General features: G+C 40.1%; 44 protein-coding genes and 1 pseudogene (1 of these 45 running past the window's edge). 26 read left to right on the forward strand and 19 right to left on the reverse strand.

Features of this window, described 5'->3' with window-relative positions; translation table 11 throughout:
• Together B4Z47_RS23045 and B4Z47_RS23050 are read right to left on the reverse strand one after the other, a co-directional pair.
• Window positions 1-406, reverse strand: a 406-nt coding sequence (locus tag B4Z47_RS23045; protein ID WP_286727988.1) for a Gfo/Idh/MocA family oxidoreductase, incomplete at its 3' end; no start/stop codon positions are given.
• A 16-nt stretch (window positions 407-422) separates the two neighbouring features.
• Window positions 423-1,070 carry a hypothetical protein gene (locus B4Z47_RS23050; RefSeq protein WP_286727990.1) on the reverse strand — a complete coding sequence of 216 codons (648 nt, stop codon included), beginning with the start codon at window positions 1,068-1,070 and terminating at the stop codon, window positions 423-425.
• 110 nt (window positions 1,071-1,180) lie between these two features.
• Here B4Z47_RS23050 and B4Z47_RS23055 point away from each other — a divergent pair, with 110 nt between their 5' ends.
• Entirely contained in the window at window positions 1,181-2,521 is a 1,341-nt protein-coding gene (locus B4Z47_RS23055) for a sulfatase-like hydrolase/transferase (RefSeq protein ID WP_286727992.1), read from the forward strand.
• Window positions 2,522-3,736: 1,215 nt separating this feature from the next.
• Here the strand turns inward: B4Z47_RS23055 and B4Z47_RS23060 are convergent.
• A pseudogene (locus B4Z47_RS23060) lies at window positions 3,737-4,105 on the reverse strand (carboxypeptidase-like regulatory domain-containing protein); the annotation flags it as partial.
• 464 nt (window positions 4,106-4,569) lie between these two features.
• On the opposite strand from B4Z47_RS23060, the gene B4Z47_RS23065 reads away from it, so the two are divergent.
• Both B4Z47_RS23065 and B4Z47_RS23070 read left to right on the forward strand, forming a co-directional pair.
• Window positions 4,570-5,064 carry a hypothetical protein gene (locus B4Z47_RS23065; RefSeq protein ID WP_147282000.1) on the forward strand — a complete coding sequence of 165 codons (495 nt, stop codon included), beginning with the start codon at window positions 4,570-4,572 and terminating at the stop codon, window positions 5,062-5,064.
• A 405-nt stretch (window positions 5,065-5,469) separates the two neighbouring features.
• Window positions 5,470-7,833 carry a glycoside hydrolase family 3 N-terminal domain-containing protein gene (locus B4Z47_RS23070; protein WP_286727994.1) on the forward strand — a complete coding sequence of 788 codons (2,364 nt, stop codon included), beginning with the start codon at window positions 5,470-5,472 and terminating at the stop codon, window positions 7,831-7,833.
• Between the two features lie 56 nt (window positions 7,834-7,889).
• On the opposite strand, the gene B4Z47_RS23075 is transcribed toward B4Z47_RS23070, so the two are convergent.
• The 8 genes from B4Z47_RS23075 to B4Z47_RS23110 all read right to left on the reverse strand — a co-directional run bounded on the left by B4Z47_RS23075 (window position 7,890) and on the right by B4Z47_RS23110 (window position 23,179).
• Window positions 7,890-8,924, reverse strand: coding sequence for a sialidase family protein (locus tag B4Z47_RS23075; RefSeq protein WP_070563497.1), 1,035 nt, complete (start codon window positions 8,922-8,924; stop codon window positions 7,890-7,892).
• 157 nt (window positions 8,925-9,081) lie between these two features.
• Window positions 9,082-10,518 (reverse strand): alpha-L-fucosidase, encoded by a 1,437-nt coding sequence (locus tag B4Z47_RS23080; protein ID WP_286709398.1) that lies wholly within the window; start codon window positions 10,516-10,518, stop codon window positions 9,082-9,084.
• 74 nt (window positions 10,519-10,592) lie between these two features.
• Window positions 10,593-12,176 (reverse strand): SusD/RagB family nutrient-binding outer membrane lipoprotein, encoded by a 1,584-nt coding sequence (locus B4Z47_RS23085; protein WP_286727996.1) that lies wholly within the window; start codon window positions 12,174-12,176, stop codon window positions 10,593-10,595.
• An 11-nt stretch (window positions 12,177-12,187) separates the two neighbouring features.
• Window positions 12,188-15,514, reverse strand: coding sequence for a SusC/RagA family TonB-linked outer membrane protein (locus B4Z47_RS23090; RefSeq protein WP_286727997.1), 3,327 nt, complete (start codon window positions 15,512-15,514; stop codon window positions 12,188-12,190).
• A gap of 23 nt (window positions 15,515-15,537) precedes the next feature.
• Entirely contained in the window at window positions 15,538-16,701 is a 1,164-nt protein-coding gene (locus B4Z47_RS23095; RefSeq protein WP_286727998.1) for an ROK family protein, read from the reverse strand.
• Between the two features lie 436 nt (window positions 16,702-17,137).
• A complete protein-coding gene (locus B4Z47_RS23100) occupies window positions 17,138-18,718 on the reverse strand; it encodes a SusD/RagB family nutrient-binding outer membrane lipoprotein (RefSeq protein ID WP_286727999.1) in 1,581 nt (526 codons plus the stop codon).
• A 19-nt stretch (window positions 18,719-18,737) separates the two neighbouring features.
• Complete coding sequence (locus B4Z47_RS23105; RefSeq protein WP_075991032.1) at window positions 18,738-21,962, reverse strand: SusC/RagA family TonB-linked outer membrane protein; 3,225 nt, start codon at window positions 21,960-21,962, stop codon at window positions 18,738-18,740.
• Window positions 21,963-22,012: 50 nt separating this feature from the next.
• On the reverse strand, window positions 22,013-23,179 hold the full coding sequence (locus tag B4Z47_RS23110; protein ID WP_286728002.1) for an ROK family protein: 1,167 nt from the start codon (window positions 23,177-23,179) through the stop codon (window positions 22,013-22,015).
• A 227-nt stretch (window positions 23,180-23,406) separates the two neighbouring features.
• Here B4Z47_RS23110 and B4Z47_RS23115 point away from each other — a divergent pair, with 227 nt between their 5' ends.
• Together B4Z47_RS23115 and rpsO are read left to right on the forward strand one after the other, a co-directional pair.
• Window positions 23,407-24,618: an acyltransferase family protein gene (locus B4Z47_RS23115; protein WP_070563519.1), complete on the forward strand. Its 1,212-nt coding sequence runs from the start codon at window positions 23,407-23,409 to the stop codon at window positions 24,616-24,618.
• 104 nt (window positions 24,619-24,722) lie between these two features.
• A complete protein-coding gene (rpsO, locus tag B4Z47_RS23120) occupies window positions 24,723-25,001 on the forward strand; it encodes a 30S ribosomal protein S15 (protein ID WP_046674145.1) in 279 nt (92 codons plus the stop codon).
• A 211-nt stretch (window positions 25,002-25,212) separates the two neighbouring features.
• Here the strand turns inward: rpsO and B4Z47_RS23125 are convergent, their stop codons facing one another.
• Complete coding sequence (locus tag B4Z47_RS23125; RefSeq protein ID WP_139144929.1) at window positions 25,213-25,455, reverse strand: hypothetical protein; 243 nt, start codon at window positions 25,453-25,455, stop codon at window positions 25,213-25,215.
• 170 nt (window positions 25,456-25,625) lie between these two features.
• Here B4Z47_RS23125 and pnp point away from each other — a divergent pair, with 170 nt between their 5' ends.
• Window positions 25,626-27,812, forward strand: coding sequence for a polyribonucleotide nucleotidyltransferase (gene pnp / locus B4Z47_RS23130; RefSeq protein WP_286728004.1), 2,187 nt, complete (start codon window positions 25,626-25,628; stop codon window positions 27,810-27,812).
• An 82-nt stretch (window positions 27,813-27,894) separates the two neighbouring features.
• Window positions 27,895-28,842 carry a hypothetical protein gene (locus B4Z47_RS23135; protein ID WP_286728006.1) on the forward strand — a complete coding sequence of 316 codons (948 nt, stop codon included), beginning with the start codon at window positions 27,895-27,897 and terminating at the stop codon, window positions 28,840-28,842.
• Window positions 28,843-28,908: 66 nt separating this feature from the next.
• Here B4Z47_RS23135 and B4Z47_RS23140 read toward each other — a convergent pair whose 3' ends face one another.
• Complete coding sequence (locus tag B4Z47_RS23140; protein WP_070563528.1) at window positions 28,909-29,235, reverse strand: DUF493 domain-containing protein; 327 nt, start codon at window positions 29,233-29,235, stop codon at window positions 28,909-28,911.
• Between the two features lie 77 nt (window positions 29,236-29,312).
• Window positions 29,313-31,595, reverse strand: coding sequence for a GH92 family glycosyl hydrolase (locus tag B4Z47_RS23145; protein ID WP_286728009.1), 2,283 nt, complete (start codon window positions 31,593-31,595; stop codon window positions 29,313-29,315).
• Window positions 31,596-31,743: 148 nt separating this feature from the next.
• Between B4Z47_RS23145 and B4Z47_RS23150 the strand changes: the two genes are divergently transcribed.
• Window positions 31,744-32,754, forward strand: coding sequence for a LacI family DNA-binding transcriptional regulator (locus B4Z47_RS23150; protein WP_112373823.1), 1,011 nt, complete (start codon window positions 31,744-31,746; stop codon window positions 32,752-32,754).
• Here the strand turns inward: B4Z47_RS23150 and B4Z47_RS23155 are convergent.
• The gene (locus B4Z47_RS23155; protein WP_046674140.1) at window positions 32,744-33,124 is read right to left on the reverse strand and encodes a methionine-R-sulfoxide reductase; all 381 of its coding nucleotides are present in this window, start codon (window positions 33,122-33,124) and stop codon (window positions 32,744-32,746) included. The two genes, B4Z47_RS23150 and B4Z47_RS23155, sit on opposite strands and share 11 nt — an antisense overlap.
• A 491-nt stretch (window positions 33,125-33,615) precedes the next feature.
• Here B4Z47_RS23155 and B4Z47_RS23160 point away from each other — a divergent pair, with 491 nt between their 5' ends.
• From B4Z47_RS23160 to B4Z47_RS23235, 16 genes are all read left to right on the forward strand, one after another.
• Window positions 33,616-34,878 carry a cytochrome c3 family protein gene (locus B4Z47_RS23160; RefSeq protein ID WP_286728011.1) on the forward strand — a complete coding sequence of 421 codons (1,263 nt, stop codon included), beginning with the start codon at window positions 33,616-33,618 and terminating at the stop codon, window positions 34,876-34,878.
• Between the two features lie 37 nt (window positions 34,879-34,915).
• A complete protein-coding gene (locus B4Z47_RS23165; protein ID WP_286728013.1) occupies window positions 34,916-37,930 on the forward strand; it encodes a TAT-variant-translocated molybdopterin oxidoreductase in 3,015 nt (1,004 codons plus the stop codon).
• Between the two features lie 29 nt (window positions 37,931-37,959).
• Entirely contained in the window at window positions 37,960-39,444 is a 1,485-nt protein-coding gene (gene nrfD, locus B4Z47_RS23170) for an NrfD/PsrC family molybdoenzyme membrane anchor subunit (protein WP_046674137.1), read from the forward strand.
• A gap of 6 nt (window positions 39,445-39,450) precedes the next feature.
• Window positions 39,451-39,987 (forward strand): DUF3341 domain-containing protein, encoded by a 537-nt coding sequence (locus tag B4Z47_RS23175; RefSeq protein ID WP_070563542.1) that lies wholly within the window; start codon window positions 39,451-39,453, stop codon window positions 39,985-39,987.
• Entirely contained in the window at window positions 39,971-40,609 is a 639-nt protein-coding gene (locus B4Z47_RS23180; protein WP_286833372.1) for a c-type cytochrome, read from the forward strand. The genes B4Z47_RS23175 and B4Z47_RS23180 overlap by 17 nt, the downstream gene beginning before the upstream one ends.
• A 19-nt stretch (window positions 40,610-40,628) precedes the next feature.
• Window positions 40,629-41,864, forward strand: coding sequence for a quinol:cytochrome C oxidoreductase (locus tag B4Z47_RS23185; protein ID WP_070563545.1), 1,236 nt, complete (start codon window positions 40,629-40,631; stop codon window positions 41,862-41,864).
• Window positions 41,865-41,907: 43 nt separating this feature from the next.
• Window positions 41,908-43,245 (forward strand): cytochrome c oxidase subunit II, encoded by a 1,338-nt coding sequence (locus B4Z47_RS23190; protein ID WP_070563547.1) that lies wholly within the window; start codon window positions 41,908-41,910, stop codon window positions 43,243-43,245.
• Between the two features lie 28 nt (window positions 43,246-43,273).
• Window positions 43,274-45,145 (forward strand): cytochrome c oxidase subunit I, encoded by a 1,872-nt coding sequence (locus B4Z47_RS23195; protein ID WP_175441964.1) that lies wholly within the window; start codon window positions 43,274-43,276, stop codon window positions 45,143-45,145.
• A gap of 77 nt (window positions 45,146-45,222) precedes the next feature.
• Complete coding sequence (locus B4Z47_RS23200; protein WP_070563550.1) at window positions 45,223-46,266, forward strand: COX15/CtaA family protein; 1,044 nt, start codon at window positions 45,223-45,225, stop codon at window positions 46,264-46,266.
• Window positions 46,267-46,339: 73 nt separating this feature from the next.
• The gene (gene cyoE / locus B4Z47_RS23205; RefSeq protein WP_070563553.1) at window positions 46,340-47,245 is read left to right on the forward strand and encodes a heme o synthase; all 906 of its coding nucleotides are present in this window, start codon (window positions 46,340-46,342) and stop codon (window positions 47,243-47,245) included.
• A complete protein-coding gene (locus B4Z47_RS23210; protein ID WP_070563556.1) occupies window positions 47,245-47,826 on the forward strand; it encodes a cytochrome c oxidase subunit 3 in 582 nt (193 codons plus the stop codon). Before cyoE ends, B4Z47_RS23210 begins: the two co-directional genes overlap by 1 nt.
• 9 nt (window positions 47,827-47,835) lie before the next feature.
• Complete coding sequence (locus B4Z47_RS23215) at window positions 47,836-48,582, forward strand: cytochrome c oxidase subunit 3 (protein WP_070563559.1); 747 nt, start codon at window positions 47,836-47,838, stop codon at window positions 48,580-48,582.
• Window positions 48,583-48,606: 24 nt separating this feature from the next.
• Window positions 48,607-48,984: a cytochrome C oxidase subunit IV family protein gene (locus B4Z47_RS23220; protein WP_070563563.1), complete on the forward strand. Its 378-nt coding sequence runs from the start codon at window positions 48,607-48,609 to the stop codon at window positions 48,982-48,984.
• Between the two features lie 9 nt (window positions 48,985-48,993).
• A complete protein-coding gene (locus B4Z47_RS23225; protein ID WP_070563567.1) occupies window positions 48,994-49,722 on the forward strand; it encodes an SCO family protein in 729 nt (242 codons plus the stop codon).
• Between the two features lie 5 nt (window positions 49,723-49,727).
• Window positions 49,728-50,273 (forward strand): DUF420 domain-containing protein, encoded by a 546-nt coding sequence (locus B4Z47_RS23230; protein WP_070563570.1) that lies wholly within the window; start codon window positions 49,728-49,730, stop codon window positions 50,271-50,273.
• A 189-nt stretch (window positions 50,274-50,462) separates the two neighbouring features.
• A complete protein-coding gene (locus tag B4Z47_RS23235; protein ID WP_112373814.1) occupies window positions 50,463-50,918 on the forward strand; it encodes an ABC transporter ATPase in 456 nt (151 codons plus the stop codon).
• A 112-nt stretch (window positions 50,919-51,030) separates the two neighbouring features.
• On the opposite strand, the gene mtgA is transcribed toward B4Z47_RS23235, so the two are convergent.
• The 3 genes from mtgA to B4Z47_RS23250 form a co-directional block, all read right to left on the reverse strand.
• Window positions 51,031-51,795 (reverse strand): monofunctional biosynthetic peptidoglycan transglycosylase, encoded by a 765-nt coding sequence (gene mtgA / locus B4Z47_RS23240; protein ID WP_112373813.1) that lies wholly within the window; start codon window positions 51,793-51,795, stop codon window positions 51,031-51,033.
• A gap of 53 nt (window positions 51,796-51,848) precedes the next feature.
• Window positions 51,849-53,021, reverse strand: coding sequence for a TlpA family protein disulfide reductase (locus tag B4Z47_RS23245; protein ID WP_286728017.1), 1,173 nt, complete (start codon window positions 53,019-53,021; stop codon window positions 51,849-51,851).
• 138 nt (window positions 53,022-53,159) lie between these two features.
• Window positions 53,160-53,372 carry a hypothetical protein gene (locus B4Z47_RS23250; RefSeq protein ID WP_112373811.1) on the reverse strand — a complete coding sequence of 71 codons (213 nt, stop codon included), beginning with the start codon at window positions 53,370-53,372 and terminating at the stop codon, window positions 53,160-53,162.
• Between the two features lie 143 nt (window positions 53,373-53,515).
• On the opposite strand from B4Z47_RS23250, the gene mutS reads away from it, so the two are divergent.
• Window positions 53,516-56,122, forward strand: a complete 2,607-nt coding sequence (gene mutS, locus B4Z47_RS23255; RefSeq protein WP_286728018.1) for a DNA mismatch repair protein MutS — start codon at window positions 53,516-53,518, stop codon at window positions 56,120-56,122.
• A gap of 206 nt (window positions 56,123-56,328) precedes the next feature.
• On the opposite strand, the gene B4Z47_RS23260 is transcribed toward mutS, so the two are convergent.
• Window positions 56,329-57,486, reverse strand: a complete 1,158-nt coding sequence (locus B4Z47_RS23260) for a hypothetical protein (protein WP_286728020.1) — start codon at window positions 57,484-57,486, stop codon at window positions 56,329-56,331.
• Between the two features lie 97 nt (window positions 57,487-57,583).
• Here B4Z47_RS23260 and B4Z47_RS23265 point away from each other — a divergent pair, with 97 nt between their 5' ends.
• A protein-coding gene (locus B4Z47_RS23265) for a tRNA1(Val) (adenine(37)-N6)-methyltransferase (RefSeq protein WP_112373809.1) crosses the window boundary here: on the forward strand, window positions 57,584-57,671 show its 5' end (the start). Its footprint extends 620 nt past the window's final position; only the first 88 of its 708 coding nucleotides appear in the window; the start codon lies at window positions 57,584-57,586; its stop codon lies beyond the right edge, outside the window.

Here is a 57,671-nt window from a genome sequence, read left to right on the forward strand (position 1 = left end):
CCAGTATTGGGGTAGTATGATATTTTGCGTCAGAAAGAGTCGTAGCAAGAGGCTTCTCTACCATTACAGGGATCTTAAGCGGGAGACAGGTCTCTGCAACGCGGATATGCTCATCGGTTGGATTGTAGGCCAGCACCGCGTCTGGCTTGACATGTTTCAATAAACTGGGTAAGTCATGGTAGAAGATTGCGTCAGGTAAATTATACTGCGTTCGTATTTTGTTTGATAAGGTTTGATTCGGTTCGGCAATACCGATAATATCGACTTTTTTATCCTTATATAAATTTAAAAGCAAGAATACGTGGTCATGGTTGAGCCCCGCAACAGCAACTTTAAGTCGCTCACTGGCCTGTTCAACTTGTTGGAAGAATAGGAGCAGGAAAACTAGGCGGATAAGATGCTTCATATGTTAAGTTTAGTTATTATAAATATACCGATTTGTGCTGAGGATACCCGTTGTAAATCCAGGTTACTTTGCGGTGCGATTGGATGATATCGGCAACAATGTCAAAATAGGTTTCTCCACGACCAGCTTTTAGCTCATCTAGTTTCTTTTGAAAATGCGTTTGATTGAATGGTGATTCTGCTCCAAGTTTCCCTCTATAATAGGCCAAAGTTGTTTCAAGGCCCAATGATGCCCTGCTGTGTGCAATATCCTTCCAAACAATGCAATGTGAAACAGCATCTTTAAAGGTACCAAATCCACCGTAAAGCAAATCGTCAAAGCCATCTAGGCTTCCTATCTTCCAGCTTTCGCTGGACATGTAGACGGCATTGATTTCTTCGTAAAAACTTGCAATATCGTTGATGCTACAGCCATCAATCACAGCCACGCCGAGATCGGGATTGCTCCCCACAAGTTGCTTAAAATCTGTCCAGAGGTCCTCCCCGGGAAATACTGTTCCAGCTGCTTTGTTTTGCCATTTGTTCAACAATTGAACGAGTTCGGTTCTAATGGTACTGGGGTGATAGGTCAATGAAGACAAAAATGAGCTTAATGCAGTGCCATCCGAATCACTGACCAAAAAATGAGCAAGTGTACCGACCAATTTTTTTTCATCTGTTTTCATCTCTGACCTTTATTTTTAATCGTCTAAAAATAGCCTAACGAAATCGTTTGCGGTTTTTTAACAAAAAATCCTATACATTTAACTATACATTTAGGGATAAATCTAATGTTATGATCTACCGATTTACGTGCTATAGTATATTAATTCTTGTGAATATACTCTTTAGGTTTGGGATTTCTGTATTCGGACAGCAACATCCTAACGTTATTGTCATCCTGAGCGACGATGGAGGTTATGATGATTTTGGTTGTTATGGCGGTAGGGAGGTCTACACTCCAAATATTGATGCACTTGCGAAAAATGGCGTGCGTTTTCAGTCGGCCTATGCCTCAGCTTCAGTATGCGCTCCTTCTCGGGCGGGCTTACTTTCTGGCCGCTACCAGCAGCGCTTTGGTTTTGAACATAATATTTCGAAACGTCCCACTGCGGGCGTCGCACCGGAAGATATCGGAATGGATACGCAGGTAGCCACCATTGCTGACTTCATGAAGTATAACGGCTATAAAACTGTAGCGATTGGCAAATGGCATCAGGGGGATGGTCCACAATTTAATCCATTGAAACGTGGGTTTGACCATTTCTATGGTTTTATCGGTGGTGACCGGCCTTACTTCCCAATCCATGGAGCCGCGAAGCCAACGCAGCTGCTTTATGACGATCGACATGTCGTTCCCGAAGACTCGATTCATTATTTGACTGAAACATTGACCAATAAAGCAATTGCGTATATTCAACAGTATCGAAGCCAGCCCTTTTTTATGTATTTAGCTTTCAATGCAGTGCATACACCTGTCGAAGCGCCCCTGAAGACTATTGATAAGTATAAAAATGTAGCTGATCCATTGCGACGTGCTTACTTGGCTATGCTGGATAATATGGATGAAAATATTGGACGTCTGGTTGAACATTTAAAGCAAGAAGGACTTTATGAAAACACCTTAATCATTTTTATGAATGATAATGGAGCGGCAACAAATAATGGCGCAGACAATGGACAATTGCGTGGTTTAAAGGGATCGAAATGGGAAGGTGGAATCCGGGTTCCCCTTATCATGCAATGGCCAGCCAAGCTACCGAAAGGGATAACATCAGATGCCATGGTATCGGGAATGGATATCTTACCCACCAGCATCGAGGCAATAAAAGGGAAGAACATCCAGGGGCAGCAAATCGATGGCATCAGTTTGCTATCTTCCTATAAAGATGTGAAAAATGGGCACGACTATTTATTCTGGCGTCGAGGGATTGCACGTGCTGTGCGACATAGAGAGTGGAAACTGATTGTGGTTAAAGATGATCCGATATTATTGTTCAATCTTAGGGATGACCTTTTCATAGCCAATAACAGCCTGGGCAGATTTGGTTGGCGAGAGAGCCTTGTTTGGTTCAAGGCTTGTTTGATCGCTACTCTTGGCAAAATAATAAGCCAAGGGCTCCAGTCGGTTATATAAGCCGGTTCCAAAGGAAATCGTTTGGTCTGTGGCAACATGCCAGTTAAGGCCAAATCTTGGCTCGATAGACCAGCTCTTGCTCAGCGCAAAGTAATTTGTATGTACGCCGGTGTTGAGCGTCAATTTTTCGTTTAATACTGTTTTTAACTGTGCAAAAGCATTATAAGTACTTGTATTTCCAGTCTCATTAATCCGCTCTGTCAATGCCGCTAGCTCGGTGTCGTAGGACAGCGCATAGAGGTCATAGTGTAATAAACTTGCATTTAAGCCCGCTCTAATCGTGTTTTTACTGTTGGCGCGATAGTTTAGCGTACCCGCATAGCGAAGAGCCGTATTCGTAAATTTGTCCTTGTGATAGAGGCTGGAAATATAGTCCCGTGTTAATGTATCGGTGCTATTGGAATTACGGCTAAGGGACATGGAAACAATATTGGTGAAATATAATCTGTCGTTTGCAATGTATTGATGTTTTAGTCCAGCGCTCCCTGCGTTGAATTTTAAATTTAGATCCTGGGCGTCTGTTCGTTCTTCCCATTTTTCGTAATTACGCTCGGCAGTTTGTTGAAGTTTCCCCAAACCACCTATACCGAATAAGGAAAAGGTTCCGGCTTTTTTTGTGGGAAATACAAAATTAAAAGAAAGGTCCTGATATTTTGGGACGCCAGTGTCTGAAACTTTTACACCTACTTTTTCCAGTAGACTCAATGAAGAATAGCGGTAACTAATTAAATAGGAAGCGTCACTTCCTTTTTTGAAAGGCCCTTCTAACGTTGCTCCTACGCCCAGAATTCCGACGTTGAATGTGTATTCGCGTTTGTCGGTATTTCCCTTACGGAACCTAAGATCAAAAACACCTGCCGTTGCATTGCTGTATTCCGCGGCAAGTCCACCGGTATAGAAATCAGATTTTCCCATTACCATGGTATTGAGCATACTGATTCCGCCGCCTGCAGCGCCTTCGGCTCCAAAATGATTGGGATTTACAATTTCGATACCTTCAAGCCGCCATTGCAGGCTTTTGGGGGAATTTCCGCGAACAATAATTTCATTGTCATCGCCGCCGGCAGCAACACCTGGAAAACTCTGTGCCATACGGGCGGGATCAAAAAAGGCGCCAGCATAGCGGTTGGTCTCTTCCGGCGAAAAAGAGCGTCCACTCGTCATTGCCATCTGGTTGAGCGGTTGTTTTCCGGCATTGGCATAGACGACAGCTTCGTTTAATGCATTTATTTGCGGCTCCATTTCCACATTGACCATATTCTCCCGTCCACTGGTGATCAGTAATTCCGTAAATTCTTCTGGTTTATATCCGGCCATGCGAACTTGAAGCTGTTGACGCCCAACTGGAACTTGCTGCAGCCGAAATATGCCCTGTGCGTCTGTACTTACAGACTTTGTTCCATCACTGGATGAAATGACAATTGTGGCACCTGTAAGCGGTAATCTGGTAGTTTTATCTATCACGGTTCCTTTGACAGTTTCGGTCACAACCTGATTTTTTTGCTTTGGCGATGCTGGTTGTTGGGCGAATGTAAACCCTGCTTGAAGCGATAATCCAATGAGTAAGATTGGCGATAGTTTCATAAAAGATTAGTTTTTATCTTTATGACAGCCGACTTTCAATTTACCCTTAGCTTTTACCGAATTTTTTGTTTTTCACCCCACGAATATGCATGATTCAACTTAAGTTCACTTGTCATTACAGAAAATTTTAGGCTCTTTTCTTATAAGTAGTTATTAACATAAATGTTGTTGATTACGAGTTAATTAACATTGTTGTTAACATTTTGGGTTGCCGTTTTTGGACTGAATGCGTAATTGGAAAAAAGCAGGAGATCCTCGATGTTTTTAACAAAAGATCTGCTCTGTATTAGAAAGTTAACATGTTTATTAACAATTATTGCGTGGATGTATGCCTATCCTCGCTAGTGGCGCGAAGTGCTTTCTGGCTCTCAATCAGTTTTTATCTGTTTAGTTAAAAATATGTAATTTATTGTAGCGATATTGGTAGAACGATCGTCATACAGCTATAACTAATGGAAACCGCAATGAATAAATTATTTACGGGGATTTTTGCTATCCTCTTATTATTGACGAGCTGCAGTAAGGAAAATGAAGTGACTGTACCTATGGATGTTCAAAAACAGCTGGAAAGTTTTGAATGGAGCCCTATCGTGTCTGCGAAAGGGACGACAAACGAGCAATTGAAGCACAAACCGAAAGATTGTGAAAAAGATAATGTGTATACGTTCACATTTGCTGAATCAGCTAATAAGTTCACTATCAATCGTGGTAAAGAACTATGTGGGGATGATAAGCTAACATTTGAAAGTTTGATTTTTGCTGAACAACAGCATCGCGCATTTAGCTATGATAAAGAGAAGAAAAGTATCAAGTTTGCCGACAGTAGCCCTTACCAAAGTTATGAGGTACAGATTGATGGTGATCAGCTCATATTAATTTCACGCAATAATAATCCTGCAGCATATGCAGCTCCAGTTGAATACTATTTTCAAGGTAAGCGAATGGCTGCAACAAAATAAGTAGTATATTTCCTTTAACATTCAACAGGAAGACGGCTAGCCGTCTTCCTGTTTTTATTCAATTCTGTTTTGATGAAGTTGCAATTGAATATTCCACATTACTCTTTTCTTTGTCTACCTGTTTTGTTGTGGCCCAATGTGCAAGAGTGAATTTCGTGGATATTTGCCATTTGCTCTCCTCTACTTCAATACATAAAGTAGACCCTGTGTTAGGTTATTTAGATGAACGCTGTTCAAACCAATGCCGCCGCCCTATGATTATTAAAAGAATCAGGAATCAAAATTTAACTTGATTATTTAGGCTAAATCGTTAATTTAGTGGTTTGGAAACCGGTTGCATAGTGGCGTGAACTAATAAAACCGGATCCAATTAATGAAGAAAACTAGATAAATAATAATCCACTTATGAAAGTCCGTATATTACTGATGGCGGCAATGACGACATTGCTCTGCCCACAACTTCAAGCCCAGCAATTGCCCTATAAGAATAGTGCCTTACCTATTGAAAAAAGGGTAAGTGATCTATTGGGAAGAATGACTGTGGAAGAGAAAGTCGGGCAATTGAGCAAATTGCTGGGCTGGGACATGTATAGCAAGAACGGAAAGCAGGTTACAATCAGCAATAAATTGCGAAAGGCGGTAAAAGAACAGCATATCGGATTATTATGGGCAACCTTACGTGCCGATCCCTGGACACAAAAAACCTTGCTGAATGGTTTGAGCCCTGTAGAAGCTGCGCGCGCTACCAATGCGATCCAACGTTATATGGTGGATAGCACGCGCCTTGGAATTCCATTGTTATTGTCTGAAGAGGCGCCACATGGACATATGGCTATTGGTGCAACAGTGTTCCCTACCGCGATCGGACAGGCGAGTACATGGAACCCACAGTTAATCCAGGCTATGGCTTCAACAATCGCCATGGAGACTTATGCCGTGGGTGGTAAAAACGGTTACGGTCCTGTATTAGATTTAGCGCGAGATCCACGTTGGTCGCGTACTGAAGAGACCTATGGGGAGGATCCCTATCTTATTGGACAAATGGGAAGCGCAATGATCCGTGGTTTTCAAGGGGAAAAGATCGGTGAGCGGGATAAAATAATAGGTACTCTAAAGCATTTTGTTGCCTATGCGGCTCCGGATGGCGGTCACAACGGTGAGTCCGTGTCGTTTGGCGAGCGAAGCCTGAAACAGTATTTTCTCCCGCCTTTTGCGCGTGCTGTAAAATCGGGAGCTGGTTCAGTGATGACCGCTTATAATAGTATTGATGGTATTCCTTGTTCTGCCAATTCCTGGCTGTTGAATGACATCCTACGGAAAGACTGGGGATTTAAGGGATTTGTCGTATCGGATCTATTAAGTATATCGGGGCTCAATGGCGGACATGCAACAGCAGCGACTGCCGAGGAAGCGGCTTCGCAAAGTATACATGCCGGATTGGATGTCGATCTAAGCGGGACTGGTTATGGTTCAAATCTGCTTAGGGCTGTTCAAGAGGGGCTCGTTGAACCCGCTGTTCTCGATACAGCAGTGGCCCGTGTACTGCGAATGAAGTTCAATCTGGGACTTTTTGATCATCCTTATGTTGATGAAAAGTTGGTAGCGCAAAAAGTCGCTACGACGCAAAATAAAACGGTGGCAAGACAGGTGGCCCGCGAGTCGATCGTTTTGCTTAAAAACGATCAGCATATCTTACCCTTAAGTAAATCGTTGAAACGAATCGCCGTTATAGGGCCAAATGCCGATAATCCTTATAATCAGCTGGGCGATTATACTGCTCCACAGGCCGATGGTAAAGTGCAGACTTTGCTGACCGGAATACGGGCGGCAGTTGGTAACAGTACGAAGGTTGATTATGTGAAAGGTTGTGCGATTCGTGATACCAGCAATTCCGATATTGCTGCCGCCGTCGCAGCTGCAAAGCAGGCCGATGCGGTGGTTTTAGTCCTGGGTGGTTCGAGTGCACGTGATTTTAAAACGTCGTATCAAGCAACTGGGGCAGCCAATGTTGATCCCAATACGGTAAGTGATATGGAGAGCGGAGAAGGATTTGATCGCGTTTCTCTGGATATGATGGGCGATCAGATCAAGTTGCTGAAAGCGATACAGGCGACTGGAAAACCCCTTGTACTTGTTACGATTATGGGAAGACCATTGAACTTAAATTGGGCCGCTGACAATGTAGCAGCAATTGTGAATGCATGGTACCCAGGACAGGAGGGAGGCTTGGCAGTTGCCGATGTCTTGTTTGGCGACTACAATCCCGCGGGAAGATTACCGATTTCGGTACCTCGTTCGGTCGGCCAGCTTCCGGTACATTACAACCATACAAAACCCAAACATCACGACTACGTGGAAATGTCGGCTAAGCCATTGTATGCTTTTGGCTATGGGTTGAGTTATAGTAGCTTCGATTACTCCAATTTACAAATCTCTTTGAAGGAGGCCGAACATGATTTCGCTTGTACAGTGTCATTCGATATCGCCAATAACGGTAAATTGGCTGGCGATGAAGTCGCACAGCTGTATGTTGTGGATGAAGTAAGTTCGGTCGTGACACCGGTCATGCAATTGAAGCGGTTTGAGCGTAAAAACATTGCCGCAGGAAAGAAAGAACGCTATTCTTTTCAATTGACCAAAGAGGACCTCAAATTATGGAGTCCAAGCAAGGCATGGAAGACAGAAAAAGGAAAGTTTAAATTCTTGGTTGGAGCATCTTCCGATGATATCCGACTAAAGGGCGAAATGGAATTAACGAGAGATTATTAATCCTAAACCGCAAACAATACTATAGGGCTGCCCAATTTTGGACAGTCCTATTTTTTTTATTTGAGCACAATATGTTTGATACTTTTCCTATTCCAGGTATAGGTGATGTGGATAAGACCATTTGTGTCCTGAATAATTGTCGGATAAGAATACTCATCGTTCTTTACCCCATCTTCAAGGGTTAGAACATCTTTCCACTGTAAGCCATCCTTTGATATGGCGACATGAAGTTTTGTGCGTCCTTCCCACCAGTCGTTGCCAGCGATAGCCGGATTGAAGACGATCATCAATAAACCATTATTTAAACGGATGGCGTCGGTGGCAGAATTGGGATTGAGCAGGTTTGTGGCTTGCCAGGGGCCCCAGGTAAGGCCTTCATCTGCTGAGAATGCTGCCATCACTTTATTTTCTTTACTTCGACAAAGCACCTGAATGCGTCCATCTGCGTGTTGGATCACACTGGGCTGAATAACCTGGATACTGGTATCTGGGCGTATTGCGCTGACGGACCAGGTGCGGCCATGATCGCGGCTGATTTCCAGGTGTGCTTTCCAGATTTCTGTTTTGGATTCCGTGCTGGAGGGGGAGAGCAGCAGTCCGTTTGTCAAGGTGAGCGGTTTATTCTTGATAGGCCCCAATATACCTTCAGGTAACTGCTGCGGTGCTGACCAGCTGGTTCCCTTATCAATCGAATGTTTGACATAGCCTTTCCATTCTCTGGGGTTGGGGCCTATTTTATAATACAAAGATAGGGTGTCACTGTGCGGGTATTGATAGAAAACAGGATTCCATGTTGGAAAGCGGTTGTCACCAAGGATACCGTCTGCAATCTGTACAGGACGCTGCCATTGTCCATGACTATACAGTGAACTCCATATGACAACATCGGGGTTAGATTCATGAGTACCACCAAACCAGGCTGCCAATAAACTGTCTTTTCCGATAACTTGAATCGTGGAGGCATGGCATTGCTGGAATGGAACCTGACCTGTTTTAAAGATTTGCTCCGATACCAGGATCTGAGGTTTATACGTTGCACATGAGGATACAAAAAGAAGGATAAATAATGGAAATAGGTTGATTTTTTTCATTGGAATTTAAGGTTCTAAAACCCCTATAGTTTGTTGATGACTTATTTTCTTATTCCTGAGCAGCTTTGGGGATGTTAAATGTTCAGGCGATCATCGGTAAACAATGACCTTGTTAAATGATAAAATTCCGTTGGATCGTATCCAACGGAATTTTATGTTATTTGCTTTGCAATTGAATTGCCGTAGCATAGTTAAATCGTGTACTAGGACTTCTCAAGGTAATTTGGTTACCACGTTGCGACCAGTCCAATTTACCTTTATGACCTAAAATAGCGATCTTTTTTACGCTAAAGTTATCAGGTACTTCAAACACGTATTCATTGGGCTGCTGGTAAGTGTCACCTTCAGAAAGATGGAATACATTGACCACTTTACTGTCTTTGCTTCTGGTGTAGTAATAGTCACCTTGGTGATACGGAGCAATGGTACGTGTTGCAAACACTGCAGTTTGATTGATTTTCATCCAGGCTGCCAGCTCGTTCAAGCGATCGTATGCAGCCTGATCGTAATCTCCTGTAGGGCCAGGGGCTATGTTCAATAAGTAGTTTCCGCCGCGGGAAATAATTTTTACCAATGTTTCAACAATCTTTTTGGTTGGTTTGTATTGGTCGTTGGGCACATAGCTGAACGAATTACCCATGGTGATGCAGCTTTCCCATGGAATATCCAAGGGATGTTCAGGAATCGCTTGTTCGGGAGTGACATAATTTTCCCAGTTTCCAGGTACCGTACGGTCAACGACGATAATGCCAGGTTGATTTTTCCTTGCCATGCCACCGATGCGGTCCATGTCAATATTTTGATCCATTTTGATCGTCTGTTGCCAGTCAACAGATTTGTCAACCGTTTCTAAGGGGCGGACCTGGCCACCATCCAGCCAAAGGATATCGACTTTGCCATATTCGGAAGTCAGCTCGTTGATTTGATTGTAGGTAAAGTCTTTGAATTTTTGCCAGCGATCCGGATATTTTTTAGGATCGTAATTTACATTTCTGTCTTTTGGCGGAAAGTAGGACCACCAGTAGTAATCGGAGTGCCAGTCCGGTTTGGAGAAATAGGCGCCAATTTTGAAGCCGTCATTGCGGAATGTGTTGAAGATTTCTTTGGTTACATTGGCCTTTGGATTTGTCGAAAATGGCGTTTTTGCGGAGGTGATTTTATAATCCGATTCTTTGGTATCGAACATGGCGAATCCATCGTGATGTTTGGTCGTAAAAACAACGTATTTCATGCCAGCAGCTTTAGCGGCATCGGCCCATTTCTGTGGATTGAAATCCGTAGGATTAAAGGTAGTCTGTAGATTTTCGTAGTTCTTGAGGTATTCAAAATAAGTTTTACCATGTTCGGGTTTGCGTTGGGTCCAGCCTTCATCTTCAGGACAGATACTCCAGCTTTCAACGATTCCCCATTGACTATAGGTACCCCAGTGCATGAAAAGACCAAACTTCATATCTTGCCATTGTTCGAGATTTTCAATCACTAAGGGATCTGTCGGTTTTTGATAGCCATTAGATACGTTATGTGCCTGGCCAAACGCTAGTGTTGCGCTTGAAGCGATCAGCGCAGTGGATATAATGGTTTTTAATTTTTGCATGGATAAAGATAATGAAAATGATAAAAAGAAGGCCACCTTAGGTGGCCTTCTTGTAGATAGATGTAGTGTATACCTTAATTAACGTCCCAGAAAAGTTTGGTGTTGACGTTGTCTTGCGCTTTTACAGCATTATAATTTGCTGAATTATACACGCTTTCTGAAGGAGGTAAGTTAAATTTTACTGGTACTGTCTTTTGAATGTCAGCGTTTTGAACAACAAAATCAAACTTAGGCAGATCCAAACGACGTTGCTCAGACCAAGCTTGTACAGTTTGCAAAACATTAAAATGTATCCATTTTTGCGTTGCAATTAGTTCAAGTTTATTAGATGCGCCTGCCCAGTTTACATTATTGATATAGGTAGTGATCGCTTCAGTCGTTGGAGCAGCGGGCGCAACAACGGTATTGTCGTTGGATCTGCTTCTAATAATACGATATAAATCAACAGATTCTTTAATGCTGTTTTCAAATGCTGTTTTTGCAGCCGATGCATTTCCAGCTTTATTGTAGTACTCTGCCAGCAGTAAATTTGTTTCAGTTGCTGAAAATAATATACCTGGAAAAAATTGATTTCTAGAATATGTTGAGCGGTTGTAGATCGCCAATGTTCCTCCTGTAGCTAAAGCAGTTTGATCGGCACTTACTTTACTTTGATCTAGCCCAATATATTTCCCCGCAGCTTTTTCGCCTGGCTCAAACATAAAAGGTAATCTTGGATCTACTTTTTCAAGCATGTTGTCGATCATCCGCTTACTAGCTAAGTTTGCATACCAACCACTAGCTTCGAAGGCATCTTTGATATTTTTAGTTTGGATACTGTTATCGTCCAGGTTATAAATATCCAGTTGGGCGTTTTCAGCGTTCGTTAAAATCAGTGGATTAGTAGTTTGATTATTAACAATTTCTGCAATTTCCTGATTTGCTTGTGTGGCAAATTTTGAGCTCGCTGAAACTCGTGTTAGTATTCTTAGCCTAAGTGAGTTACAATATTTTTTCCACATTGCGATATCACCATTATTGATGATATCTTGCGTCTTGAATTTGTTGGCGGTAGCACTACTTAATGTAATTGAATTCAATTCAGCGCTGATACTTTTTAAGTCAGTCATGATGGCCGCATAGATGTCTTCTGGTTGGTCATAGGCCGGATACGAATTTTGATAATCACTATTGTTCGTACTCAGCATACCCGCTTTAGACCATGGAATGGCCCCATGTAGATCGACCGTTTGCTGTGTTTCATCGTAAAATAGAACTTTAGCAGTTAGATAGTAGATTCTACTTTCTTTCTTAGCTATTTCATCTGATTTGTTGTAGATTGTTTCTAGCTCTCTATATTGTGCAAGTCCCTCGTAAAATCTTGACCAACGGTCCTCGATAGCAGCGGCTCCTGGCAATAACTGGTTTGTCTCATTAATCCAGCCTGTGATATGTAAATATCTAAATATGGTTGGTCTAAGGGTAACAAATAAATTTCTATATTCAGGGACAATTAATTGTCTGTAACTGTAAATCATACCTGCAAACTGTTTTTCAACGGTCGTCTCGGTTACTTTTCCTGGGTCACGGTAGTTTTCATCAAATGAACTCTTACTGCAAGAATTTGTGAAAGCTAATGTGGCTGCGCACAGCCCCATATATAATATATATTTTTTCATGTCTTTAATAATTAGAAGCTAGCACGTAGCATTAAACCATATGTTCTTGTTGCCGGACTTGTTCCTGCATTGGAAACTTGATCAACCCAATTTGACCCACCAGTCATTTGTTCAGGATCTAGATCCTTTATACTTCTGTAGATAAAGAATAAATTACGTCCAAATGCAGAGATTTGAAGGTTTTTAGCTCTTAATTTCTGTGCAACTGATTTTGGAAGACGATAAGCTATTGAAAGCTCGCGCATCTTGATATAATTATTCTTTTGTACATATAGTTCGTAACGTGAGTTAGAATATTGTGGTCCGCCCCAATTGTATGTGTTGTTGTAATAAACGGCTTGTGAAATAATGTTGTCGTTTTGCGATCCGTCGGCTTTAACTCCAGACATCAACATCCCATCATGATAAACAGTCTCTCCATTTGGACCTGTACTTCCGGTTGTTGCGATCCCTTTTCCATTGGCGATATAGTAGCTAAGCCCGCCATGTTCTGTATCCATGTTGTTTAAACTTTCCTCTAAGAGACCTCTACTGATCATCCAGTTTATACCGGTAGGCATAACATGGCCACCCCAGCGAAAATCAAGTAAGGCATCCAAGGTGAAATTTTTATACGTGAATGTATTTGTTAAACCACCGACAGCTTTAGGCATTGCATTTCCTGCTTTGATCCAAGAATTGGCATCCACTTGGTATAAGCCGTTATCTTGGACAATTTTATTGCCATTTGCATCAGTTGCTACTGGATGTACCATGATATCGCCCATAGGTTGGCCTACTTTTGATACTAATTGTGCCGCTGCACCATCATAATCTTTATGCAAAAGTTCAGAAACGCCACCTGGCAACTCTTCTACGATATTTTTATTCATTGAGAAGTTTAATACTGTATTCCATTTAAAATTCTCATGCTGTATTGGAGTACCTGTGATTGCAAATTCCCATCCTTTGTTGCGTAAAGTTCCCACATTTGCAACGATTGAACTCGATCCCATAGAAATTGGCAGGGTATAGTCTAGAATTTGGTCCTGGATCAAGCCATTATAGTACGTGATGTCGAAGCCCAAACGATTATTTAATAATCGTGTTTCCAAACCAAATTCATATTCTTTTTTTCGTTCCGATTTAATTTTCTCATTTCCAAAGGCACTCGTTGGCACATTTGTGTAAATTACAGCTTGACCTCCTTGAGTCTGTACTCCCATGGTGTTCTGCGTATAACTTAGTGGGCTTTGATAGATCCTAGGATAGTTACCCACGATACCAAATGATCCTCTTAATTTAGCATAACTGAATATTTCAGGTAAATGGAATGCTTCGGATAATATCAAACTTGAGTTTACAGAAGGATAGTAAGTAACATTGTCGTCCGGGTGCATTGTTGAGATAATTTCTCTTCTCAATGTTCCTTCAAGAAACCAGTAATTTTTATAGTTAAAGTTTAAGGTTCCAAACAGCGCATCTCTCAATTGATTTCTGCGGTAATTGTATTTTGAATTTCCACCAATAGTATTTACCGAAGCGTTGATATCATACCAATTTCTTACGCTTAGTCCACCCGCAGTTTCCCGTTGTACATAGGTATCCTGACTTTTGGTTGCGGTATAACCGAGCATAGCACCAACTTTGATGTCTTGATTGATTTGTTTGCTATAAGAAGCCAAAAAATCTGCATAATAAATATTGGCATTTTGTTGGCCTAGACCAAAATACCCTGTATTTTCATAAGCTAGTGGTTTTTCATTAGGTTGTTTATCTTCGGTACGGAGTGAGGTCATATCTGCCGAGAAACGTGCTCTTAAAGAGAAATCACTTGTTACTTGCCAGGTATTTGTTACTGATCCTAAAACGCGATTGGAATATTCATCATATTGTCTTGCTTTTGAGTTCCAGATAAAATCCAATACGTCTGTTTTATAGCCATTATAGATTAAATTTTCTGATGGTGTTAAGCTTTGGTCTGTGCCTGTAACATATTTATAACCTAAGCTTGTTTTATATTTGTTTAGATACCACTCCGGATTGTCAAATGTTGAAATCATCCCGGTGAAGTTATTGATTAAACGATCTGTAAGGAATGGTCTGTTATGTGTATGTTGGTTCACATAATTAACGACCACGTCTGTTGTTAATTTATCCCAAAGTTTGAACGAGGAATTTAAATTGGCAATATTCTTCTTGTTTGAAGATTCAAGCGCGGTCATCTGATTATCCTGACGTGTGACCGAGAATCTTGTATTTGAATTTTCAGTAGTATGACCAAGGGCTAAATTGAATGAAGTATTATTTGGGTTGTTGAATAGTTTGTTGTACGAATTTTGAGCTGAATATGGACGTACAACACCGTCCCAAGAAATAATGTCTTTACCGTCAAATTTAGGTCCAAAGTTTACAGTAGCCGGAAGTACGCCACGCGTTACGCCATTAATTGCTAGGTTATTATCATAATAGAAAAACATATCATCAGCCTGTCCATCATTCTGATAGGCTTTTGTATAACCAGGGCCTCTGACATCTTGAAATCTTGGTAGATAAGCAATTTTATCATGCGTGTAGGTGGCATTAAAATCTATAGAAAAACCCTTTCCACCTTTCCCTGATTTTGTCGTTACCAATACCACCCCGTTCATTGCTTCTGACCCATACAAAGCTGCGGCAGAAGCACCTTTTAGAATGCTGATGTTCTCAATATCTTCCGGGTTGAGATCTTCTAAACCATTTCCGCGGGCACGTTGATCACCCCAATAATCCGAATTGTTAAAGCTTGATTGTCTCATTGGCACCCCATCGATAATAACCAATGGCTGTGAATTCCCTGTGATTGAGTTAGTACCACGGATATTGATATTAATACCCGATGTTGCTCCTCCGGGTGCTGCTGAGATGCGAACTCCAGGGGCTTTACCATACAATGCCCCTGCAAAGTTCGGTGAACCGGTTTTTGTTAACTCTTTAGAGTCGACCGTGCTCATGGCATAACCAAGTTCCTTTGGAGCACGTTTAATACCCATAGCAGTAACAACAACCTCATCCAGGTTGGAAGCATCTTCTGTTAATTTGATGTTAATCGTCTTTGAGGAACCAACGACTATTTCTTGGGACTTGTATCCGACAATGGATACACGTAAGACTTCACCTTGTGAAGCTTGAATTGTAAAAGATCCATTGGCGCCTGTTTGAGTACCTCTGGTTGTTCCCTTAACAGAAACTGTTGCGCCAGAGACTGGTCCATTAGCATCTGAAACTATTCCAGAAATGCTTTGCTGCGCATAAAGCGATGTCGCACTGAAAAGTGTACATAACGCCAATCCTGCAGTTTTTTTGTAAAATAGACTCATGTTTTAGGTGTTTGTGTAAAACGTTAGTTAATTATATTCGTGATATATTTTTCGATGACTAAGGCTGTTGTTCCGATTTGTTGTGCTCTTTTGTGCAAAGTGGAAATGGCTAAAGTTGTTTTTCTTGAAATCTTCGGAATGCTATATTCATTAACCGCGACTTGGATATGAGGTGCCAGAATATCCCCGATTTCTGCACCACGGCCACTGATGATTATTTTATCAGGATTTAGAATGTGTATTAATGTTGAGATTCCCTTGCCAAGCAAGTAGCCTACTTTCCCGATATTGTTGATCGCTACTTGATCTCCGATTTGGACAGCTTCAATTAATGCGTCAATTTTATTGATATGTTCATTCGCTAGTTTATCATAAATAGAATATTCTCCGTTTTTTATATCTCGCTCTGTATTTCGAATGGCTGCGCTAATGGAAGCTTCGACTTCAAGACATCCTCTTTTGCCGCATGAACATAATGTCAGCGTATCCGAAAGAGGAATATGGCTAAATTCACCGGCATAACCCGAGGTTCCTTTGAAGATATCGTCATTGATAAGTATTCCCAAGCCTACTCCCCAATTTAGATTGATAACGAGTGAATGAGATGAATCTTTAGCTTCACCAAACTTTCGTTCAGCTAAGGCAATGCAACGTGAATCATTGTCAATAATGGCCGGAACCTTAAATTTTTGCTCAAATAGTTTTCGAATGTTATATAAGGGTGAATCTTCATTATATGATTCATTGAGGCCCGTTTCTGAATCTACAAATCCCGGCATGCTTATTCCAATACCGATGACTTGGTTAATATCAATTTGATTTGAAATGATGAAACTGTCTAAAGCTTCAAGAATGGAATCCGTCGCATTTTTATCTCTGAGATCTATCGGAATATTGTTCTGAGACGAGATGGTTTGAGCCTTAAGATTTGAAGAGGATATGGACGTATAGAATTGATCGATCGATACGCTAATAATACTTTGCTGTAAATTTTCATTAAGCATGTATTGTATGGCTTTTCTGCCACCTGTGGAAGCAGCGTAGCCTTTCTCGACAATGACATTTCTTGTCAAGAGATCATTGATCTGTTTAGTGACAGAGGGGATGCTTTTCGATAAAGAGTTTGCTATATCTGCAATCGGTTGCATCGGTCTATAATACAAAATTCTCAAAATTTCGCCGCCCATAATTTAGTTCAATTGTATTAATATAAATATTGGTTTATCTAAGTTTAATAATGGCCGACAACAACATTTCTTGTCGGCTTGGTCTTTCATAGTTACTTGCTTAAAGGAGATCAATATGTTTGACTTCTAATAAGCATTGTATATTAAAGATAAGAACACTTTGTGTTAAGTTCAAAATTCTTTTTAAAATTTTTAAAAAGAATTTAAAGATGATGTGTTTTTAATCAAAAGAAGGCTCTTTTTTTATCCGGAGAAGGAATGCTTAATTTCGATTGTAACGAAATCGCGATAATTTAAGTGAGATTTATGGCGAATTTTGGTTTTATGATCTCTAAGGGCATTTTAAACTAGCATATAAAAAAAGCTCGGTATAAAACCGAGCTCTTTTAAATATAGGCTAACTTGCCCTTTTGTAAACAATCTAAGAAACGATCAGCTATTTGACGTCCCAGAAGATTTTAGTTGTTCTTGTATCGTTTGCTTTAACAGCATCGTAATTAGCACTATTATTTGAAATCTCTTGGGTAGGATACAGTAAACGTTTAGGAGGATTTGCGTAATTAGCCAATCCAGCCACAGGGTATGTCAATACTGGATATCCTGTACGTCTCAATTCAGCCCAAGCTTGTTGTGCCTGTAAGAAACCATAATGTAGCCATTTTTGAGTCCATATTAATTCTAGGTTCTTTGCTTGAGTTGTTGAGAAGCTGATAGTCGACTTGTCTACAAAGTCATTGATGACGTCATCTGTAGGTTTTTTCTCTGTTTTCAGTCCTGAAGTATTTAAATTATTTAAATAATAATAGAAAGAAACGGATTGTTTAACAGCGACATCATAAGCATCTTTAGCCGCATTACTTGCTCCCCATCTTAATAGCGCTTCAGCTTTATTGAAATTGGTTTCAGAAGCAGTAATGACAATTCCTGGCAAAGCATTGTTGTCGAAGATAGTTGCCGAATCCAACACAGCGTAGTCTTGATAATTCTTCTCCATATCCGCCGAAGTAAAGGTAATTGGCATTGCTCTATACTCTTTGTTCTGAACGAACTTACCGTTTATTGTTTTTCCAAATTTGTCATAAAGTACAGGGATACGTGGATCTTTCGCTGGCAACATTACTTTGTTCAACATATGATCTGTTGCGAATTGATTGGGACCTTCAATCAAGGCCTGTCTCAACGTTCCTGTATAGTTGGTTAGAGGCTGCAATAAGATGTCTTCATTTCTAGGGTTGTAGTTTGCCGTTGCGCCACCATCTGCCAATGGATATTGTGTGGGGTTATTCAGCATTTCGAGTACTTCAGTTCTTGCTTTTGCCTCATCAACAAAAGAAATACGCATCAATAGACGCAGGCGAAGTGAATTGGCATACCTACGCCATTTTGCAACATTACCGCTATTTAAGATATCGTATTTTGAAAAATCAGGATTGGTAGTTGCTGTTGATAAGTACGTGTTGATATTTTTCAATTCGCTGATGAACTGATTGTATAATTCTTTTTGCGCATCAAACTTTGGCTTAATAATCGTACTTGTTGTTGGTAGACTACCGGCTTCACTGAAAGGGATATCTCCAAAGTTGTCAACAAGTTTAGATGCTTCGTCAAACAAAACAATTTTGCCAGTCTGGATAAAGATCTCTTTACTTGCTTTCTCCGCTTCAGGAAGTTCAGCATATGCTTTTTCCATGCTTCTTGTAATACCTAGTACACCAGGGGCATAAAAATCCGTCCAATATGCATAAGAGTAGCTATCGTTCGGCTGATACATGGTATTTGACGGATAAAAAGACGCTGTCTGCGTATATACTGCCTGATTGGACAGGATAAATGTACGGTAGTGGTAATAAGCTGGTCTTACACGATCATTATTTAGCATTTCGGCAAAGAACGCCGGAATATTTGCTTTTGTCGATGCATCTGGGTTTTGAAACTTGTCGTCAAGTTGTGATTTACAGCCGACCATCGTCGATAGGGCCGAAACCAAAGTTAATATAGAAAGAAAAGTTTTTTTCATGATTCTCGTGGGTAAAAAATTAAAAATTAGCATTCAATGAAAAACCGAAACTTCGGGTAGCAGCAGATGAACCAACGTCTACACCTTGTGCCCACCATTTGTTTCCTACTGGAGCTTCAGGATCAAGATTTTTCAATGTGCGGTAGAAGTAGAATAGATTCCTGCCCAACAAAGAAACCTTTAAATTGTTAATTTTAAGTCTTTTGGTGAAGCTGTCCGGAATACGGTAACCAACAGACAATTCTCTTAATTTGATAAAGTTGTTGTCGTATACAGCACCTTTTTCAGTCCAAGAATCTGCACCCCATCCGAAAGTGTTCATGTAGTACTCTGCAGCACTCAAATGCACATCGTTTGCTTTTCCTGTATTGGCGTTAACCCCTTGCAAAGTCACCCCATTTTCGCGGTATGGTAAGGTGTTTTCATATAGACCCGCACTCATGCCGTATTTGAGGTTTTCGGATACCATTTTACCTCCAAAACGATAATCAGCAGTAAAGTCTAACATAAAGTTTTTATAGGTAAATGTATTGGTCCAGCCCCCGATCGCTTTTGGCATAATGTTGCCAGCATATTTGTACTTGGTTTTGTCGATTACATAAAGTCCATCGTCCGAAATCAAGTTATTGCCGTTTTGATCTTTTGCAATGTCATAAACGTAAATATTTCCTAATTTCTCACCCTCTTTTGCGGTAATCTTCAAAGAGTTTTCATCGGCAGAGTAGAATACCAATTCTTCAACACCTGGTGCTAGGGTTTTAACAGTCGACTTATTAAATGAATAGTTCAGTCTAGAATTCCAGGTAAAGTTTTCATTTTGAATTGGCGTACCGTTGATGGAAAGCTCCAAACCGTTATTGGCAATTTTTCCGATATTCAAAATTTGGGAAGTTGCCCCTGTAGAGGCTGGTGTTGTAAGTCCTAAGATCTGATCATCGATATAATTGTTATAGTAACTAACATCTAATCCTAATCTATTTTTTAGAAACTTCAATTCCATACCTACCTCAACCTCATATTTACGCTCAGGACGTAGATTGAGATTTCCATAATTGTTTCTGTAGGTCAATGATGGAACAGCGCCATTGATTGTCAATAATGGATTCTGGTTATAAGCGATATTTGCTTCGTAGATTGCAGCATCATTACCAACAATACCGTAGGAAGCACGAAGTTTACCGTAGGAGAACTTATCCGACTTGATATCGAAAGCATCGCTGAAAATAAAGCTACCGCTAACGGAGCCATAGCGATAATTATTGTTCGATGAAGGTAGTGTAGAAGAGTATTCAGAACGATAAGTACCGTCTAAGTAAGCAAATCCTTTATAGCCAATATTCAAGGAACCGAAGTAGGCATATTTTAGCATTTCCTTTCTGCTATTTGAAGTTGTTGCCTGCGCGTAACTGTTGCTTAAGCTAAACCAGTTTTCGGTAACAAGACCACCTGCTGTACTTGAAGATTGATCATCATAACGTTCTGATCTCGATTGGAAGCCCACGCTCGCTGAATAGTCAAAATCTGCATTGATTTTGTTGCTATAGGTTGCCATTACATCACCATACAGAATTGAATAGACTCCTTTTGAAGTAGCAAAGCCTCCGGAACTGCTGGTAGTTGAATTGTAAGCTGTTGCGTATTCGTTGTATTGCTTGTTGATGCTCGTTGCAGAAGTTAAGTCATTACCGATTCTTCCGCGGAGTTTCAAGTGATTTACAACATCCCAGTTTAATGTGGCACTTGTCAAAATCCTATTTTCGGTCTCATCATAACTGTTTTTGTATTGATTCCAAAAATAATCTAAGAGGTTGGAAGCCCGCATCGTGTATTTGAAATCTTCAGGACGTCCTGTTCCAAATTTGGAATATTTGTAGCCATCAGTGGTTTGATACGCATTTTTCATTGCAGACATATCTTCTGTTCTGCTGAAAAATCCGTCAAAACTTCCAAGTACCTGACCCAACAGATAGGTTCTGTTATGGGTGTTGGTATTGATAAAGTTAGCGACGATATCGGTTGATAATTTGTCGCTAAGTTTTAGCGTGCTATTGAGATTGAAGGTATTTCTGTTCTGTTTACTACCAGGGCTTGTACTTTTATAGTCCATTCTGGTCGCACTCAAACGGTAGTTAATTTTCTCCGTTTGGTTTGAGATACCGACGTTAATATTGGAATTGTAGCCTTTGTCAAATACGTCGTAGTAGTTGTTTTCACGTGCTTTGTATTGACGTACCTGTCCGTCCCACCACATAACATCTTCGCCAGTGAATTTTGGACCAAAACTTCCGTAGGATCTATAGTATGGTCTTCTTCCTGATGGAGAATTAGCATCTGTAAACCAACCTTCGGCAGATGCGCCGTTAGCGATGTTTGTCGCGGCATCGTAGCCAGGTCCATAAATATTTTGGAACTTCGGTAAAAAGGCTGCTCTTTCGATTGATCCATTATAGTTGAAGTCAATTCCTAGACCTCTACCTTTTGTGCCTTTCTTTGTTGTAATAACAATTACCCCACTTGCAGCGTCCGAGCCGTACAATGCACTGGCTGCGGCACCTTTTAAGATGGAAATATTGTCGATATCAGCTGGGTTGATGTCCAGCATACCATTACCTCTAATACGTTGATCGTCCCAATAATTATTATTGTTTGCACCAGTCGCACCACCTTGTTGATCGTTACGGATGATGATACCATCGACAACATAGAGGGGCTGGCGTTGATAGTTTAATGAATTGATACCACGGATTTGAACGTTAACCGCACTGGCAGAACCACCCGGAGCAGTGGTAATTTTCACACCTGGGGCTTTACCGTATAGTGCTGATCCAAAGTTGGTGTTACCCGCTTTGGTAATTTCTTCTGCTTTGATATTGCTAACTGCATATCCTAGCGCCTTAGATTCGCGCTTGATACCCATCGCAGTTACAACAACTTCATCTAAAGCTGAAGCGTCCTCAGTTAAGGAGACTTTAATCGATTTAGCGGAAGTAACCGTAATTTCTTGCGTGTGGTAACCGACAATAGAAACACGTAATACTTCTCCTGGAGCGGCTTGAATCGTAAAGGTTCCGCTTGCATTTGTTTGCGTTCCTTTGGCAGTACCCTTAACAGAAACTGTCGCTCCTGAAACAGGACCTTTCGCGTCTGTTACTGTACCAGTAATGGTTTGTTGTGCGTAAAGCGAGGTGGCGCTAAATAGCGTGCACAATGCTATACCTGTTGCTTTTTTGTAAAATAGACTCATTTTTTAATGATTAGTATGAATTACAATAAGTAAATGATTAGTGTGGTTATTTATTGAATTAAAATTTTATTGATATGGTTTTCGACTACAATTGCTGCAGTGCCTTTGATTTGTGCGTGTTTGTTTAAAGCTGACATCTGGATATTCGTTGTTTTTGCAATCTCGGGGATACAAAATTCATTGATGGCAATTTGTATTTGCGGATTCAGAATCCTTCCTAATTCTGCACCTCTTCCGCTGACAATAATTTGTTTTGGATTAAGAATATGGATAAGTGTTGATATACCTTTACCTAGCATGTAACCTATTTTTCCTAAATTATTGATCGCGATTTGATCGCCTACATTCGACGCTTCAATTAAAGCATCTATTTTGTTGAGATTGCTTTTTACGAAGGTGCTGTAAATTGAATATTCGTTATTTTGGATATCAGCTTCCGTGCTTCGAATGGCAGCATCCAACGACGCTTCCACTTCAAGGCACCCTCTTTTTCCGCAAGAACATAAGGTGTTGTCATCCGAAAGTGGGATATGGCTAAATTCTCCCGCAAAACCAGACTCTCCTTTAAAAACGGAGCTATTAATAATAATACCCAATCCTACTCCCCAATTTAGGTTGATAATCAGCGAATGATCAATACCCTTAGCCGCCCCAAACTCTTTCTCTGCTATAGCGATACATCTGGAGTCGTTTTCTATGACAGTAGATAGCTGATATTTTGCTTCTATGCTATCTTTTATGCGATATAGCGGATGATTATGGGGATAAGATTCATTGACACCCAGCTCGGAGTTTACAAATCCCGGCATGCTAAGACCAATGCCAATTATTTTATTGCTATTGATTCCCGATAATTCTAAAATCGATTCAATTTCACCCAATAGTAAATCAGAAGAATTGCTAGCCTTTAATTCTAAAGGAATATCGCGGTGTTCGATGACTTTTTGCTGATTGAGATCGGTAATGGTAAATGTAGAGAAATGCTGATCGGCTGAAATCGTTAAAATATAAAAATTCAGCGCTGGATTAATTGCGAACTGTAAAGGACGTCTTCCACCAGTGGATTCTGCAAAACCACATTCAACAATTATCTTTTCTTCGAGTAAACGATTGATTATTTTTGTGATGGAAGGTGTACTCTTGGCGAGTTTTTTGACCAACTCTGCAATAGAAAGCGCAGAATCAAAATAAAGGTTTTTCAGTATTTCTTTTTCCATCAGTTTGTGTGGTTTCTAAAAGTTGATTAAACTTTTGTTAAAGATATGTTAAATCGTATGTAAGATCAAAATACTTTTTAAAAAAATTTAAAAAGTTGCCGTTGTGCTTTGTCTTTTTATTTTTTCTATAACAATAAACCTTCCTGTTTATGCCATTAAATTGTGGACTGCGCATAAAAATGAAGGGTAAATACGTTATATTTACCTTTTAATTATACAATCTGATTATGAAACAACGCTATTACTCCTTGGATGTATTTCGTGGAGCTACTGTGGCACTGATGATTATGGTGAATAATCCGGGTACATGGGCTCATATGTTTGCACCGCTAAAACATGCAGAATGGCATGGATGTTCACCTACAGACCTGGTTTTTCCCTTTTTTCTTTTCGCAGTAGGTAATGCCATGTCTTTTGTTATACCTCGTTTACAGGAGGCAGGACCTGCAGTATTTTGGCAAAAAGTAATTAAACGGACGATCTTGATTTTTGCGATTGGACTTTTCATCAATTGGTGGCCTTTTGTGAAATGGGATGGTGCGGAGCTGGTTTTTAAACAATGGGTGGACGGAACGGATCCGAGCCGGGGAATTCGGATTTTCGGTGTGCTCCAACGCATCGCAGTCGCTTATTGTTTTGCTTCGATTTTAGCTTATTATTTTAAAGAAAAAACGATTATCTGGATCTCGGCAATCATACTGTTGTTATATTGGGCAATCTGTGCAATAGCCGGAGGAGCAGATCCCTATAGCTTGGAGGGCTGGTTCGGTACAAAGTATGATATAGCAATCCTAGGTTTGCCGCATGTTTACAAAGGGGAGGGGGTGCCATTTGATCCTGAAGGGCTGATGAGTACCTTGCCGACAATTGTTCAGGTCGTCTTTGGCTATTTAGTTGGTGTATTTATTAAAAAGCAAGGTCAGGTGGATTGGCTGTGGACGAAAGTGCCGGCCTCAAGTGAGCCTCATTTTAAATTGCTGGCGGGAATGTTTGTGACCGGATTTATTTTGGTCGTATTGGCTTGGATATGGGCCTTGGGTTTTCCGATCAATAAAAAAATATGGACGAGTTCCTATGTGCTCTATACAACAGGTTTGGCAACCATGACACTAGGTGGTATGATCTGGTTTATTGAAGTGCAGGGGGTGAAAAATAAATTGACACAGTTTTTTGATGTTTTTGGTAAAAATCCGTTATTCATCTTTGTCTTGAGCGGTGTTCTACCACGCTTTTTGGGATTGTTCCGCATTCCTGATGGCGTAAAAGAGGATGGTACACAAAAATACCTCGACGCTTTTGCCTGGTTTTATAAATATGTTTGCGCGAAAGTGCCTGGGATACCAGAAGTTGGTTCTTTTGTTTATTCACTATGTTTCTTAACGTTGATGTGGGTAATCTGCTATTGGTTGGATAAGAAGAAAATCTACGTAAAGGTTTAATAGTGGCTGAACCTTTGCTTATTAAATTATTTTGGCAACCGAAGATTTTTGCTATCTTTGCAGCCAATTAATAAAATTTTTAACGCTTTAATATTATTCAGGAAATGTATTTAAGTAAAGAGTACAAAGCTGATATCTTCGCAGAATTTGCTGGATCAGCTACAAACACAGGATCTACTGAAGGTCAAGTTGCTTTATTCACTAAGAGAATTGCTCACTTAACTGAGCACTTGAAAAAAAACAGAAAAGATTTCGGTACACAACGTGCCCTACAAATGTTAGTAGGTAAACGTCGTTCATTATTAGCTTATCTTTACAAAAAAGATATCAACCGTTACCGTGCGATCATTAAAGGTCTAGGTTTACGTGATATTATCAAATAAGCTTTAATACAAAGGTGTTAAGAAAGCCATCCAATTTTTGGATGGCTTTTTTTATTGTGTTTATCGTGCCCGAATTGTTATTGTATTTTTCGCGTCAGCATGGTCGTTTTCTGTTCGTCATGGCCTTTTGTAGTTGTTCAGGACTTTCTTAGGTTAGCGGACGACATTGGCCTATTTATCCCTTACTTCAGTTTCACTATTTAGTCTTTATTTAATCGCTTTTTCCTCGGAGCTTGCTCGCTATTTCTTCGCTTCCAACCGAAGAAGTACCGAACAAGCTCCGAACAAGTACCGAAGAAGCACCGAGGAATCTCCGAAAATGATAGCCATGTTTTATACTTGTCTTATATTGTTTTATACTACGCGACAGGCTAGATTCCTCGTTATAATTGATAAGCCTTTGGAAGCCTTTTTCGAGAAATAAGAGAACTTGAGAAGACTTCAATTGATTCATTGCTTGACAGATTAAGGCGGTTGCTGCCGTATTACGATGGTTTGATGATTTAGCCTGCTGTTAATTGCATTAATCTTAATATTTTAATTTACCTTTGTGCTGAAATCTAATGTATTTAAAATATTGGCATGCTGCCAACACGATGAAAAGCATGTCGCAAACAAGATTAAATGAATTACAACGAAATTAAAACAACCATCGATATGGGTAATGGCACCCAGATCGAATTGTCTACAGGTAAATTGGCAAAACAAGCCGATGGTGCTGTAGTATTAAAACAAGGTGATACGATGTTGCTTGCAACGGTCGTTTCAGCTAAAGAAGCGAAATCTGGGGTTGATTTTTTACCTCTTTCTGTAGATTATCAAGAAAAATACGCGGCAACTGGCCGTATTCCAGGAGGTTTCTTACGTCGTGAAGCTAGACTATCGGATTATGAGGTATTGATCTCACGTTTGGTAGACCGTGCATTACGTCCTTTATTCCCTGAAAACTATCACGCAGATACACAAGTGGCAATTAGCTTGATCTCTGCAGATAAAGATATTATGCCTGACGCTTTAGCAGGTTTGGCTGCTTCTGCAGCTATTGCTGTTTCTGATATTCCTTTTAATGGACCAATTTCTGAAGTTCGCGTTGCGAAGATTGACGGTCAATTGGTGATCAATCCAAAATTATCTGAACTTGAAAAAGCAACTTTAGAATTTATCGTTGCTGGTTCTGCACAAGATATTGGTATGGTTGAAGGTGAAGCGAAAGAAATTTCTGAAGCTGAAATGGTGGAAGCAATTGCTTTTGCTCATGAAGCGATCAAAAAACAAGTTGCTGCTCAAGTAGAACTGGCTAACTTAGTTGGTAAAACGGTTAAACGTGAGTATAACCATGAGCCTGAAAACCTTGAATTGAGAGATGCTATTTTTGCCGCTACTTACGATAAGGTTTACGCTATTGCAAAATCTGCTTCTGCAAAACATGACCGTTCTGAGAACTTCGCAAAAATCGCGGAAGAGTACAGAGCAACAATGCCAGAAGAATTGGATGATGATACAGCTTTCTTGTTTAAAAAATATTTCCACGATGTTCAGTATGATGCTGTTCGTAACCTTGTCTTAGATGAAGGAATTCGTTTAGATGGCCGTGATGTACGTACTGTACGTCCGATCTGGTCTGAAGTGGATTACTTGCCTGCTGCACACGGTTCGGCAGTATTCACACGTGGTGAAACACAATCATTGACTTCGGTTACTTTAGGTGCTAAAGACGATGAGCAAATGATCGATGGTGCTTTTATCAACGGTTATAACAAGTTTATTCTTCACTACAACTTCCCTGCATTCTCTACAGGTGAGGTAAGACCGAATAGAGGTCCAGGTCGTCGTGAAGTTGGTCACGGTAACTTAGCAATGCGTTCATTGAAACAGGTACTTCCTGCAGACAGTGAAAATCCATATACGATCCGTGTCGTTTCTGATATTCTTGAGTCAAATGGTTCTTCTTCTATGGCAACTGTATGTGCTGGTACATTAGCACTTTTGGATGCCGGTGTGAAATTGAAAGCGCCAGTTTCAGGTATTGCCATGGGATTGATTTCTGATGAGAAAACAGGTAAATACGCGATCTTATCGGATATCTTAGGCGATGAAGATCACTTAGGTGATATGGACTTTAAAGTAACTGGTACGGAAAATGGTATCGTTGCTTGTCAAATGGACTTAAAAATCAATGGTTTGAAATGGGAGGTGTTGACACAAGCTTTGGATCAAGCAAAAGAAGCGCGTTTACACATCTTGGGTGAAATGAAGAAAACAATTTCTGCTCCTCGCGAAGATTACAAACCACATGCACCACGTATCGTTCAATTGTTGATCGATAAAGAATTTATTGGCGCTGTAATCGGACCAGGTGGTAAAATTATCCAAGAAATGCAACGTGAGACCGGTGCTACAATTTCGATCGAAGAAGTTGATAATAAAGGTGTTGTTCAAGTATTCGCAGATAATAAAGCGGCTATTGATGATGCAGTAGGTCGTATCAAAGCGATTGCTTCTAAACCAGAGATTGGTGAAACTTACGAAGGTAAAGTGAAATCAATTATGCCATTCGGTGCTTTCGTTGAAATCATGCCTGGTAAAGACGGTTTATTGCACATCTCTGAAATCGACTGGAAACGTCTTGAAACAATGGACGGTATCTTCAAAGAAGGTGATAAAGTAACGGTTAAATTGTTGGATATCGACAAACAAGGTAAAATGAAGCTTTCCCGTAAAGCTTTATTGCCTCGTCCGCCGAAAGAAGACAAACCAAAGCAGGATAAACCTGCTGGCGAAGCTCCTGTAGCTGGTGCTGGTCAAGAATAAGTTTATTCTTTAAATGATATGAAAAGCTCGCTTTACGCGGGCTTTTTTTATGGAAAATAAAACTTAGCTGCATCTTTATCCTATGAAAAGTATACTTCGTTTGCTTCTTTTGAAATCCAGTCCGATTCTGGTGTTTGTCCTCATTCATGTGTCAGTTTATGGTCAGCGGTCTTTTGGGGATAAATTTCAGAAGCTGTCTGCCACTGTACAGCATTATGCACATAAAAATAATATGATTTTGCCCAAGGGGCATTATGAGTTTTATAAACTGGATCGTGCCATTTTGTGGTCCTATAAACAGGATTTATTTTGGCCTCTTAATAGGTTAATCTTAAAGGATAAAGCTATCAGGGATTCAATGACAGACGAGCTTTACATTAATTTTGATCGGGAATATAACCGCTTTGTGATGGATGTGTATGAAAGCCCTTATAAATTTAACGAGGCAAGACCATTTGAAGCACTTTCCGTGCAAGGTTCATTCAGAGGTGGGATGTCATCGCTTGTGGAGCGTTTGTCCAAGTTTTTATTGGATCATCAAGGACGCTGGGGCCTCGATCTGTCTTCTTTTACCTTATATATGGATCGGGAGCTTAGTGATGTGCCCTTAGCATACGATGGTGAGCCAGAAGTGGTGAAATTGCTCAAGCAATTTTTTGAGGAGGCCAAGATTCCCCATAAACCCGGTATTTACTATGGGAACCCGATGTACTGTTCGTATCGATTTGACTGGGTGACTAATAAAAATAAAGAGATTACACTCGATTGCTCGGCATATAATGACTATTTTAATATACTGTTTAGTGAAACGAAGTTATATGCGCTGGGCGGGACATGGGATAGCATGAAGGGACAAATGTCTTTTTTTTATGATCGTAAGAATAGCTGGAAACAGTTTGCTGCCCGGCGGGATGTCAAACGAATTTTGGATTTTTTAAAGGAGGAGACTGCTGTTAATCTATTGAAACTACATCATGATAGTAAAAGATTTAGTGGCGATTATTGGCTGGATGTTGCGGTGTTGAAATAAGGGGGGGTATTTTAAGAAGGAAATAGAAACAAATCAGGCTGTCAATTCGACAGCCTGATTTGTTTTTTATAACATGATAACACCTTTTATCTTCGCTACTTCTTTGTAGAAGTAGATCACCTGATCGGCGTCTTTAACGTTCAAGTTTACCGTAATTGAAGTATACTTACCTGTTTTGGAATCCTTAAAATCAAACTGTGCACCTGTGTCATCAAATACGCTCTGGATCTGATTGAAGTGGTCCTGATCTTTTGGTAAGATAAATTTATACGTATAGTCCTTTGGAAATGTTTCTAAGTCTTCCAAACGCTCTTTAAAAGTTTCATAGAAGTCTTTTGGATTATCACCTCCATCAGGGATATCTTGTATATTGATGTTTTTGTAATCTGCCATGTTTTGTTTCTCCTTAAATATGTTATTAAGGTATTAACAAATATTAATCCAGTAATGTTTTACTGACAATTTTTCAGTTAATTATTGTCAATGCTTGAAGGCCAATCGGCTTTGTTTTTACCAAAGTTTTTGTGTGGCGTAGCACTCATCTCGATTTCCATCTGTCCACCTGCTAAAAGCTGCGCATGTGTAATGAACGTTTTGGCGTAAGGCTGGCCATTTAATTTGATTGATTTGATATATGGATTGGCTTTGCCTTGGTTTTTAACATCGATCGCTAACGTTTTGCCATTCGGTAGATTGATATTCGCATGTTGCATCATCGGCGAACCGAAGACATAAACACCACTCATTGCATTTAATGGATAGAAGCCCATTGCCGAGAATACATACCATGCGCTCATTTGTCCGACGTCATCATTTCCACATAGACCAGCTGGACTGTTTGTGTAAAACTCAGTCATCGCTTTACGGACTAAGGCTGCACCTTTCCAAGGTTGTCCCGCGTAAGCATACAAGTAGGGGATATGGTGATTTGGTTCGTTACCTTGCGCATATTGGCCGATTAGTCCTGAAATATCCGGTGAAGCTTCACCACCAAGATCCGATGACATGGTCGTAAAATAATCCAGTTTTTTCAAAAATTTCTCCTCGCCACCGAAAAGATTGATCAGCCCTTTGACATCTTGGGGTACTAACCAGGTGTATTGCCATGCATTACCTTCGCAATAGTCATTCTCGCGGTGTTTGGCCATGAGGGGGTCGAAAGGTCTGCGGAACTCGCCATTGGCTTTTTTACCGACGAAATGACCTACCTCTTTGTCAAAATATTGCTCGTATAGTTTGTAGCGTTTTTTGAAATAAGCAGCGTCTTCTGTTTTACCCAGTTTTTCGGCAATTTTATAAGCACCGAAGTCAGCAATCGCATACTCTAATGCCCATGCTACAGACTCATTAGGCATGCTGTCGATAGGAATGTAGGTCAGTTCACGCGCATATTTCAGACCGTGATCATTACCCATTGCTGTGGTCTTAACAGCTTCCCACATCAAAGGATAGTCTTTCTCGTCAATAATTCCTTTTAAGAAGGCGTCAGCAATCACTGGAATTGCAGGTAATCCAACCATTGTATTGGTTTCATTGCCTTGTAAGTGCCACATGGGTAATTTACCTTGTTGTTGATAGATCGCCAACATGGTTTTGATAAAATCCTGGTTGATTTTACGGTCCTCCAAGATCGTCATCAAAGGATGAAGACCACGGTAAGTATCCCAAAGCGAAAATACCGTATGGTTGACAAAATCCTGTTTTTCATATACTTGTTTGTCAGTCCCTAGGTAATCGCCATTTGCATCGTTGAAGATGGTAGGAGCGAAGTAGGTGTGGTATAATGCCGTATAGAAGATTGTCTTCGTATCTTTGTCGGCTTCAAATTGAATCTTATTTAAGGTTTTGTTCCAACGCTGATCGGCTTCTTGTTTTACTTTTTCAAAATTCCAGCCCGGGATCTCTGCATTGATATTATTCAGGGCATTGGTCGAGCTTACTGGAGAAATACCGACTTTAAGTTCGATGGTTTTGTTTTTAACAGCATCAAAGAATAAAGCCGCTTTTATCGCCTGTCCTTTAAATGTTGTTTGGCCTAATTTTTCTTCTTTACCGTCGAAAAATCTTACTTTCTGTATCGGTTGGGAAGTTCTGATGGCAAAATACAATTTTTGGTCAGCTGCCCATCCTGTTGAAAAGCGGTAACCAACAAAGGTCGAGTCGTTCACCTGTTTGATGTAGGTGTCTGTCGGTTTATCCCAATTGATATGGTAGCCTAAGTCGACCAAAATATGCGCATTGTCTGTTTTTTCATAGCGATATTGGTGATAGCCAACACGTTCGGTTGCTGTCAGGTTGGCCTGTACCTGATAGTCATCTAAATAAGCGCTATAGAATCCGGGTTTGGCAACCTCATTTTCCTTTTTGAAGGAAGAGCCATAACCTGTATTCATTTTATTGAATTCCGCTGGCGTTAATTGTAATTTTCCGTTGGCTGGAACGATCATGAGGTCGTTGAGGTCACCGATACCTGTTCCGCTCAGGTGGGTATGGGTAAAACCCAAAATTTCCTGGCTTTTGTAATTGTATCCACTGCACCAGTCCCATCCGTTGAACTTGTCCCAAATCTGTGGAATTTGGGTAGGCCCCAATTGTACTGCACCTAAAGGTACGTTGGCACCAACAAACACGTGGCCATGATCCGCGGAACCAATAAAGGGGTTGACATATTGTGTAAGATTTTGCTGGGCTTGCGCACAAAATGGCAAAATTAGTGTTCCCAACACTGTTTTGAGTAGTTTATTTCCTGTCATAGGTTTTTGTTCGGGTATTTGAAAACTGCTTAAAATTAGTAAATAAAACCTTTTAGCGCAATTTTATTATTATTTTAGTAAATTGTCGTTAAATTTTTTACTTTAGTAATCTTCGTAATAAAAAACTTAACAAACCTACTACTACTACATGAAGAAACGTATTCTGATCAGTGATATCGCAAAGGCCTTGGGGATTTCTGTAACTACTGTGTCCTTTATTTTAAATGATAAGGCAAAAGAAAAGCGTATTAGTGAGGCTTTGACTAAGCGGGTTTTGGACTATGTCAAAAAGGTCGGCTATAAGCCCAATGAGTTGGCAAAAAGTCTCCGCACAGGGAAGACGAAGATTCTAGGTTTGATTATCGAAGATATTTCCAATCCTTTTTTTGGGAATATAGCACGCCTGATCGAAAGTAAGGTCTATGAGCAGGGCTATCGTATTATTTATTGTAGTACCAACAATGATGTAGAAAAAGCGAAGGAGTTGATCCAGATGTTTTACGATCGGCAGGTGGATGGTTTTATTATTACACCTTCCGATGGTTTGGAAGATACCGTAAAGCAGTTACAGCAGAATAATATCCCGGTTGTGCTCTTCGACCGATATTTTCCGGGGCTTGAAACAGACTATGTTGGGGCCGACAATTTTCAGGGGGCCTTTGATGCAAGTAACCATTTGTGTCAACAAGGTTATAGACGTATCGGATTTGTATCGCTCTACTCGGATCAAACTCAAATGAAAGAGCGTTCAGATGGCTATATGAAAGCTATGGATAATAATAAGCAGCAAAGTTTTATCCAGAAGATCCAAATGGATGCTTCGGATGAGGAGGCGATGGAATCTTTGCGGGAGTTCATCTGTGAAAACAGGCTGGATGCTGTTTTGTTCTCCACTAACTATTTGGCGATTTCGGGCTTGAAGGCCGCTAAAAAGTTCAACTTTACGATGCCAGCAGTCATTGCTTTTGACGACCATACAGTTTTTAAGTTGGTAGAACCTGCTATCACAGTTGTTTCGCAGCCGATCAAGGACATTGCTGAGAACCTGATTAATATTTTGTTGCTTCGTCTTCAGGGTAAAATAAAAGCAACACGTAGAATGGTGTTGCCTTGTGAACTGAAAGTTCGTGAGTCGACTAAAGTGAAAGTTACTTCGTAGTATCGGCTACAAATTTCATTGAAATAGAATTAACGCAGTGACGCGTGTTTTTTGTCGTAAAGCCTTCTCCGAGGAATACATGGCCTAAATGCGCGCCACATGTGCTACAAAGGATTTCAGTGCGGCGACCATCGGCATCGGTGATCCTTGTAATTGCTCCAGGAATCTCATCATCAAAACTTGGCCAGCCACAGCCAGATTCAAATTTCGACTCCGAACGGTATAGCGGGCTGTCACAACGGCGGCAGATATACGTTCCTTTGAGCTTATTGTCTAAAAGTTCACCCGTAAAAGGCCGCTCAGTTCCCTTGTGTATAATAATGTATTCCTCTTCTTTACTTAGCGGGTTGTATTTTTTGTTTGTTTCCATGGCTGTCGTATGTTAGTCGTTGATTTTGACAGGAGCGGTCGACTGGGATCAATCTATTCCTTTATATAAAAGAGCATCTCTATAAAAGTAGTATCATCCAGATTCTTTCCTTTTCAGTCTGGGAATTGATCCTGGCCCAGTCTCCATTCATCTTGATAAAGTTACGGAAATTAAGTCGAAAAAAAACCTTTTGTGTCTTCTGCGATCTGTTATTTTGAATATTTTAAATTGTCATGGAATTGTCTTATATTTGGGTAGCTATTCAAATGAAAAGTTGTAGTGATGGAACCACTTTAATAGCGTAATGTTGTTTTTATCCTTGTTTAAACGCATTTGTTTAGAATGATTATAAATTGATATTAAAGGTCACAAAATTGTCAGCGATTTGTTAATAAATCATACTTTTGTGGCATTGTTAAGGGGGTAGTGGCTCCTTTAACCATGGGAGTTAATTTTTTACATTCACAAATAAATAGTATAAAGTGCTAAATATGAGAACTATCTCATCCGTTTTGGGAAGCCTTGCGAGGGTGGTGTCAACGAGTTTGATGCTATTATTTGCCGTTACGACGTTGCATGCGCAAGATGTCAAGGAAGGTGAAAAAATCTTCAAATCTAGGTGTACATCCTGTCACGCCATTGACAGAAAAGTAGTTGGTCCTGCTTTAAAAGGAATTACAGAAAGTAAAGATGAAGCTTGGTTAATCAAGTGGGTCAAAAACTCTCAGGTTCTAGTGAAAGCTGGTGATCCGGATGCTGTTGCAATCTTTAAAGAATACAACGGCCTGGTGATGACGGCCTTTACTGATTTATCTGACGATCAGATCAAGTCGGTATTGTCGTATATCACAGATGCTTCTAAGGAGAAACCGAAAGAGGCTGCTGCTGGTGGTGCTGCTGCTAAAGATGATAACGCATCTATGTTCATGATTTTGGGCTTGATCGCAGTTGTTGTTTTGGCGGTTGTGGTTATCGTGGTGTTGAATCGTGTGATCCGTACCTTAGAAAATGTTATTGCTAAAAACCAAGAAGCTATTGCTGCGCAACAAGAGCCAGAAGATAGTCAACGTTTTGTGAAGTTTGCGAAAGCATTCGTTAAGAACAAGAAGTTGGTTGGCTTTACAGTCTTAATGTTGGTTGCTTTATTAGCTGTCGGTGGTTGGAAAACTATGTGGAACGTTGGTGTTCACCAGGGCTATCAGCCGGTTCAACCAATTAAGTTCTCTCACCAAATCCACGCTGGTGTTAACAAAATTGAGTGTCAATACTGTCACGGTGGAGCGTTTAAATCTAAAAATGCGTCTATTCCATCGGCCAACGTATGTATGAACTGTCACAATACAATCACTGCTTCAGAGCATTATGATGGTGAGATTTCTCCGGAAATTGCTAAAATCTATCGTGCATTGGATTGGAATCCAGATACGCGTACTTACGGTAACAATCCAAAACCAATTCAATGGGTTCGTATCCACAACTTGCCTGACTTTGCTTACTTTAACCACTCACAACACGTTGTGGTAGCTGGTGTTGAGTGTCAGACTTGTCACGGTCCTATTCAAAATATGGAAGAAGTATACCAATACTCTCCATTGACGATGAAATGGTGTGTTGATTGTCACAAAAAGACAGATATCAAATCGGATAACAAATACTATGAAGATCTGATTAAAGCACACGAAAGAATTAAGAAAGGTGAGAAAATGACTGCAGCCATGATCGGTGGTCTTGAGTGTGGTAAGTGTCACTATTAATAATTATTTGAAATACGCAATCTTATATACAGCTTAAATGGATAGCAATAAAAAATATTGGAAAGGTTTGGAAGAGTTAAATCAAACTCCTGCTTTCGTTGAAGGAAGCAAGGGTGAGTTTGCCGAATCTATTCCTGTAGAAGATGTATTAAACGAAGCTGGCTTGAGTACAAAAACTCCTCGCCGTGACTTCTTGAAAGCATTAGGATTTGGTTTGGGTGCTGTTTCTTTAGCGGCTTGTAACCGTACTCCTGTGCATAAGGCAGTTCCTTATTTGATTAAGCCTGAAGAGGTAACTCCAGGTATCCCTAACTACTATGCTTCGACGTTCAATGGTCAAAGCATCTTGGTTAAAACTCGTGAAGGTCGTCCAATCAATGTTGAGCCTAACCCGAATGCAATTGGATTGAACCAAGGTTTGGATTCAACTACAGCTGCTTCCGTATTGGATTTATACGATGAGTCCAAATTGAAACAGGCGCAATTGAAAGGTCAAGATGTGGAGTGGTCTAAATTGGATGGGGAGGTTGTTAAAGCTTTAAATGCAGCAGCATCTTCTGGTAAACAAATCACGATCGTTTCTAACACCGTAAACAGTCCTTCTACATTGGCGGCTATCGCTGCTTTTGCAACGAAATTCCCTACAGTTAACCATGTACAATACGACGCTGTATCTTACAGCGGTATTATCGAAGCAAATAAAGCTTCTTTCGGTAAGGCTGTAGTTCCTTCATACAATTTTGAAAAAGCAAATGTGATTGTTTCCGTTGCGGCTGATTTCTTAGGAACTTGGTTGGCAGGTGAGGAGCATACACAGCAATACGCGAAAAATCGTGATTACAAATCGTTGAAAAACGGAAAAATGTCGCGTCACGTGCAATTTGAGTCTGGTCTTTCCATGACAGGTACAAATGCTGATGCACGTATTGCTATCAAACCTTCGGAAGAGGGCGCTACCTTGATCGCTTTATATAATGCAATCACTGGTCAGTCATTGGCTGGTGCTACTGCAAACAAGAAAGCACAAAAAGGTGTGGCTCTAGCTGCGAAAGAATTGCTGAACAGCAAAGGTGCAGCAGTTGTTGTTGCTGGTTCTAACGATGTCAATGTACAGGTATTGGTGAATGCAATCAACGTTGCATTAGGTGCTTACGGTACAATCATCGATTTGGATAACTATTCTAAACAATACCAAGGATCGGATTCTTCGTTCCAAGCTTTCTTAGCTGCGGCGAAATCAGGTCAAGTTGGTGTTGCGTTCTTCTTGAATAGCAATCCAGTATATGACTACTTTAAAGCAGAGGATGTAAAAGCAGCATTGAAACAAGTTCCTTTCACCTTATCGTTTTCGCAACGTGCGGATGAAACGGCTTCTGAATTGACTGCGATCGCTCCAGCAAGTACTTTCTTGGAATCTTGGGGTGATTCGAATCCAAAAGAAGGATTGTTCTCGATCGTTCAACCAACAATCAATCCTGTTTTCAAAACACGTCAAGTTGAACAAAGCTTGTTGACTTGGGCAGGAAATGATACGGATATGTACAACTTTGTTAAGAACTTGTGGACTACACAAATCTTAGCTGGTTCTACGAAAAACTGGGATGCTGTATTGCAAACTGGTTTCGAATATAAAGGTGCTAAAGCGGCAACAGCTCCTGCGTTTACAGGAAATGCAGCTGCAGCAGCTTCGGCAATTGAGGCATCAAGCAAAGCGATTACAGGTGAGTTTGAGTTGAAACTTTATGAGCCTGCTGGTCTTCGTGACGGTCGCTACGCAAACAATGCTTACTTACAAGAGTTGCCTGACCCAGTTTCTAAAGTAACTTGGGATAACTATGCTGCTCTTAACCCGAAAGATGCTGAGAAATTAGGTTTGGGTGAAGACGGTAAAGTAACTGTAAAAGCAAATGGTGTTGAATTGGAATTGCCAGTTGTACAACAACCGGGACAAGCACAAGGAACAGTTTCAGTTGCTGTAGGTTACGGTCGTACAAAAGTTGGTAAAGCAGGTAATGAAGTTGGTAAAAACGCATTCCCATTTGCCTCTATCATCAATGGTACAGTACAAGGTGTTGCTAAAGCAACTGTAGCGAAAGCATCTGGTACTTACCAATTGGCACAAACACAGACACACCACACGATCGAAGGTCGTAACGTTATTCGTGAGACTACTTTTGCGAAATATTTGAAAGATCCTAACTCTGAGGCAGGCCGCTTTACAGATAATCACAAAACATACGATTTGTGGAACAAATATGAGCAACCAGGTCACAAATGGGTGATGGCGATCGACTTGAACGCATGTACAGGTTGTGGTGCTTGTATTGTTGCTTGTAACGTAGAAAATAATATTCCTGTTGTAGGTCGTGATGAGGTTCGCCGTCGTCGTGAAATGCACTGGTTACGTATTGACCGTTACTATACGATCGAAGGAAAAGATCAAGATCTTACAAAAGAAAAAGAAATTGCGAGAGCTTCGGCTGATTTAGATTTCGAAGATATCACTGTTGTTCACCAACCGATGTTGTGTCAACACTGTGGTCACGCACCTTGTGAAACGGTTTGTCCAGTATTGGCAACAGTACACTCTTCAGAAGGTTTGAACCACATGGCATATAACCGTTGTTTCGGTACACGTTACTGTGCGAACAACTGTCCTTTCAAAGTTCGTCGTTTCAACTGGTTTGCATACTGGAATGATTCACGTTTTGACAACTACTTGAACAATGAGTTCACACAATTGGTATTGAATCCAGATGTTGTTACTCGTTCACGTGGGGTAATGGAGAAATGTTCAATGTGTATCCAACGTATTCAAGCAGGTAAATTACAAGCTAAGATTCAAAATCGCAAAGTTAAAGATGGCGATATCCAAATGGCTTGTCAACAAGCATGTTCTGCAAATGCAATTATCTTTGGTGATGCAAATGATCCAGAATCAGAAGTATCTAAAGCATTACGCAACGAGCGTGTTTATTACGTACTTGAGGAAATCAATGTTCAACCGGGTATCGGTTATATGACAAAAGTTAGAAACACTTTTGAGGCGTAATCTTGTACAATATTTGAAATAAAAATACTATGTCATCGCATAACGAATCAATATTAAGAGAACCATTAATGACCGGTAAGGACATTACGTATGCAAAAATTACGGATGATATCTTACTACCGGTTGAAAATAAACCGAATAAAGCATGGTGGATTGGTTTTACCGTTGCTGTATTAGGTGCTTTATTATGGGTAGTTAGCGTTAGTTATACCTTTTGGACAGGTATCGGCGCTTGGGGTCTGAATAAAACTGTAGGCTGGGCTTGGGATATCACCGACTTCGTATGGTGGGTAGGTATCGGTCACGCGGGTACGTTGATTTCAGCTGTATTATTAATCTTCCGCCAGAACTGGCGTAATTCAATCAACCGTTCTGCAGAGGCGATGACGATCTTTGCGGTAATCTGTGCGGCTACATACGTTGTAGCTCACATGGGTCGTCCTTGGTTGGCTTATTGGATTTTCCCACTTCCAAATCAATTTGGATCACTTTGGGTAAACTTCAACTCTCCTTTGGTATGGGATGCGTTTGCGATCTCAACTTACTTTACAGTATCCTTGGTATTCTGGTACTGTGGTTTGTTGCCGGATATTGCAACAATTCGTGACCGTGCTACTGGATTAAAACAAAAAATCTATTCTGTATTATCATTCGGATGGAATGGTTCAGTTAAGACTTGGCAACGTTTTGAAATCGTGTCATTGATCTTGGCAGGTATCTCTACGCCGCTTGTACTTTCTGTACACACGATCGTATCCATGGACTTTGCCACTTCGGTTATCCCTGGATGGCATACAACGATCTTCCCTCCATACTTCGTGGCGGGTGCGATCTTCTCTGGTTTCGCGATGGTACAGACGTTATTGTTGATCTTACGTAAAGTAATGAACTTTGAGAACTACATCACGATGTTCCACATTGAGTCGATGAATATCATTATCATGACAACGGGTTCTATCGTGGGTGTGGCTTACTTGACTGAGTTGTTTATCGCAATGTACTCTCGTTCAGAATACGAAATGTATGCTTTCGAGAACCGTATGTTGGGTCCATACGCTTGGGCTTACTGGTCAATGATGACTTGTAACGTAATTTCTCCACAGTTATTCTGGTTCAAAAAAATCCGTACAAGTATTCCTATCTCATGGATCTTATCGATTGTTGTAAACATCGGTATGTGGTTTGAGCGTTTTGTAATTATCGTGACTTCATTGCACCGTGATTACTTGCCTTCATCTTGGGCAATGTTCTACCCAACTTGGACAGACGTAGGTATCTTTGTAGGTTCAATCGGATTATTCTTTACATTATTCTTGTTGTTCTTACGTTTCTTACCAGGTATCGCTATCGCCGAAGTGAAATTGTTGTTGAAATCATCTTCATTACAACATAAAACTAAATTGGCTCAAGAAGGCGCATTCCCTGAGGAACAAGTGAAGTACTTCCAGGAGTCATTAGAGAAATATGATTCAGTGACAGAAGAAGAGATTAAAGAATTATCAGTTAGAAAATAATCAGCAATGAACAATACAAAATATATATTAGGTAGTTTTGCGGATCCCGATGAAATGATGCATGGGATCGACAAATTGCAAGCAAACAATATAAGTATTTACGACTGCTTTACTCCGATGCCTATTCACGGCATCGAAGCAAAGCTGGGTGTGAAACCTTCTCGCTTGCCTATCGCAGCATTTTGCTTTGGAGCATTAGGAACGACATTAGGTTTTAGTTTGTTGTATTATACAATGGCATATGATTGGCCGATGAATATCGGTGGTAAACCATCTTTTGGTATGCCAAACTTTGTTCCAGTTACATTTGAGGTTACCATCTTATTGTGTGCCTTGGGTATGGTTGCCACGTTTTTCTTCCGTAACCACTTATTTCCGGGACGTGCACCTCGTGTAATGGACTTGAGAGCAACAGATGATCGTTTCATCCTTGCAGTAGATGCCAAAGAAAATACAGATCACGCTTTGATCGATAGCTTATTGAAAGAAGCTGGAGCTGTTGAAGTTAAGTACAATGATAGAAAATATGTTAGCTATGAATAAGAAGAATTTACTTGGAACGCTATGCGCAGCTGTGGCATTGACAGCACTTGTTTCTTCTTGTGGTGACAAAACAACTCGTAGTACAGGTTTAGAGTTTTCTCGTAACATGTACGATCCGCTTGCTTTCAATCCGGATCAACCTAATGCGAATTTTGCTGATGGAAAAACAGCACAAACACCTCCTAAAGGTACAGATCCAATTGGTTTCACTCGTTTTGAATACGCCAATACATTAGAGGATTATGAACGTGCAGGAAGAGAAGTAAAAAGTCCTTTGGTCGTAAATGCCGAAAATCTTGAAAAAGGTAAAGCTTTGTTCACCACTTACTGCTCGATATGTCATGGAGTAGAAGGTAAAGGTGATGGTCCTATCACAAAAGACCGTAGCGTGACTGATTCAAGAGGTACTCGTCAATTAGAGAACTTTCCTCCGCCACCATCTTATCACAGAACAGATGCGGCGAGCTCTTCACGGGGTGGTTTGATGGCTGACTTGACTGATGGTAAAATTTACCATACAATTTATTACGGACACAACTCCATGGGATCACATGCATCTCAATTGTCTCCAGAGGAGCGATGGAAAGTTGTTATGTATGTTCACGAATTACAAAAGAAATAATCTAACATCAGATATATAAATGGGAACTCACAGTCATCATCACGATTATAATTTCAACGAGCGATACGAGTTTGCTGGCAAAGCTAAAATGTTCAGTATTGTCGCTGTTGTACTAGGCGTAGCTGCTGTAGCTTTCGGGTTGCTTTCGGGCGATCACGTTACTGTAGAGCGTACTTATGCCAACTTGTTATTGATGGGTTATTACTTTACATGTGTATGCGCAGCTGGAACATTCTTTGTTGCCTTGCAATATGTAACACAATCTGCATGGTCTGCAGGTTTGGTACGTATACCTCAGGCTATGGCGAGTGTTTTACCAATTGCATCATTAGTTTTATTAGTTATTGTAGGTTTAGGTTTAACCACGCATAACTTATATCACCACTGGAATGCAGATGGTATCACTGATCCGCATAGTACAAATTTTGACCCTATTATCGCAGGTAAATCTGCTTATTTAAATGTTCCATTCTTCTTGATCCGTCAGGTGGTATTTTTGGGAACATATAGCATTTTTGCTGTTATTTTTGCGAAACTTTCTTATAAAGAAGATTTGGAAGGAGGATTGGCTTCTTATAAAAAGTCATTCAAATTGTCGGCAATCTTCTTAGTTATCTTCGGTTTTACTACACCTATCTGGTCTTTCGATACAGTAATGTCTTTAGAAGCACACTGGTTTTCAACGATGTTCGGTTGGTATAACTTTGCAGCAATGTGGGTTAGCGGTATTTCATGTATCACGATCATCGTTGTTGTATTGAAGAAAGCTGGTTATATGAACTGGGTAAACGAAAATCATTTACACGATTTGGGTAAATTGATGTTCGGTTTCTCGATCTTCTGGACTTACGTTTGGTTTGCACAATTCATGTTGATTTGGTATTCAAACATGCCGGAGGAAACAGTTTATTTCTACAAACGTTGGGAACCTGAATACAAACCTTGGTTTTGGTTGAGTATTATCATTAACTTTGTGGCACCATTGTTACTATTAGTGGATCGCGATGCTAAACGTAAACAAAATGTAATGTTGTTCGTAGCGATTCTATTATTGGCTGGTCACTGGCTAGATTATTATATCATGATCATGCCTGGTACTGTTGCTGAACATAGAGGATTTGGTATCATTGAAATCGGAACTGCACTTGGTTTCTTAGGTTTGTTCATCTTCTTAGTGATGAGTAAATTGAGTAAACAAGCATTGGTGCCTAAAAATCATCCTTTCTTGGATGAGAGTTTGCATCACCAGATATAGTTTCACTTTTAAAGGAAGGTTACGTAAAAACGTTATAAAAGAAATGAGCTTTAAATTAAATAATAGATTCAAATCCATCTCGGGTTTTGTGCTTGCACTAGGATTGCTTTTTGCGACTCCTATCCTAGCAAGTCAACAAGATACAGTAGCATCTGATTCTGCTAAAGCGGCAACTACAGCAGTAGCTGCCCCTGCAGCAACGGATTCGGTTGCAAAAGATACAACAGCGGCAGCAGGTACTGCTGCTGTTGGATCTGCTAGTTCTTCTACAGAAGCTAGTGCTGCTGCTCCTGCTGTTGAAGAAGTGAAGCAAATAGACCCTCAGGTTTATAAAAACTTCACATATTATGTCTTGTTATTCTTGGTTATATGTACAGTTGTTGCCGTTATCGGTAAAGTACTTTCGATCTATGAATTGACAAGAAAGATGAACGGTAAATACAATCCGTTTGCGAATAACACATTTCAATCGGCATTGTTATTCATTTTCTTGGTTGTATTCCTTTATGGTGTATATTGGTCATATGTACACTGGGGAGCTGCTTATTGGAGATCGGCAGTAACTGAGCACGGTGAGCGTATTGATACGATGTTTATCATTACGACAGCAATTACAACATTTGTATTGGTTATCACACACATCTTGTTGATGACATTTACATTCTTGTACCGCATGCGTGCAAAACGTCAGGCTTATTATTATCCTCATAACAATGCAATCGAGAAATTGTGGACAATTGTTCCAGCTGTTGTTTTGACAGTATTGGTATTGTTCGGTTTCTTTACATGGAGATCGATCACAAATATTCCTGAAGATCTTCAAAAATCAGCATTACAAGTTGAGGTATTAGGCGAGCAATTCCAATGGAATGTCCGTTATGCTGGTTCAGATGGGATTATTGGTAAACGTAATTATAAAATGACGACACCAACCAACCCTTACGGTATTGACTTTAATGATAAAAATTCCTGGGATGATATTCAGGGATCTGAAATTTGGTTGCCTGTAAACAAACCTGTTCGTTTCCATATCGTTTCAAAAGATATTATTCACTCTTTCTATATTCCTGATTTCCGTGTTCAAATCAATGCGGTACCAGGGATGACCAACTATTTCCAATTCACACCTACTGTAACAACAGAAGAAATGCGTGATCGTTTGGGTGATTATAACTATGACTTCGTGATGTTGTGTAACAAGATCTGTGGATCTGGTCACTACAACATGCAAAAGAAAGTGGTTGTCGTAACTGAAGAGAAATATAAAGAGTGGTTAGCTAAACAAAATAAATATTTTACTGAGGATTTGCAAAAAGAGTTCAGTGGTAAAACAGCTAACGTGAAAAAGGATAGCGTACAAGTTACAGCATCTTTGAACTAATTAAGAATTTTTGAATATAAAATCGAATATGTCAAGTACAGTAATATCGCATAGCGCTGAACATCACGATTCGCACGGCCATCATCATGAGGAGTCGTTCATCAGAAAGTATATCTTCTCGGGTGACCACAAGATGATTGCTAAGCAATTCTTGATCACTGGTATCATCATGGCAGTTTTTGCGATGCTTTTATCAGTATTATTCCGTATCCAATTAGCATGGCCGGATAAAGAGTTCCCTATATTAGAAGTATTCTTAGGTAAATGGGCTGAAGGCGGTCGTATAAAACCGGAGTTTTTCCTTTCCTTGGTAACCATTCACGGTACCGTTATGGTATTCTTCGTGTTAACGGCTGGTCTATCGGGTACTTTTAGTAACTTATTGATTCCATATCAAATCGGAGCACGCGATATGGCATCTCCTTTTATGAACATGTTGTCTTACTGGTTGTTCTTTGTAGCATCAGTTATTATGGTTGCATCGTTCTTCGTAGAAAGTGGACCTGCTTCTGCTGGTTGGACGATCTACCCGCCACTATCGGCTGTTCCTACTGCAATCGCAGGATCTGCAACAGGTATGACTTTATGGTTGGTGAGTATGGTTCTATTTGTAGCTTCACAGTTGATCGGTGGTATTAACTATGTAAGTACAATTTTGAACATGCGCACAAAAGGAATGGACTTATGGAAAATGCCTTTGACAATCTGGGCGTTCTTCTTAACTGCTATCGTAGGTATGTTGTCATTCCCAGTATTGGTTTCGGCGGTTGTTCTTCTGATTTTTGACCGTGCTGCTGGTACGTCATTCTATTTGTCGGATCTTGTTGTTCAAGGACAAATTTTACCGAACGAAGGTGGTTCACCAATTTTGTTCCAACACTTGTTCTGGTTCTTAGGTCACCCTGAGGTATATATCGTTGTTATGCCGGCTTTAGGTTTAACTTCTGAGGTTATTGCAACCAACTCACGTAAACCAATCTTTGGTTACCATGCGATGGTTTATTCGTTGATCGGTATTACCGTGTTATCGTTTATCGTATGGGGTCACCACATGTTTGTAACAGGTATGAACCCGTTCTTGGGTGGTGTATTTATGATTACAACATTGATTATCGCGGTTCCTTCAGCGGTAAAAGCGTTTAACTATCTTGCAACGTTGTGGAAAGGTAATATCCGTTTCACTCCGGCGATGATGTTTGCTATCGGTTTGGTATCGTTCTTTATCTCTGGTGGTTTGACAGGATTGTTCCTAGGTAATGCGGCATTAGATATCAACTTACACGATACGTATTTTGTTGTTGCCCACTTCCACTTGGTAATGGGATCGGCGTCAATCTTCGGTATGCTTTGTGGTGTTTACCACTGGTATCCTAAGATGTTCGGTCGTATGATGAACACAAAATTAGGTTATTTACACTTCTGGTTGACTTTCGTTGGTGCTTACATGGTATTCTTCCCAATGCACTTTATGGGTATCGATGGTGTGCCTCGCCGTTACTATGCATTTACACACTTTGATTTCATGGCAAAATGGGTTTCTGTCAACCAATTGGTAACTTGGGCTGCGATTGTGGCTGCTTTAGGTCAGGTAGCTTTCCTGTGGAACTTCTTTACATCGATTTTCTTCGGTAAAAAAGCCCCACAAAACCCTTGGCAGTCAAACACATTGGAATGGACTACTCCGGTAGAGCATATCCATGGTAACTGGCCAGGAGAAATTCCAACTGTACACCGTTGGCCTTACGATTACAGTAAGCCAGGTCATGGTGAGGATTTTATTCCTCAAAGTGTTCCTTTCTCTGAAACAATGAGCTCTAATTTGCCTCATGATTTCGAAGGAGACGAGGAAGCTGAGCGTATCCAGGCAGAATGGAATGCTCAAAATGGTAGAAAAGACTAATAAAATCTTATAAAATAGAGTAGGGATTCCTACTCTATTTTATAGAAGTTTGTATTTTAAGAGGTAGGGGTAGTATTATGTTTCCAGCAGCTGAGAAGCGATTTATAAAGACCAATTTTATAACGATCATTGTGTTGTTTTTGGTCATTATTGCTGGCGGAGTTGTTCGGAGTACAGGGTCAGGAATGGGATGCCCAGATTGGCCAAGATGTTTTAACCGTATTATTCCTCCAACAGATATCTCCCAATTACCGCAAGGATATGAACAGCATTATATTGAAGGAAGGGCAAAGAAGAACGAACGTTTCGCGAAAATTGTAGAATTTTTCGGCGATAAAGAAATGGCTTACAAGCTCCGTACTGATAAGAGTATTTTGCAGCATGAAGAGTTTAATGTTGCGAAAACCTGGACGGAATATATCAATCGGTTGGTAGGCGTTGTTTCCGGATTCTGTTTGTTATTTACAGCTATTTATTCTTTCACCTATTTAAAATCAAAAAGCTCGATCGTTGTTTGGTCAGTGATTAATCTTTTTGTTGTCGTACTTCAGGCCTGGTTGGGATCGATCGTTGTATCGACAAATCTGATGCCCTGGATTATTACGGTACATATGCTCTTAGCCATTGTAATTGTTTGTATTAGTATTTATACATATTTCAAAGCAGTTACTTTGCGAAACAAGACCTTACTGGTCAATCGTTCTTTGGGTATATTAAAAGGACTTGCTATTGCTTCAATTTTATTGATGCTAACACAGGTAATTGTCGGAACGGGAGTTCGCGAGGAGGTTGATTTATTAACCGGTTCAACGATAGCCCGGACTGATTTTATAACAACTATTGGCCAACAGTTTGAGTTACATCGCTGGTTGGCATATTGTTCTTTGATTTTAGTTATTGTATTATTCTTTTTGGTCCGCACGAGTTTTAATACGGGGTCTAAGCAATATAAATTTGCTTTAATCGCATTGATTCTAGTGGGTATCCAAATGCTATCAGGAATTATCTTAGCTCGATTTGCAATACCTGCATTTGCACAAACAACGCATTTGGTGGTAGCTACGCTGTTATTTGGCGCGCAGTTCTACCTGTTGTTATTGTTAAACAAGCAAAGGCACTAATCTTGGCATTCGGGATGTTTATGTTTAAAAGTACGTGTTTAATTACACTGATAGTAGGAGGTCTCTTTTAGTTATGAAAGAATTTATTTCAGATTTCAAAAAGCTTGTTAAGTTGAGACTTACGTTGACGGTTGTATTTTCTGCGTCAATTGCTTTTCTGATAGGATCAAAACAACAGGGTGATATATTCTGGTTCAATTGGTTATTGTTGACTATAGGTGGTTTTCTGGTGACAGGTTCTGCTAATGGTTTTAATGAGATCATTGAAAAGGATTTGGATAAACTGATGAAACGTACGGAGGACAGACCGTTGCCATCAGGCCGCATGACAACAGGACAAGCTTTGGTATTAAGTGTCTTTATGGGCATCTTAGGAACCTTGGTGCTTGTTCGCTTAAACTTTGTCGCTGGTCTGCTGTCGGTTTTCTGTATTCTTCTTTACGCATTTATCTATACACCATTAAAAAGAAAATCACCAATAGCAGTGTTTGTCGGCGCGTTTCCGGGTGCATTTCCGCCATTAATTGGATATTATGCAGCCTTTTCGCAAGACGATTTAGCCTACTATAGTGGACATAATGAAGCGGCAATTATTATTATTCCCTTTGTGTTGTTTGCTATTCAATTTTTATGGCAGTTTCCGCATTTCTGGGCAATTGCTTGGGTTGTGGATGATGACTATAAATTAGCGGGTTTTCGCTTATTGCCGACGACAAAACGTGATAAGATATCTGCGTTTATGGTATTCATTTCAGGTTTGTTTATGATACCTGCAGGTTTTATACCGTATCATTTTGGCTTTGGTGGAATTTGGTTTACGATTGTATCTGTGGTCGGAGGAATAATGTTTGGTTATTACGGTTATTTGCTGTTTAAGAATTGTGATATTCCTTCAGCAAAGAAAGTGATGTTTACCTCATTTATCTATTTGCCTGTGACACAACTCGTATTATTGCTTAACTTTATTCCGTTGAAATAATGTTAGATATACAAGCACAAACTGACGAGAAGTTAGTACAGAGAAAAGCCCAAAAGTTCAACCTATGGTTGGGTATGTTGGGGATGTTCATGATGTTTGCGGCGTTATCCAGTGGTTTCATTGTATATACAGCGAGCGGTGTGGACAAAGGGATTAAGACCCTATTGCCAAATGCACTTTTATATAGTACCTTGGTGATTGTGGTTAGTAGTCTAACGATGTTTTTAGCCCATAGAGCGGCTAAAAATGGCGAGTCTTCCAAACAGCGGTTGTTTTTGATAGCAACTTTTATTTTGGGAGTTGTATTTTTTGCCTTGCAAGTTCATGCTTGGAATGTATTGATCGATAGGGGTGTTTATTTTGTGAATAACAATGCATCGCAATCTTTTATTTACGTTTTTATATGGATGCACTTGGCGCATATTATTGCGGGGTTGATCGTTTTGATTGGCGCGATTATAGGAATTAACAAACTTCCTAAAGACGGCAATCTTTTCCGCATGGATCTTGCCAGTATTTTTTGGCATTTTCTCGATCTTTTATGGATTTATATATATGTTTTCTTACTTTTGAATCAATAATAGTAAACAATGAGTACAACAGTATCGCAATTGGATAAGGTAAAAACTGGTCCATGGAATGGTGGAAAATCACCTTGGAACTTAGAGTATGGAAAAATCATGATGTGGTTTTTCTTGGTAGGGGATGCCTTCACATTTTCTGCATTTTTGGTTTATTATGGCGCGCAACGATTTTCACACGCTGTATGGCCGGATCCTGATAAGGTTTTTCAATCTATTCCAGGAATTACTGACGGGGGACAACCCTTAGTATTTGTCGGTTTAATGACGTTTATTTTGATTATGTCTTCAGTAACTATGGTGTTGGCGGTTGAAGCTGGACATCGTAATTCGAAGCATGAGGTTGTTAAATGGATGTTATGGACAATCTTAGGTGGTCTTTGTTTCGTTGGTTGTCAGGCATTAGAGTGGACGCATTTGCACCACGAAGGCTTTTGGTTCGGACGTAATCCTGCTACTGATATTGCTACACATATGGAAGGCGGAAATGTTGTTGAAAAATTGAGCCATTTCTTTACGGGAGATGTATCGTATACATCAGCACTTCAGTTTGCAAACCTATTCTTTACAATTACTGGTTTTCACGGTTTCCACGTAACTGTTGGTATTATTTTGAACATCATTATTTTGTTCATGACTTTAAATAATACTTTTGAAAAAAGAGGATCCTATTTAATGATTGAAAAAGTAGGTCTATATTGGCACTTTGTGGATTTAGTGTGGGTATTCGTGTTTACACTTTTCTACCTTGTTTAGTAAATCAATTTAATTACAAAAGCTATGTCACAATATCAAGATAATATCGCTCACGGAGAGCACGCTCACGAAGGTGGGTTGGATAAAAAAGCCATCTGGAGGGTGTTTGGAGTACTTTTGGCCCTTACTTGCCTAGAGTTCTTAATCGCATTAGGCTTCGTTCACCATTGGCAAATTCTGTCTAAAGGGGTATTGGTTAATTCAATTTACATTATACTTACTTTAGTTAAAGCTTATTATATCATTGCATTCTTTATGCACTTGAAATTCGAGAAATCGAGCTTCATTGTCACTGTAGGAATCGTCTTTATTTTTATTATTTATTTTATTGTTTTGATGCTAGTTGAAGGAGGCCATTTAGCTTCTGCATTCCAAGAACATCAAATATTTCCAAATAAATAGATAAAGTGAATGGATAATAATACTGGACAAAAGAAAGGTATTAAAACTATATTGATCCTGGCAGTAATTCTTTTACTGCCGGGATTTTTATATTTTATACTAAATAAAAGCGGCTCGAATAGCTACGCCTCCTTACCAATTTTTGGGAAAAAGGAAGTGCCTGGAACAACACATCGAAAATGGGGACGTGATATTCCCGATACCATCTACCATACGGTGACGCCTGTTGATTTTGTGAATTACGATGGTAAGAAAGTGCATTTGTTGGACAATGATACAACACTCTCTGTAGTCCACCTGATGTATTCTAGGGACGCTTCCTTATCAAGGACAATGATTAAGCGATTAGATCAAATTGCTAATCGGTTTATTCAGAATCAGAAAGTTAAGTTGTATTCTATCACGGTTGATACAGCCTATGATACACCTGATGTATTAGCGAAATACGCGAAAGTTTACAAACCCTGGACCAAATCTTGGTTTTTTGTGACAGATCCTTCTGTTGATATCTTTAAATTTGCTAAAGAAAGTCTATTGCAGGACGCGCTTGTCAACAATGATGGCAATAAACCATTTATTATTGGTTCTAATTATCTTTTACTTGATACAAAAGGACGTATAAGAGGTATTTATGACATTAATGTCAAAACGGATGTTGACCGCCTTGAGGATGAAATCAAATTATTATTGGTCGAGGAAGTCCGAAACCATCCAGCTACAATAGAACAAAAGAGATAATTATCATGGAAGAGAGTCTTAACAAGGAGAAAAAGTATAGTAAATGGATTTGGGTGCTATCTATTGCTATCCCGATAGTGGTTGCTATCCTTTTCACAGTGAATTTACAAAAGCTGGGTTATGATGTAAAGCCGCTAACATTTTTGCCTCCCATCTACGCGGCTATCAATGGGATTACGGCTGTACTGCTTTTTTGGGCAGTGGCTGCAATAAAAAAGGGCAATAAGCCCTTGCACGAGCGTTTGATCAAAATGTGTATTGCTTGCTCCTTAGCTTTTCTGGCTATGTATGTCGCTTATCACATGACTTCAATCGAAACAAAATATGGTGGCGAGGGAATTTTGAGACCGATCTATTTCTTTATCCTGATCACGCATATTTTGCTTTCCATTATCATTATCCCTTTTGTACTCTTTACATTTGTTAGAGGCATATCGGGTTCTTATGAGCGTCATAAGAAGCTTGCCCGCATAACTTACCCTATGTGGCTTTATGTTGCAGTTACTGGGGTGATCGTTTACTTAATGATCTCTCCGTATTATATTGGTTAGTGATAAGAGGTCAAGGTATTGTGGTGAAACACATTGGCACTTCGGATTCGAGTTGTTGAATCTGGTTTAATTTTTAAACGAAATCGGATGCAATGGGTGCGATATTCCATGTATTCGGGAGTATAAACAGTATCGGGTTAATCAGTTGATTCGTATCGGCTAGATGGATCTGTAAAAAATCATTTGCATATGAAGCGTATCTGGATTTATCAGGCAGATCGTCTGCTAACGGCAGCAGAGGGACAGGAGATTGTTACTGACCTAGAAGCTTTTGCTGAACAGTGGAAAGTACATGGAAAACCACTTTCTGCTTCCGCAGAATTGCGGGATAATCTTTTTATTATCCTTAAGGTGGACGAGGAAGTGGCGGCTGCATCAGGTTGTTCTATTGATAGTTCGGTTCGATTTTTAAAAGGAGTTGAATCGAAGTATGGTATTCAACTATTTGATCGCATGCAATTTGCATATAAAGGGGATCAAGGAATAGGCGTGGTTAACCGTGACGGATTTGAGAAGCTACTGGCAGACGGTACCATCAATGATAATACCTTAGTATTTGATAATACTATTACCCATGAACATCAAATGGAGAATGCTTGGGCAGTGCCCTTCCATCAAAGCTGGCATAAGCGACTTTTTAAATAAGTTGTAAACAAGTATAAAAGAAAGGCCATATGTAATTGTGGCCTTTCTTTTTGATCTATAGATCTGTATTGCTTCTCTTTCTGATTGGTCCGCCGAATGGCGATAGCTTCGCTTATTCAGGAATAGTATAATGGTGCATGTATTTTGCAATCGCATTTGCGCGTCTATTGACATAAGCAGAAGGGTTACGGGCATCCCATTCTCTTGGGTTTGGCAGTATGGCTATAATCAATGCGGCTTGTTTTTTTGAAAGATTGCTGCCTGTTTTACTAAAATAATACGACGCTGCCGCATCGGCACCATAAACTCCCTGTCCCATTTCAATCACATTGAGATAAACTTCGAGGATGCGTTTCTTGCTCCAGAATGTTTCTATAAGAATTGTAAAGTAGGTCTCGAAACCTTTTCTTAACCAGGAGCGCCCTGGCCATAGAAAGACATTTTTGGCGACCTGCTGACTGATTGTACTTCCGCCGCGTAATTTCTTTCCCTGTGCATTTTTTTTAATGGCATTCTGAATCCCTTGCATGTCGAATCCCCAGTGTGTCATAAAGTGAGCATCTTCTCCTGCAATGGCCGCTAACTTGAGGTTGTCCGAAAGTTCATCGTAATCCAGCCAGTTTTTTTCCAGTTTAAATCCTTTGCCCTGCTCTTTTAGTTCAAACCCACGTTGAATCATCAACCAGGTGATGGGAGGATTGACGAACCTTAAGCTAATGACCCAAAAGAGTGAAATACCAATAAAATAGAGCACTACCCGTGTCGCAATGCGCAGGATCGGAGATTTTATGGACTTCAATGGGTTGAAGGATTTTTTTTTGAAGGTATTTTGTTGTTTGCTGGACGTATTTTGTTTACCAGATCTTTTGATGGCCATATCATTACAAAATTTGTGCAAACATAAGCATCATAAAGCAAAGATTCCACATACTATTTTGTCATTTCTTCTAATTTTTCTAATGTCACGTCTTTCATCCAGGATATTGCCTTGGTATCAATTTCACCATTGGGTTTAATCACAGCATAAGTTGGAAAACCGGCACCGTTAAATAAAGACAGTAGCTCGCTAATTACATTATTTTCGACAAAAATATGTGTGCCAGGTTGTTCAAGTTCGGCTACCTTATTGATCCATTTCTCTTGATTTAATCCTTGATCAGTACATAGATACACGAATTCTATTGGTGATTTTGCTCCCTTAGCCTCATGATATAGTTTTTTGCTGTAAGGCATCTGACCAATACAAGGCGCACACCAGGTAGCCCATATATCTAATACGATAAGTTTATTATGGTATTTTGCTTTGATGGTTTTAAGAAGTTCGGATCCGTCTTTGCTTTGGTTTGAGAGGAGCTCGGCATCAAATGAAAATTCTTTGATTATTTTTCCTAGTGAGGTCTGTTTTGGTGCTGACTTTGCTGACGCCAGTAGCTTTTCCAATTTTGTTTGTTTAACATTTAGCCCATCTATTTCTATTCTAATATTCTCTTTCGCCCATTTGCTGTTTAATTTGTTCAGTATTGTCTTATAAATCTTATTTTGCGCTGCAATATCGTCGTCTTCAAATCTGAGGTTGATAATATCGGCGTAATTTTTAGGGAAGGTTTGATTGGCATAGTCTGCTACTTTCACGTAGTCTCCACGAGTTTCATTGACCGGGTAAAGGACATATTTCACGTAATAATGCAAAAATCTAAAATAATCGCTGACATGATTAGATATCGAATAAATAGGAACTAGTATACTATCATTAGCTACTTTAATTTTATTTGTTAGGTAGTAATCCAATTGTCTGTACGTATACTGGGCATCAGTGGCGGCGTCAATCAGCGTTTTACATGTTGTGCCGTATGTATGATAGAAAGCCTGATCTGTATTCCGCTGAATCTTAAATAGGGAATCTAATTTATATTGAAAATTAGGGTCGCTTGGATTGAGCTGGCGGAGTGGCTTGTAAAAATCGGGATTATGCTTCTTGTCAAATAAAATATATTCGTTCATTTGCCGATTTACTTCGGCATCTTTTCCTGCAAACGAAATACCATCACCGATCATATAAATCTCTTTTTTATTGAGCTTGCTTAGATCGAAGGTGATTTCCAATCCATCTTGAAGGTAAAGACAGGTATAAGCATAGTCACCTAAGCTAAACCATATCTGTTGGTAAGGTAGTATATGTATTTGGGTAAATTCAAAGGTACCATCGGCATTTGCCTTTATCTCATTGCTGCTTTGACTAGGTCAGATTAGGTTAACAAAGGTGTATTGAATTTTGAGATTTGAGAGTTCCTCTGGACTTGCGTTTAGCACACGGCCTGTCACTTTAGCAAGCTGTGTTTTGCCAGACTTATAATATGATTCATCGGTTAACGAAATGGGATCTGATTTCATTTGTGCGTAAGCAATGTTGAGGAGCATTAGCGAAAGCAATAATGTGGCGAAAAAGACTTTCATAATAAATAGTTTATATGGAAATCAAATATATTAATTTGACAGATCAAAGATTCTTAATTAGTGTTAAAATTTGTTCGATATTGTAATTTGCCAAAGCGACGATATTATCCTATTTTTACGCTTCATAAAAATTGATTTACAAGTTGGCAAAAGAAAAGAAAGTGACCCCATTGATGCAACAGTATAATGCGATCAAGATTAAATATCCTGGAGCGTTATTGTTGTTCCGTGTTGGCGATTTTTACGAGACATTTGGTGAGGATGCAATCAAAGCTGCCCAGATTTTGGGCATTGTTTTGACGAAGCGTGGTAATGGCTCGGAATCGGAAACCGCGTTGGCTGGTTTTCCTCATCATTCGTTGGAGACCTATCTTCCAAAATTGGTGCGTGCCGGCCAACGGGTGGCGATCTGTGATCAGTTGGAGGATCCTAAGACGACAAAAACAATCGTTAAGCGTGGTGTGACAGAGTTGGTTACCCCTGGCGTTTCCTACAATGACAATATTGTTCAGCAGAAATCGAATAATTATTTAGCGTCAATCTTTATCGAAAAAGAGCGGATCGGTATTTCTTTTCTTGATATTTCAACAGGCGAATTTTTGGTTGCTCAGGGAAGTGTTACCTATATCGATAAATTGCTTCAAGGTTTTAAGCCAACGGAAGTCATTCTTTCCAAAAAACAGAGCAAGGATTTTGCGGAGCAGTTTGGGTCGCATTACTATACTTATTTTCTTGACGAATGGCCGTATACGGGAGACTATGCTACAGAAACATTATTGAAGCATTTTGAGGTTTCGTCGATGAAAGGGTTTGGCGTTGATCGGATGCCTGCGGGGATTGTTGCTGCCGGTGTAGCTTTACATTACTTAAACGAGACCGAGCATCGTAACCTACAACACATTTCTACGCTTTCGCGTATCGAAGAAGATCGTTTTATGTGGCTGGATCGCTTTACGATCCGCAATTTGGAATTAATCGGTTCGTTGAATGAAAATGCTGTCACCCTTTCTGATGTATTGGATCATACATCCAGTCCAATGGGAGCGCGCTTGCTCAAGCGCTGGATTGTGATGCCGTTAAAAGACAAGAAAAGTATTCAGGAACGATTGAATGTGGTGGATTTCTTTGTTGCTGATCGCAATTTAAGGGATGAGTTGATTGGTCAGATCAAGCAGGTGGGGGATCTTGAACGCCTAATTTCCAAGATAGGACTACAAAAAGCGAATCCGCGGGAAATCGTGCAATTAAAACGGGCTTTATATGCGATAGAAAAGTTGAAGGAACTTACAGATCGTAAAGATGCCAACGCGCTACAGACCATATCGGAGCAATTGGATGCTTGTACAGTTATCCGGGAAAGAATAGAGCTGCAGGTTCAGGCCGAGCCCCCAGTGGCAATCAATAAGGGTAGCGTAATTGCTGATGGCGTTGATCCGGAATTGGATCGATTGCGTAAAATTGCCTTTGGCGGTAAGGATTATTTGCTTGAGATTCAAAAAAGGGAAGCAGAACTCACTGGAATTCCATCCTTGAAAATTGCATTCAATAATGTCTTTGGTTATTACCTGGAGGTTACCAATACCCATAGGGATAAGGTTCCTACGACGTGGATACGTAAACAGACGCTGGTGAATGCTGAACGTTACATTACGGAGGAACTGAAAGAATATGAAGAACAGATTCTAGGTGCTGAGGAGAAGATCCAAGCACTGGAGAATAGATTATATGCAGAGCTATTGCTTTCCATTGCTGAATATATCAAACCTATTCAGCTCGATGCACAGCTGATCGCTAAGCTGGATGTGCTGCTTAACTTTGCGGTTGTAGCAGAGAAAAATTATTATGTAAAGCCTGAAATCAGCGAGAGCAAGATCTTGGATATTAAAGGCGGAAGACACCCTGTCATTGAAAGAAACCTGCCAATAGGCGAGGACTATATTACCAATGATACCTTCTTGGACCCAAAGACACAACAGATTATTATTATTACGGGGCCTAATATGGCCGGTAAATCGGCGTTACTCCGTCAGACTGGATTGATCGTGTTGATGGCGCAAATTGGTTGTTTCGTACCGGCAAAAGAAGCAAAGATCGGTCTGGTTGACAAAATTTTCACCCGTGTGGGCGCTTCAGATAATCTTTCTTCTGGAGAATCTACGTTTATGGTAGAGATGAATGAGACGGCGAGCATCATGAATAATTTATCAGACCGTAGTCTCATTCTTTTAGATGAAATCGGTCGTGGTACCAGTACCTATGACGGTATTTCTATTGCTTGGGCTATTGCTGAGTTTTTACACAATAATCCCGCAGCCAAAGCAAAAACATTGTTTGCAACGCATTACCATGAATTAAATGAGCTGACAACTTCATTGGATCGTATTAAAAATTATAATGTGACGGTGAAGGAAGTCAATAACAAAGTTATTTTCTTGCGGAAGCTCGTTCCAGGAGGCTCAGAACATAGTTTTGGTATTCATGTGGCAAAGCTCGCGGGGATGCCACAAAAGTTGCTGAATCGTGCCAACCAGATCCTGAAAAGATTGGAGCAGGAGCGAACTGGTGGGGAGCAGATTAAGGATAGTATGCGTAAGATTCAGAAACAGGCCTACCAATTGCAAATGTTTTCCATTGATGATCCTGTCTTGAATAAGATCAGGGATATGCTGAATAATCTGGATGTTAATTCGCTTACTCCAGTTGAGGCATTAATGAAGCTGGATGAGATACAACGCCTGCTAAAGAATTAAATCTTCTTTTGGACTTGTACACCTGATCTCAAGTGGGACTTGTTTTCTTCGATTTGAACACGCCAGATCATGTTTTTTAAAACAGAACATCATCTGGCGTATTTTTTTCTGAAAGTGCCTGATCTTATTGGTTAGAGAGAACCTTGAGCTCGCTTTCATTGTTGTTGATGTCTGCGAAGTCATGAAAGTTTTTGAAGGGCTATTGCTTAAAACCTGAAAAATAGTTCCAAGCTTCCGTAATTCGCCTGTATTGGGATCAATACCTTACTGCTGGCATCATAAGGCGCGTAATGATAGCCGAGTTCGAAACCAATGTACTTTTGGTTTTTCATGCGAAATAGGGATGCGAGACCAAGTCCTAAGTGCACATTATTGATGGTTACCATACGATCGGTGTATCCACCATCATAATAATAACCATCCGGATCATAATAACCAGAGGAATAAGCGCTTTCTGTAATACCGGTATCTGTAATATCTATGCCAAGGATACCTTTTGGAATCAGTATACATTTGTCGTTGTCAAAAACTTTGTAACCTACAGCACCGCCCATAAATGCGGTCGCTGAAGAATTGACCGAAACATTGGAGCCATCGTAATTGTAATCAATATTGCGGTCGTTTGAGTTGATGCGCACCTTGAAGCCACCTTCAAAAATAAATTTTCTTTCTAGCGAGCTCATCAGCATAAATCCAAAGCTTACGTTGGTTCCGAAAATTTTGTTGGCTCCACCAAGTGGGGTGACTACGCCGATTGAAGGAACATAGCCAAGTTTGGCTTTTTGTCTATCTCTGTACACTTTGGGTGCTGGAAATGGCTGTTGATTATCTTGTTCATTAGATCGTCCGTCTTGTACAGCACTGGAAACGTCAGTATCTGAAAAAAGCTGTAAAATATCTTTTTCCTGATCCGTTAACGTGTAACTGTCAGAAACAAGGAGTGCTTGTGCCCTTACTTTGATGAGGCCATCCAGTGGATGCCGCAATGGGTAAAAATTGTATTTTTCCTTATGCTGTTCGTATTGCGTTGAGAAATCGTCCTGGTCTGCCGCATCCAGTCTTTGTAGAAAGCTTTTATCAAATTGACTGTTCCAATAGAGGTCAATCGCTGCAGTACTATTTTTCTTTTCAATGATTTGCATAAGAATGCGTAACCGTTGTACAAATTCATTGATACCACAGCTTGCCTGTATACTATTAAGTAAAGGGTCAATTTTGTCAAAGTCATTGTTGTTTAAGGCTTGCGTCAAAAGGGGAAGTGTCTCAACGGTATATCGTTCACAATTTTCCTGCCCATGCAATAGTTTTGTTGGGATGACACAGCTCATAATCAATATCATAAGAGCTAGCTGACGGATATTCATGGCTTATATAGATTTGTTGCTGACTAAATTAGCAAATAAATCGCAGGTTACATGGGTTTGTTTGTGCCAAAGGTCCTAAAAGTTTTATCTTTGGCGTATGGCGTCGATATTTCGGTTTAAACAATTTGAGGTTGATCAGTCTGACTGTGCGATGAAGATCAATACAGATGGTGTTTTGTTGGCTT

This window comes from Sphingobacterium sp. UBA2610 (assembly GCF_002339225.1).
Classification (GTDB): domain Bacteria; phylum Bacteroidota; class Bacteroidia; order Sphingobacteriales; family Sphingobacteriaceae; genus Sphingobacterium; species Sphingobacterium multivorum.

Excerpts from the sequence above, each read along its gene's own strand:
- B4Z47_RS23050 (WP_286727990.1), bottom strand. The coding sequence starts at position 1,070 with ATGAAAACAGATGAAAAAAAATTGGTCGGTACACTTGCTCATTTTTTG.
- B4Z47_RS23055 (WP_286727992.1), top strand. The coding sequence starts at position 1,181 with ATGATCTACCGATTTACGTGCTATAGTATATTAATTCTTGTGAATATA.
- B4Z47_RS23065 (WP_147282000.1), top strand. The coding sequence starts at position 4,570 with ATGAATAAATTATTTACGGGGATTTTTGCTATCCTCTTATTATTGACG.
- B4Z47_RS23070 (WP_286727994.1), top strand. The coding sequence starts at position 5,470 with ATGAAAGTCCGTATATTACTGATGGCGGCAATGACGACATTGCTCTGC.
- B4Z47_RS23075 (WP_070563497.1), bottom strand. The coding sequence starts at position 8,924 with ATGAAAAAAATCAACCTATTTCCATTATTTATCCTTCTTTTTGTATCC.
- B4Z47_RS23080 (WP_286709398.1), bottom strand. The coding sequence starts at position 10,518 with ATGCAAAAATTAAAAACCATTATATCCACTGCGCTGATCGCTTCAAGC.
- B4Z47_RS23085 (WP_286727996.1), bottom strand. The coding sequence starts at position 12,176 with ATGAAAAAATATATATTATATATGGGGCTGTGCGCAGCCACATTAGCT.
- B4Z47_RS23090 (WP_286727997.1), bottom strand. The coding sequence starts at position 15,514 with ATGAGTCTATTTTACAAAAAAACTGCAGGATTGGCGTTATGTACACTT.
- B4Z47_RS23095 (WP_286727998.1), bottom strand. The coding sequence starts at position 16,701 with ATGGGCGGCGAAATTTTGAGAATTTTGTATTATAGACCGATGCAACCG.
- B4Z47_RS23100 (WP_286727999.1), bottom strand. The coding sequence starts at position 18,718 with ATGAAAAAAACTTTTCTTTCTATATTAACTTTGGTTTCGGCCCTATCG.
- B4Z47_RS23105 (WP_075991032.1), bottom strand. The coding sequence starts at position 21,962 with ATGAGTCTATTTTACAAAAAAGCAACAGGTATAGCATTGTGCACGCTA.
- B4Z47_RS23110 (WP_286728002.1), bottom strand. The coding sequence starts at position 23,179 with ATGGAAAAAGAAATACTGAAAAACCTTTATTTTGATTCTGCGCTTTCT.
- B4Z47_RS23115 (WP_070563519.1), top strand. The coding sequence starts at position 23,407 with ATGAAACAACGCTATTACTCCTTGGATGTATTTCGTGGAGCTACTGTG.
- rpsO (WP_046674145.1), top strand. The coding sequence starts at position 24,723 with ATGTATTTAAGTAAAGAGTACAAAGCTGATATCTTCGCAGAATTTGCT.
- B4Z47_RS23125 (WP_139144929.1), bottom strand. The coding sequence starts at position 25,455 with ATGAATCAATTGAAGTCTTCTCAAGTTCTCTTATTTCTCGAAAAAGGC.
- pnp (WP_286728004.1), top strand. The coding sequence starts at position 25,626 with ATGAATTACAACGAAATTAAAACAACCATCGATATGGGTAATGGCACC.
- B4Z47_RS23135 (WP_286728006.1), top strand. The coding sequence starts at position 27,895 with ATGAAAAGTATACTTCGTTTGCTTCTTTTGAAATCCAGTCCGATTCTG.
- B4Z47_RS23140 (WP_070563528.1), bottom strand. The coding sequence starts at position 29,235 with ATGGCAGATTACAAAAACATCAATATACAAGATATCCCTGATGGAGGT.
- B4Z47_RS23145 (WP_286728009.1), bottom strand. The coding sequence starts at position 31,595 with ATGACAGGAAATAAACTACTCAAAACAGTGTTGGGAACACTAATTTTG.
- B4Z47_RS23150 (WP_112373823.1), top strand. The coding sequence starts at position 31,744 with ATGAAGAAACGTATTCTGATCAGTGATATCGCAAAGGCCTTGGGGATT.
- B4Z47_RS23155 (WP_046674140.1), bottom strand. The coding sequence starts at position 33,124 with ATGGAAACAAACAAAAAATACAACCCGCTAAGTAAAGAAGAGGAATAC.
- B4Z47_RS23160 (WP_286728011.1), top strand. The coding sequence starts at position 33,616 with ATGAGAACTATCTCATCCGTTTTGGGAAGCCTTGCGAGGGTGGTGTCA.
- B4Z47_RS23165 (WP_286728013.1), top strand. The coding sequence starts at position 34,916 with ATGGATAGCAATAAAAAATATTGGAAAGGTTTGGAAGAGTTAAATCAA.
- nrfD (WP_046674137.1), top strand. The coding sequence starts at position 37,960 with ATGTCATCGCATAACGAATCAATATTAAGAGAACCATTAATGACCGGT.
- B4Z47_RS23175 (WP_070563542.1), top strand. The coding sequence starts at position 39,451 with ATGAACAATACAAAATATATATTAGGTAGTTTTGCGGATCCCGATGAA.
- B4Z47_RS23180 (WP_286833372.1), top strand. The coding sequence starts at position 39,971 with ATGTTAGCTATGAATAAGAAGAATTTACTTGGAACGCTATGCGCAGCT.
- B4Z47_RS23185 (WP_070563545.1), top strand. The coding sequence starts at position 40,629 with ATGGGAACTCACAGTCATCATCACGATTATAATTTCAACGAGCGATAC.
- B4Z47_RS23190 (WP_070563547.1), top strand. The coding sequence starts at position 41,908 with ATGAGCTTTAAATTAAATAATAGATTCAAATCCATCTCGGGTTTTGTG.
- B4Z47_RS23195 (WP_175441964.1), top strand. The coding sequence starts at position 43,274 with ATGTCAAGTACAGTAATATCGCATAGCGCTGAACATCACGATTCGCAC.
- B4Z47_RS23200 (WP_070563550.1), top strand. The coding sequence starts at position 45,223 with ATGTTTCCAGCAGCTGAGAAGCGATTTATAAAGACCAATTTTATAACG.
- cyoE (WP_070563553.1), top strand. The coding sequence starts at position 46,340 with ATGAAAGAATTTATTTCAGATTTCAAAAAGCTTGTTAAGTTGAGACTT.
- B4Z47_RS23210 (WP_070563556.1), top strand. The coding sequence starts at position 47,245 with ATGTTAGATATACAAGCACAAACTGACGAGAAGTTAGTACAGAGAAAA.
- B4Z47_RS23215 (WP_070563559.1), top strand. The coding sequence starts at position 47,836 with ATGAGTACAACAGTATCGCAATTGGATAAGGTAAAAACTGGTCCATGG.
- B4Z47_RS23220 (WP_070563563.1), top strand. The coding sequence starts at position 48,607 with ATGTCACAATATCAAGATAATATCGCTCACGGAGAGCACGCTCACGAA.
- B4Z47_RS23225 (WP_070563567.1), top strand. The coding sequence starts at position 48,994 with ATGGATAATAATACTGGACAAAAGAAAGGTATTAAAACTATATTGATC.
- B4Z47_RS23230 (WP_070563570.1), top strand. The coding sequence starts at position 49,728 with ATGGAAGAGAGTCTTAACAAGGAGAAAAAGTATAGTAAATGGATTTGG.
- B4Z47_RS23235 (WP_112373814.1), top strand. The coding sequence starts at position 50,463 with ATGAAGCGTATCTGGATTTATCAGGCAGATCGTCTGCTAACGGCAGCA.
- mtgA (WP_112373813.1), bottom strand. The coding sequence starts at position 51,795 with ATGGCCATCAAAAGATCTGGTAAACAAAATACGTCCAGCAAACAACAA.
- B4Z47_RS23250 (WP_112373811.1), bottom strand. The coding sequence starts at position 53,372 with ATGAAAGTCTTTTTCGCCACATTATTGCTTTCGCTAATGCTCCTCAAC.
- B4Z47_RS23260 (WP_286728020.1), bottom strand. The coding sequence starts at position 57,486 with ATGAATATCCGTCAGCTAGCTCTTATGATATTGATTATGAGCTGTGTC.